Annotated in this window: 58 protein-coding genes and 5 tRNA genes (1 of these 63 running past the window's edge); 17 read left to right on the forward strand and 46 right to left on the reverse strand. The window is 34.7% G+C overall.

All coding sequences use genetic code 11. From position 1 onward, the window contains the following. The 16 genes from tuf to ACKI44_RS01695 form a co-directional block, all read right to left on the reverse strand. Window positions 1-1,021 (reverse strand): translation elongation factor EF-1 subunit alpha (tuf, locus tag ACKI44_RS01620; RefSeq protein WP_407420960.1); only part of this gene is annotated, 1,021 nt, incomplete at its 3' end. Window positions 1,022-1,180: 159 nt separating this feature from the next. Continuing rightward, window positions 1,181-3,379: an elongation factor EF-2 gene (locus ACKI44_RS01625; protein WP_407420961.1), complete on the reverse strand. Its 2,199-nt coding sequence runs from the start codon at window positions 3,377-3,379 to the stop codon at window positions 1,181-1,183. 25 nt (window positions 3,380-3,404) lie between these two features. Next, window positions 3,405-3,965, reverse strand: coding sequence for a 30S ribosomal protein S7 (locus ACKI44_RS01630; protein ID WP_407420962.1), 561 nt, complete (start codon window positions 3,963-3,965; stop codon window positions 3,405-3,407). 14 nt (window positions 3,966-3,979) lie between these two features. Further along, complete coding sequence (locus ACKI44_RS01635) at window positions 3,980-4,405, reverse strand: 30S ribosomal protein S12 (protein WP_407420963.1); 426 nt, start codon at window positions 4,403-4,405, stop codon at window positions 3,980-3,982. A 341-nt stretch (window positions 4,406-4,746) separates the two neighbouring features. Then, complete coding sequence (locus tag ACKI44_RS01640) at window positions 4,747-5,178, reverse strand: NusA-like transcription termination signal-binding factor (RefSeq protein ID WP_407420964.1); 432 nt, start codon at window positions 5,176-5,178, stop codon at window positions 4,747-4,749. A 6-nt stretch (window positions 5,179-5,184) separates the two neighbouring features. After that, window positions 5,185-5,484 (reverse strand): 50S ribosomal protein L30e, encoded by a 300-nt coding sequence (locus tag ACKI44_RS01645; RefSeq protein WP_303737095.1) that lies wholly within the window; start codon window positions 5,482-5,484, stop codon window positions 5,185-5,187. Window positions 5,485-5,492: 8 nt separating this feature from the next. Beyond that, window positions 5,493-6,881 carry a DNA-directed RNA polymerase subunit A'' gene (rpoA2, locus tag ACKI44_RS01650; RefSeq protein WP_407421020.1) on the reverse strand — a complete coding sequence of 463 codons (1,389 nt, stop codon included), beginning with the start codon at window positions 6,879-6,881 and terminating at the stop codon, window positions 5,493-5,495. A gap of 113 nt (window positions 6,882-6,994) precedes the next feature. Then, the gene (locus tag ACKI44_RS01655) at window positions 6,995-10,417 is read right to left on the reverse strand and encodes a DNA-directed RNA polymerase subunit A' (protein WP_407421022.1); all 3,423 of its coding nucleotides are present in this window, start codon (window positions 10,415-10,417) and stop codon (window positions 6,995-6,997) included. A gap of 64 nt (window positions 10,418-10,481) precedes the next feature. Then, the gene (gene rpoB, locus ACKI44_RS01660) at window positions 10,482-12,701 is read right to left on the reverse strand and encodes a DNA-directed RNA polymerase subunit B (RefSeq protein ID WP_407420965.1); all 2,220 of its coding nucleotides are present in this window, start codon (window positions 12,699-12,701) and stop codon (window positions 10,482-10,484) included. Between the two features lie 9 nt (window positions 12,702-12,710). Then, on the reverse strand, window positions 12,711-14,294 hold the full coding sequence (locus tag ACKI44_RS01665) for a DNA-directed RNA polymerase subunit B'' (protein WP_407420966.1): 1,584 nt from the start codon (window positions 14,292-14,294) through the stop codon (window positions 12,711-12,713). A 220-nt stretch (window positions 14,295-14,514) separates the two neighbouring features. Next, a complete protein-coding gene (locus ACKI44_RS01670) occupies window positions 14,515-14,763 on the reverse strand; it encodes a DNA-directed RNA polymerase subunit H (RefSeq protein WP_407420967.1) in 249 nt (82 codons plus the stop codon). A 41-nt stretch (window positions 14,764-14,804) separates the two neighbouring features. Next, window positions 14,805-14,878, reverse strand: a tRNA-Lys gene (locus ACKI44_RS01675). Window positions 14,879-14,899: 21 nt separating this feature from the next. Then, window positions 14,900-14,971, reverse strand: a tRNA-Asp gene (locus tag ACKI44_RS01680). 126 nt (window positions 14,972-15,097) lie between these two features. After that, window positions 15,098-15,171 (reverse strand) — tRNA-Tyr (locus ACKI44_RS01685). A 7-nt stretch (window positions 15,172-15,178) separates the two neighbouring features. Then, window positions 15,179-15,253: transfer RNA gene (locus ACKI44_RS01690), tRNA-Pro, on the reverse strand. Between the two features lie 78 nt (window positions 15,254-15,331). Beyond that, a tRNA-Thr gene (locus ACKI44_RS01695) sits at window positions 15,332-15,405 on the reverse strand. A gap of 119 nt (window positions 15,406-15,524) precedes the next feature. Here ACKI44_RS01695 and thiM point away from each other — a divergent pair. Both thiM and thiE read left to right on the forward strand, forming a co-directional pair. Further along, window positions 15,525-16,391: a hydroxyethylthiazole kinase gene (gene thiM, locus ACKI44_RS01700; RefSeq protein WP_407420968.1), complete on the forward strand. Its 867-nt coding sequence runs from the start codon at window positions 15,525-15,527 to the stop codon at window positions 16,389-16,391. Further along, entirely contained in the window at window positions 16,388-17,008 is a 621-nt protein-coding gene (gene thiE, locus ACKI44_RS01705) for a thiamine phosphate synthase (RefSeq protein WP_407420969.1), read from the forward strand. Before thiM ends, thiE begins: the two co-directional genes overlap by 4 nt. Window positions 17,009-17,013: 5 nt before the next feature. Here thiE and ACKI44_RS01710 read toward each other — a convergent pair whose 3' ends face one another. The 7 genes from ACKI44_RS01710 to ACKI44_RS01740 form a co-directional block, all read right to left on the reverse strand. Continuing rightward, window positions 17,014-17,544: a CDP-alcohol phosphatidyltransferase family protein gene (locus tag ACKI44_RS01710; RefSeq protein WP_407420970.1), complete on the reverse strand. Its 531-nt coding sequence runs from the start codon at window positions 17,542-17,544 to the stop codon at window positions 17,014-17,016. 32 nt (window positions 17,545-17,576) lie between these two features. Continuing rightward, entirely contained in the window at window positions 17,577-18,794 is a 1,218-nt protein-coding gene (locus tag ACKI44_RS01715) for a phosphoglycerate kinase (protein ID WP_407420971.1), read from the reverse strand. 12 nt (window positions 18,795-18,806) lie between these two features. Then, the gene (tpiA, locus tag ACKI44_RS01720) at window positions 18,807-19,475 is read right to left on the reverse strand and encodes a triose-phosphate isomerase (protein WP_407420972.1); all 669 of its coding nucleotides are present in this window, start codon (window positions 19,473-19,475) and stop codon (window positions 18,807-18,809) included. Between the two features lie 267 nt (window positions 19,476-19,742). Further along, window positions 19,743-20,765 carry a HEAT repeat domain-containing protein gene (locus tag ACKI44_RS01725; RefSeq protein ID WP_407420973.1) on the reverse strand — a complete coding sequence of 341 codons (1,023 nt, stop codon included), beginning with the start codon at window positions 20,763-20,765 and terminating at the stop codon, window positions 19,743-19,745. Between the two features lie 466 nt (window positions 20,766-21,231). Beyond that, a complete protein-coding gene (locus ACKI44_RS01730) occupies window positions 21,232-22,125 on the reverse strand; it encodes a DNA-methyltransferase (protein ID WP_407420974.1) in 894 nt (297 codons plus the stop codon). 1 nt (window position 22,126) lies between these two features. Continuing rightward, window positions 22,127-22,705, reverse strand: a complete 579-nt coding sequence (locus ACKI44_RS01735; RefSeq protein ID WP_407420975.1) for a hypothetical protein — start codon at window positions 22,703-22,705, stop codon at window positions 22,127-22,129. 45 nt (window positions 22,706-22,750) lie between these two features. Continuing rightward, the gene (locus tag ACKI44_RS01740) at window positions 22,751-22,996 is read right to left on the reverse strand and encodes a hypothetical protein (protein ID WP_407420976.1); all 246 of its coding nucleotides are present in this window, start codon (window positions 22,994-22,996) and stop codon (window positions 22,751-22,753) included. A gap of 149 nt (window positions 22,997-23,145) precedes the next feature. On the opposite strand from ACKI44_RS01740, the gene twy1 reads away from it, so the two are divergent. Beyond that, window positions 23,146-24,063: a 4-demethylwyosine synthase TYW1 gene (twy1, locus tag ACKI44_RS01745; RefSeq protein WP_407420977.1), complete on the forward strand. Its 918-nt coding sequence runs from the start codon at window positions 23,146-23,148 to the stop codon at window positions 24,061-24,063. A gap of 39 nt (window positions 24,064-24,102) precedes the next feature. Here the strand turns inward: twy1 and ACKI44_RS01750 are convergent, their stop codons facing one another. After that, window positions 24,103-24,360: a hypothetical protein gene (locus tag ACKI44_RS01750; protein ID WP_407420978.1), complete on the reverse strand. Its 258-nt coding sequence runs from the start codon at window positions 24,358-24,360 to the stop codon at window positions 24,103-24,105. An 8-nt stretch (window positions 24,361-24,368) separates the two neighbouring features. After that, window positions 24,369-24,638, reverse strand: a complete 270-nt coding sequence (locus tag ACKI44_RS01755) for a hypothetical protein (protein WP_407420979.1) — start codon at window positions 24,636-24,638, stop codon at window positions 24,369-24,371. Between the two features lie 205 nt (window positions 24,639-24,843). Between ACKI44_RS01755 and ACKI44_RS01760 the strand changes: the two genes are divergently transcribed. Beyond that, window positions 24,844-25,563, forward strand: a complete 720-nt coding sequence (locus ACKI44_RS01760; protein WP_407420980.1) for a DUF4012 domain-containing protein — start codon at window positions 24,844-24,846, stop codon at window positions 25,561-25,563. 58 nt (window positions 25,564-25,621) lie between these two features. Here the strand turns inward: ACKI44_RS01760 and ACKI44_RS01765 are convergent, their stop codons facing one another. From ACKI44_RS01765 to ACKI44_RS01790, 6 genes are read right to left on the reverse strand one after another with little or no spacing between them, the layout of a single operon-like run. Next, on the reverse strand, window positions 25,622-26,281 hold the full coding sequence (locus ACKI44_RS01765) for a flavodoxin family protein (protein WP_407420981.1): 660 nt from the start codon (window positions 26,279-26,281) through the stop codon (window positions 25,622-25,624). Continuing rightward, window positions 26,278-27,393, reverse strand: coding sequence for an ADP-forming succinate--CoA ligase subunit beta (sucC, locus tag ACKI44_RS01770; protein WP_407420982.1), 1,116 nt, complete (start codon window positions 27,391-27,393; stop codon window positions 26,278-26,280). The genes ACKI44_RS01765 and sucC overlap by 4 nt, the downstream gene beginning before the upstream one ends. Window positions 27,394-27,407: 14 nt before the next feature. Further along, complete coding sequence (locus ACKI44_RS01775) at window positions 27,408-27,953, reverse strand: 2-oxoacid:ferredoxin oxidoreductase subunit gamma (protein WP_303737112.1); 546 nt, start codon at window positions 27,951-27,953, stop codon at window positions 27,408-27,410. Continuing rightward, window positions 27,953-28,810 (reverse strand): 2-oxoacid:ferredoxin oxidoreductase subunit beta, encoded by an 858-nt coding sequence (locus ACKI44_RS01780; protein ID WP_407420983.1) that lies wholly within the window; start codon window positions 28,808-28,810, stop codon window positions 27,953-27,955. The genes ACKI44_RS01775 and ACKI44_RS01780 overlap by 1 nt, the downstream gene beginning before the upstream one ends. Next, complete coding sequence (locus tag ACKI44_RS01785) at window positions 28,811-29,941, reverse strand: 2-oxoacid:acceptor oxidoreductase subunit alpha (protein WP_407420984.1); 1,131 nt, start codon at window positions 29,939-29,941, stop codon at window positions 28,811-28,813. It abuts the gene before it with no gap. An 8-nt stretch (window positions 29,942-29,949) separates the two neighbouring features. Continuing rightward, on the reverse strand, window positions 29,950-30,213 hold the full coding sequence (locus ACKI44_RS01790) for a ferredoxin family protein (protein ID WP_407420985.1): 264 nt from the start codon (window positions 30,211-30,213) through the stop codon (window positions 29,950-29,952). A 138-nt stretch (window positions 30,214-30,351) separates the two neighbouring features. Between ACKI44_RS01790 and ACKI44_RS01795 the strand changes: the two genes are divergently transcribed. Further along, a complete protein-coding gene (locus ACKI44_RS01795; RefSeq protein ID WP_407420986.1) occupies window positions 30,352-30,843 on the forward strand; it encodes a fumarate hydratase C-terminal domain-containing protein in 492 nt (163 codons plus the stop codon). A 4-nt stretch (window positions 30,844-30,847) separates the two neighbouring features. Here the strand turns inward: ACKI44_RS01795 and ACKI44_RS01800 are convergent, their stop codons facing one another. After that, window positions 30,848-31,939 carry a radical SAM/SPASM domain-containing protein gene (locus ACKI44_RS01800; protein WP_407420987.1) on the reverse strand — a complete coding sequence of 364 codons (1,092 nt, stop codon included), beginning with the start codon at window positions 31,937-31,939 and terminating at the stop codon, window positions 30,848-30,850. A gap of 91 nt (window positions 31,940-32,030) precedes the next feature. Beyond that, window positions 32,031-32,768, reverse strand: a complete 738-nt coding sequence (locus ACKI44_RS01805; protein WP_407420988.1) for a peptidylprolyl isomerase — start codon at window positions 32,766-32,768, stop codon at window positions 32,031-32,033. Window positions 32,769-32,911: 143 nt separating this feature from the next. Between ACKI44_RS01805 and ACKI44_RS01810 the strand changes: the two genes are divergently transcribed. Beyond that, the gene (locus ACKI44_RS01810; RefSeq protein WP_407420989.1) at window positions 32,912-34,006 is read left to right on the forward strand and encodes a DUF763 domain-containing protein; all 1,095 of its coding nucleotides are present in this window, start codon (window positions 32,912-32,914) and stop codon (window positions 34,004-34,006) included. On the opposite strand, the gene ACKI44_RS01815 is transcribed toward ACKI44_RS01810, so the two are convergent. The 4 genes from ACKI44_RS01815 to ACKI44_RS01830 are packed head-to-tail and all read right to left on the reverse strand — an operon-like array spanning window position 34,003 to window position 37,073. Then, a complete protein-coding gene (locus ACKI44_RS01815; protein ID WP_407420990.1) occupies window positions 34,003-34,542 on the reverse strand; it encodes a tRNA (cytidine(56)-2'-O)-methyltransferase in 540 nt (179 codons plus the stop codon). The two genes, ACKI44_RS01810 and ACKI44_RS01815, sit on opposite strands and share 4 nt — an antisense overlap. A gap of 10 nt (window positions 34,543-34,552) precedes the next feature. After that, window positions 34,553-35,335, reverse strand: coding sequence for an adenosylcobinamide-GDP ribazoletransferase (gene cobS, locus ACKI44_RS01820; protein WP_407420991.1), 783 nt, complete (start codon window positions 35,333-35,335; stop codon window positions 34,553-34,555). Window positions 35,336-35,338: 3 nt separating this feature from the next. Continuing rightward, window positions 35,339-36,382 (reverse strand): phosphatidylglycerophosphatase, encoded by a 1,044-nt coding sequence (locus tag ACKI44_RS01825; protein WP_407420992.1) that lies wholly within the window; start codon window positions 36,380-36,382, stop codon window positions 35,339-35,341. A 4-nt stretch (window positions 36,383-36,386) separates the two neighbouring features. Beyond that, window positions 36,387-37,073, reverse strand: a complete 687-nt coding sequence (locus ACKI44_RS01830; protein WP_407420993.1) for a hypothetical protein — start codon at window positions 37,071-37,073, stop codon at window positions 36,387-36,389. An 84-nt stretch (window positions 37,074-37,157) separates the two neighbouring features. On the opposite strand from ACKI44_RS01830, the gene larC reads away from it, so the two are divergent. Together larC and queC are read left to right on the forward strand one after the other, a co-directional pair. Further along, the gene (gene larC, locus ACKI44_RS01835; RefSeq protein ID WP_407420994.1) at window positions 37,158-38,327 is read left to right on the forward strand and encodes a nickel pincer cofactor biosynthesis protein LarC; all 1,170 of its coding nucleotides are present in this window, start codon (window positions 37,158-37,160) and stop codon (window positions 38,325-38,327) included. After that, entirely contained in the window at window positions 38,324-39,001 is a 678-nt protein-coding gene (gene queC / locus ACKI44_RS01840) for a 7-cyano-7-deazaguanine synthase QueC (protein ID WP_407420995.1), read from the forward strand. The genes larC and queC overlap by 4 nt, the downstream gene beginning before the upstream one ends. Before the next feature lie 28 nt (window positions 39,002-39,029). Here queC and ACKI44_RS01845 read toward each other — a convergent pair whose 3' ends face one another. The 3 genes from ACKI44_RS01845 to ACKI44_RS01855 all read right to left on the reverse strand — a co-directional run bounded on the left by ACKI44_RS01845 (window position 39,030) and on the right by ACKI44_RS01855 (window position 42,887). Then, complete coding sequence (locus ACKI44_RS01845; RefSeq protein WP_407420996.1) at window positions 39,030-39,800, reverse strand: SDR family NAD(P)-dependent oxidoreductase; 771 nt, start codon at window positions 39,798-39,800, stop codon at window positions 39,030-39,032. A gap of 157 nt (window positions 39,801-39,957) precedes the next feature. Next, a complete protein-coding gene (gene oadA / locus ACKI44_RS01850; protein ID WP_407420997.1) occupies window positions 39,958-41,667 on the reverse strand; it encodes a sodium-extruding oxaloacetate decarboxylase subunit alpha in 1,710 nt (569 codons plus the stop codon). A 125-nt stretch (window positions 41,668-41,792) separates the two neighbouring features. Continuing rightward, on the reverse strand, window positions 41,793-42,887 hold the full coding sequence (locus tag ACKI44_RS01855; RefSeq protein ID WP_407420998.1) for an inositol-3-phosphate synthase: 1,095 nt from the start codon (window positions 42,885-42,887) through the stop codon (window positions 41,793-41,795). Between the two features lie 137 nt (window positions 42,888-43,024). On the opposite strand from ACKI44_RS01855, the gene ACKI44_RS01860 reads away from it, so the two are divergent. The 3 genes from ACKI44_RS01860 to ACKI44_RS01870 all read left to right on the forward strand — a co-directional run bounded on the left by ACKI44_RS01860 (window position 43,025) and on the right by ACKI44_RS01870 (window position 47,068). Next, window positions 43,025-43,867: a UbiA family prenyltransferase gene (locus ACKI44_RS01860; protein WP_407421024.1), complete on the forward strand. Its 843-nt coding sequence runs from the start codon at window positions 43,025-43,027 to the stop codon at window positions 43,865-43,867. A gap of 9 nt (window positions 43,868-43,876) precedes the next feature. Then, window positions 43,877-45,439 carry a glycosyltransferase family 39 protein gene (locus ACKI44_RS01865; protein WP_407420999.1) on the forward strand — a complete coding sequence of 521 codons (1,563 nt, stop codon included), beginning with the start codon at window positions 43,877-43,879 and terminating at the stop codon, window positions 45,437-45,439. A gap of 111 nt (window positions 45,440-45,550) precedes the next feature. Further along, the gene (locus ACKI44_RS01870; RefSeq protein WP_407421000.1) at window positions 45,551-47,068 is read left to right on the forward strand and encodes an NERD domain-containing protein; all 1,518 of its coding nucleotides are present in this window, start codon (window positions 45,551-45,553) and stop codon (window positions 47,066-47,068) included. Window positions 47,069-47,131: 63 nt separating this feature from the next. On the opposite strand, the gene ACKI44_RS01875 is transcribed toward ACKI44_RS01870, so the two are convergent. From ACKI44_RS01875 to ACKI44_RS01885, 3 genes are read right to left on the reverse strand one after another with little or no spacing between them, the layout of a single operon-like run. Continuing rightward, complete coding sequence (locus ACKI44_RS01875; protein ID WP_407421001.1) at window positions 47,132-47,833, reverse strand: tetratricopeptide repeat protein; 702 nt, start codon at window positions 47,831-47,833, stop codon at window positions 47,132-47,134. Between the two features lie 49 nt (window positions 47,834-47,882). Beyond that, the gene (locus ACKI44_RS01880; protein ID WP_407421002.1) at window positions 47,883-48,902 is read right to left on the reverse strand and encodes an N-acetylneuraminate synthase family protein; all 1,020 of its coding nucleotides are present in this window, start codon (window positions 48,900-48,902) and stop codon (window positions 47,883-47,885) included. A gap of 8 nt (window positions 48,903-48,910) precedes the next feature. Beyond that, complete coding sequence (locus tag ACKI44_RS01885; RefSeq protein WP_407421003.1) at window positions 48,911-50,581, reverse strand: cytidylyltransferase domain-containing protein; 1,671 nt, start codon at window positions 50,579-50,581, stop codon at window positions 48,911-48,913. 83 nt (window positions 50,582-50,664) lie between these two features. Between ACKI44_RS01885 and hypD the strand changes: the two genes are divergently transcribed. Genes hypD through ACKI44_RS01900 form a run of 3 tightly spaced genes read left to right on the forward strand, consistent with a single transcriptional unit; the run spans window position 50,665 to window position 53,733 of the window. Further along, complete coding sequence (gene hypD / locus ACKI44_RS01890; RefSeq protein WP_407421004.1) at window positions 50,665-51,711, forward strand: hydrogenase formation protein HypD; 1,047 nt, start codon at window positions 50,665-50,667, stop codon at window positions 51,709-51,711. A gap of 2 nt (window positions 51,712-51,713) precedes the next feature. After that, on the forward strand, window positions 51,714-52,424 hold the full coding sequence (locus ACKI44_RS01895) for a phosphoglycolate phosphatase (protein WP_407421005.1): 711 nt from the start codon (window positions 51,714-51,716) through the stop codon (window positions 52,422-52,424). Between the two features lies 1 nt (window position 52,425). After that, on the forward strand, window positions 52,426-53,733 hold the full coding sequence (locus ACKI44_RS01900; RefSeq protein WP_407421006.1) for a TldD/PmbA family protein: 1,308 nt from the start codon (window positions 52,426-52,428) through the stop codon (window positions 53,731-53,733). Window positions 53,734-53,790: 57 nt separating this feature from the next. On the opposite strand, the gene ACKI44_RS01905 is transcribed toward ACKI44_RS01900, so the two are convergent. Genes ACKI44_RS01905 through glp form a run of 3 tightly spaced genes read right to left on the reverse strand, consistent with a single transcriptional unit; the run spans window position 53,791 to window position 55,764 of the window. Then, window positions 53,791-54,045, reverse strand: a complete 255-nt coding sequence (locus tag ACKI44_RS01905; protein ID WP_407421007.1) for a hypothetical protein — start codon at window positions 54,043-54,045, stop codon at window positions 53,791-53,793. Between the two features lie 8 nt (window positions 54,046-54,053). Further along, the gene (locus tag ACKI44_RS01910; protein WP_407421008.1) at window positions 54,054-54,515 is read right to left on the reverse strand and encodes a GyrI-like domain-containing protein; all 462 of its coding nucleotides are present in this window, start codon (window positions 54,513-54,515) and stop codon (window positions 54,054-54,056) included. 25 nt (window positions 54,516-54,540) lie between these two features. Further along, on the reverse strand, window positions 54,541-55,764 hold the full coding sequence (gene glp, locus ACKI44_RS01915) for a gephyrin-like molybdotransferase Glp (protein WP_407421009.1): 1,224 nt from the start codon (window positions 55,762-55,764) through the stop codon (window positions 54,541-54,543). A 108-nt stretch (window positions 55,765-55,872) separates the two neighbouring features. Between glp and eif1A the strand changes: the two genes are divergently transcribed. The 3 genes from eif1A to rhuM all read left to right on the forward strand — a co-directional run. Beyond that, on the forward strand, window positions 55,873-56,178 hold the full coding sequence (eif1A, locus tag ACKI44_RS01920) for a translation initiation factor eIF-1A (protein WP_296794631.1): 306 nt from the start codon (window positions 55,873-55,875) through the stop codon (window positions 56,176-56,178). A gap of 30 nt (window positions 56,179-56,208) precedes the next feature. Then, entirely contained in the window at window positions 56,209-56,982 is a 774-nt protein-coding gene (locus ACKI44_RS01925) for a serine protein kinase RIO (protein ID WP_407421010.1), read from the forward strand. 349 nt (window positions 56,983-57,331) lie between these two features. Continuing rightward, window positions 57,332-57,671: the 5' end (the start) of a RhuM family protein gene (gene rhuM / locus ACKI44_RS01930; RefSeq protein WP_407421012.1), read on the forward strand. 692 nt of this gene lie beyond the right edge of the window; only the first 340 of its 1,032 coding nucleotides appear in the window; its start codon is at window positions 57,332-57,334; its stop codon lies off the right edge, out of view.

Here is a 57,671-nt window from a genome sequence, read left to right on the forward strand (position 1 = left end):
AGAAAGTACATGCGGTTTGTGAAGTGTGACAGTGGAATACAGGAGTGTATCCAACGGTAATTACACCAGGGTGTTGTAAAACAACAACTTGTGCATCGAATTCTTTAGCAACAGTAGGTGCTGAATCTACGTGTCCTGCAACGTCTCCTCTTCTGATATCGTTTTTACCTACACCTCTTACGTTGAATCCAATGTTGTCACCAGGTTCAGCAACATCAAAGATTTCGTGGTGCATTTCGATAGATTTTACCTCACCGGAAGCTCCAGCAGGTTCAAAGATAACGTTTTCACCTTTTTTCATTACACCAGTTTCTACTCTTCCTACAGGTACAGTACCTACACCAGTAATGGAATAAACATCTTGGATAGGAACTCTTAAAGGTAAGTCAGTAGGTTTTTCAGGAGCAGATAATTTGTCTAATGCATCAATTAAACAATCTCCTTTGTACCAAGGAGTGTTTGGAGATGATTCGTCAATGTTGTCCCCTTCAAATGCAGATAATGGGATGAAAGGTACATCAGCAGGGTTGAAACCTACAGTTTTAATTAAGTTTGATACTTCTTCTTTTAATTCGTTGAATTTGTCTTCAGAGTAGTCAACTAAATCAATTTTGTTAATAGCAACGATTAATTGGTTAATACCTAAAGTTTTTGATAAGAAAACGTGTTCTTTAGTTTGAGGCATTACACCGTCGTCTGCTGCAACTACTAAAACACCAGCGTCTGCTTGGGAAGCACCAGTGATCATGTTTTTAACGAAGTCTCTGTGTCCAGGACAATCTACAACAGTGTAGTCGTATTTTTTGGTAGAGAATTTTTGGTGAGCTAAATCGATAGTTACTCCTCTTTCTCTTTCTTCTCCTAATTTGTCCATAACAAATCTGAATTTGTTTTCTCCATCATCTAATTGTTGTTCAGCGATTGCACCAGCTTTTAATAATAAGTGTCCAACTAAAGTGGATTTTCCGTGGTCAACGTGTCCAATAAATGCTAAGTTAAGATGTTCTTTTTCTTTTGCCATTATAATACCTCATTTTAAATATATATTAACAAACATTAATAAGCTTAAATGTTAGCTTAAATTTAATTTATATTTTAACATATAAATAGATAATGTTTTTTCATGAATTTTTTATAAAAAATATAAAAAAATAAAAAAATTAAATTTTAATTTTTAAATTTATACGTCTCCTAAGTAGTGACTTGTAGGGAACGGTTCTGGAGATAAACCTTTTCTTTGTCTGATTTCTCTCACGATTTGACTTTGCATTTCACGTGGGAGTGGTTCAAATCCTGCAATTTCAGTAGACCATAAACATCTACCTTCTGCTGCGGATCTGATATCACCAGCGAAACCGAACATTTCAGCTACAGGAACTTTGGATTCGATTCTTGCCATGTCTCCTTCTTGACCCATGTCAACAATTTGACCTCTTCTGTTTTGGATTTCACGAGTACATGCACCCATGTAATCATTTGGAGTGTCAATAACTACTTTTTGCATAGGTTCGAGTAATGCAGGTTCTGCAAGAGTCATGGAACCTAAGATTGCGTTTCTGATAGCAGGCAATACTTGTGCAGGTCCTCTGTGAACTGCGTCTTCGTGAAGTTTTGCATCGTGGAGTTTGAATTTTAATCCCATACAGATTTCTTCACCTAAAGGACCACCTTCAAGGGTTGCTTCAAATCCTTCGAGTAACAATTCTTTAACTTCATCCAAGTATTGAATACCACGAGTCATGTTAAGGAAGATACTTCTGTTGTGAACAGCCCATACTCTTCTAGCTTCTTCTTTATCTAATCCATATTCCATGAAGTCATTAGCAGATTCTTTACCTTTTACCCTACCTTCTTTGATGTTTCCTTCTTGGATAGCATCGTAAAGGCTTGGTTCAATAGGTTCAACAGTTATGTAGAATCTGTTATGTTTGTTTGGAGATTTACCTTCAACTTGTGGTGAAAGTTGTCTTACAGTTTCTCTGTATACAACAATCGGTTCAGAAGTTGTGATATCTACACCTTTTTCATTGATTCTGTAACCAATAACTTCCAAGTGAAGTTCTCCCATACCGGATACTAAGTGTTCACCGGTTTCTTCATTAATATCGATTTTAACGGTAGGATCTTCTTTACCGGTTTGTCTTAATACTTCAATTAATTTTGGTAAATCTTTAGTATTTTTAGCTTCAACAGCTACAGTAACTACAGGTTCTGAGATGTGTTCTAAACCTTCAAACTCTTTGATTTTGTCTTCAGGTGAACATAAGGTTTCCCCTGCGATAGCACCTTTTGCACCAGCAACATATACAATGTTACCTGCAGGAACTTTATCGGTATTAACTCTTTCAGGACCGAAGTATACACCTACTTGTTGTACTCTGGATTTACCATGAGAACCAACGAGATATACTTCTGTACCTTTTTCAATAGCTCCTCCGTAAACCCTACCGGTTGCAATTTCACCAGCGTGTTTATCTACAGATACGTTGGTAACCATTACAGCTAAAGGTCCGTCAGGAGCAGTTTCAATCATACATTTACCTGCAGGAGATTCGATGTCTCCATCCCAGATGTTAGGTACTCTGTAAACTTGAGCTTCTTTAGGGGAAGGCAAGTGTTCAACTACCATACCTAATAATACATCAGATAAAGGTACTTTTTGAGCTAATTCTTTTTCATTTTCAGCGTTACAGTATTCAATGATGTCTTTAAAGTTAATTCCAGTTTCTTGCATGGTTGGAACATTGATAGCCCAGTTGTGGTAAGCTGAACCGAATGCTACACTACCATTAGTGAAATCTAAAGCCCATTCATCTTTTTTGTCTTCAGGAGCCATGTTTTTGATTAATTTGTTAGCTTCCATGAAGATTTTTAAGAATCTGTTCTGTAATTCTTCAGGTTCTAATTTTAACTCGTTGATTAATCTGTCAACTTTGTTAATGAATAAAACTGGTTTAACGTTTTCTTTTAAAGCTTGTCTGAATACAGTTTCTGTTTGAGGCATGATACCTTCTACAGCACAAACAACAACTACTGCACCGTCTACAGCTCTCATAGCACGAGTTACGTCCCCACCGAAGTCAACGTGTCCTGGAGTATCGATTAAGTTGATTAAGTATTCGTTTTCTTTGTAATCGTGTACCATAGATACGTTTGCTGCATCGATAGTGATACCACGTGCTTGTTCTTGTTCATCAAAATCCAAGAATCTTTGGTCACCAGCAAGTTCCTCAGAAATCATACCTGCACCTGCTAAGAGGTTGTCAGATAAAGTGGTTTTACCGTGGTCGATGTGAGCACAGATACCGATGTTTCTGATTTGGGTAGGTTCATACATTAATTCTTTGATTTTTGCAATCATTTTGTCTCTTCTACTCAAGATAACCACCTAAATATGAATATGATTAGTGTGCTGCTTTAGCAACTCTTTCTTTTTCTTCAGCTTTTTGTAAAGCAAAACTTCTTGAATCTTCTTCAGAAGCGAGTATTAATTCATCAGCTAAACATTCAGCAACAGATCTTTTGTTTTTGAATGATGATTGTAAAGTACCTCTAGTTAAGAAACCTAAAGATAAATCAACTCTTCTTTGTGGAGAAATATCAACAGCTACTTGGTATCCAATACCACCGTATTTGATACGGGTAGTTTCTTCACGAGGAGCAGTGTTTTCAACTGCGGTAACTAAAACTTGAACAGGGTTCTTTTTAGTTCTTCTGTTGATAATTTCCAATGCTTCTTTTACAATGTTATAAGCTTTATTTTTCTTACCTGAGTTGAGGTGGGTTCTCATAACTTTGTTCATTAATCTTTCAACAATGGATACTTTGGATTTTGCAAATTGTCTTTTTACGTGTCTGCCTGAAGTGTGAGGTACGAGAGTTTCATCTAAACAGATGTATTTAATTAAACCTAAGTCCTCAACTTTTACTTCATCGAGATCCCATTTATCAAATAATTTACTCATAAAAATTACCGTCCTTATCTCATAGGTTTTTCTATTTTTCCACTTACCATTTCTGATAAAGCTACATTATTTACTTTGGAAACTTTCCAACGAACCCCTGGAATATCTCCCATGGATCTTCCGGATGGTCCACCAATTCCTTCAATCATAACTTCATCGTGCTCATCGATAAACCCGATAGCTCCGTCACCTGGTGCAAAAGCAGTTAATTGTTTACCGTTTTTAATTAATTGAACACGTACACATTTACGAATAGCAGAGTTAGGTTGTTTTGCTTCTATCCCTACTTTTTCGATTACAATTCCTCTAGCTTGAGGAGCTCCTTCGAGAGGGTCTGCTTTAACGTCTAACCTTAAAGCTCTCCTTTTGTAATCTACATCTTTCCACTTAAAATTTTGTCTATTTTTTTTAAGTTTTTTTGCAGCAAAAAGTCCTGGCATAATTTTTTCCTCTAAACATTTTGTCAAAAAACATATCTAAGAATCCACCGCTGCGATTTATACTGCTCACTAACAGTACAATCTAAATTCTAAGATATAAATTAGTAAATAATAATTAATTAGATAAAAAAACATTGGTTTTATCTAAAAACAAAGATATCTTGAATAATAAAACATTGACAAAAAGCACACATAGTCAAGTTTGAATAAGTATAGATATCTTACATTTAAATATCTTTTTTAACCTTTATAAAGGTATGGTTTTTTAAGTTCAAAAATTAAAAAAAATTAAATTTCAAAAAAATGAAATAAAAAAAATATTAAAAATAGCTTAAAGAAAGCTATTTTAAAATAATGTTGTCAATATTATGAAGTCTATTAGCTAATAATTTAGCCCTTTCAATGTTAATACCACTTTTACCAATAGCGATACGCTTATTGGTATTGTCTGTTGAAACAGTAGCAATTTTTTCTCCGGTTTTCCTGGTTGAAATTTTTACATTCTGCAACTCGGCCGGAGATAAAATGTTTCTGATAAATTGAGCTGGATCTTCATTATATTCTATGACTTCAACTCCTCTGTCTACTGCTCTTTGAACTTTAGATACGGTACTTCCACGTTTGCCTATGGCTAACCCCATATCTCCTTGCTTAACAACGAAAGTAACCTTATTGTTATCATCATCGATAATGCAATCCTTAACCATTGCTCCAGTCATGTTTTCGAATAGAGCTATGAATCTTATTTCATTTGCACCAAATTTAATAGACACGTAAATCTACCTCAAATCGTCTAATATAGTAGAATCTCCTGGATCGTTAACGATTAATGTAGCAACGGTAAAAGGTTTACCACAAACAGAACCTAAGTCGACACTTGTTCCATCATAAATGTGACAAGGAATTTCTGAGAGTTTTGCATAATATTCAACATCTTCAAGGATATCTTTAGGAGCGTTTTGAGCAACAACAACGAGTTGACCTTTTCCTAATTTTAAAGATTGAATTGATTTTTCAGAGCCTAAAGTTACATCGCCTGTATCGACAGCTACTCTGATTCCTCTATCTACGTCCATCATCTAGCCTCCTATTCATTTTTTGCCATTTTGACACCGATTGATCCGGTACCAAGAGGTATTGGTTGTCCAATAATAATATTTTCGATGATACCAGTTAAATCATCCACTTCACCGCGAATACTTGCGTTAAGTAAATGCTTACCGGTTTCTTCAAAAGCTGCACGTGCTAAAACACTTGATTTTTCACCACTAATACCATGTCTTCCGATGGATTTAACTTCTCCTTCTGAAGTCATGATATCTGCAACTAACATAATATGCCTTACATCAACAGTAAGACCTTGCTCTGAGAGAGTATTATTAGCTTCATTAATTATTGATTGACGAGCTGCTTCAATACCTAAAACATCTTCAATTTCACGAATACTGTTAGTGGTAGTTCTTCTAGCATCGATTCCATCAAAAGATAAAATTTCCTTAAGATTGGATCCTTCAGTGTGAATAACCCATTCTTCATCTTTACGGATAATAACTTTACCGATTTTTTTAACTCCACTGATTTGTAAATCACGAACTTTATCCGCTAATAAACGGAGATTACGGATTCTGTGTCTTTCGTCTCCATCCTGTTTAGGCTTGATTATTATGAGATTACCGTTAATTTCAGGTTTCTCTTTTTTGAAGTCAGCCTCGATTTTTTGAATAATATCCTCTTTTACAAGTCTTCTTTCATCTATCTTTTTATCTGATAATGTAGCTTCAACTTGCATTTCAGCGTAATTTAAATTAAAGTCATCGAGAATGTCGTTAATAGTACTTTTACCAATTTTATTAGCTAAAGTTTTAACGAACTCTTCATCCTGACGTTTGTCTTCCTCAAAGTAAATATCCATTGTTGGTGTTGCAATGTCTTTTCTTGCATCAACAATTTCAATAAGTCTAGGAAGACCCAATGTTACGTTTAACTCAGTAACCCCTGCATAGTGAAAAGTACGCATAGTCATCTGAGTACCAGGTTCACCAACAGATTGTGCAGCTACTGTTCCAACAGCCTCTCCAGCTTCAACGTGAGCTCGGTCATAGGCAGTTTTTAACTTGTCTGCAAGTTTGTCTAATTCATCATCAGTTAAATCACGACGAACATAAGCATTTGCTAAATCTTCCACATATCCTTTAGGGAATTCGATACCTTTATCGAATAAGACTTTTAAAACCTTATCGATGATGCGGATTTCATCAATGATTGATTCCAAATCCTCATCTGAAAGCTGATTTTTATCATATTTATTGAAAATATTCTTAATATAATAATAATCTAAAATTTCGATATCGTTTTCTTCTAAAGTTTCTGAAAATTCAACAAAATCCATATTAAACTGATTTAATAAATTACAGATTAAATTAATATTTTTGCATTTGGAGATTATTTCTTCAAAGAGGTCATCTGTGACTTCTATTGAATCATAATCAATTAAAATATTTTTAATGTCATAATTTTCTGGAATGCAAATATTACGCTCTTCCAAAGTATTTTGCACTTTTTCAATTAATTCTTCCATATTTACACCCCTTATTTACCTGCCATTTCATTAGATTTTTCTTCTAATTTAATCTCTTCTATGAGTTTATCTAAGTTTGCTGCTATACCAAAGTCACTTTTAGCAGGATCTACTCCATCGTCACCAAAGATTCTTTGAACAACATTACTTTGATTGTCAGTTACAAGTCCTGAAGGTTTTACCTGTAAATCTTGAAGTGCGTTTACAAGTCTTCTTTGCATATAACCGGATTGTGCTGTACGAATCGCAGTATCTACAAGACCTTCTCTTCCTCCCATAGCGTGGAAGAAGAATTCAATTGGGTCAAGACCTGATTTATAACTTGAGTGTACAAATCCTTTTGCCTTTGCCCCTAACTCGTTTCTCTTGAAGTGAGGCAAGGTTCTTTCAATGTAACCCCTGTGGATACGTCCACCCCTAACTGCCTGCTGACCTACACAGGAAGTAATCTGAGTTAGGTTCAACATGGATGCCCTAGCACCGGTACGTGCCATTACAACAGAGTGGTTGTGTTCCATAGTTAAGTAATCTTCTGCGATTTCACCAGATTTATCCCTAGCTTCCCCGAGAACTTGCATGATTCTCATTTCTAAGGTTTCTTCAAGGCTTCTACCAGGTAATGCATCAAGAATACCTTCATTATAAGCATCAATTAATCTGTCTACTTTTTCTTCAGATTTTTGTAAGTGCTCATTAATCCTTGCCTGAGCTTCTTCAGGAATCTCTTCGTCGTTTAGACTGGTGGTAATACCGGTTACCATGATTCCGCAGATAGCTAAGTCAGTGGATCTGTCTAAGAATTCTTTTGCTCTTCCCGGACCATATTCTTTAACTATTTTATCCAAGATTTGACCGGACATGGATCCGTATGCTTTTTCATCGATTACTCCATGTTTTAGGATACCGTTTTCAATCATGACGTATGCGTCAATTGGGCATAGATGTTCATAATCTACAACGTCCAAATCCGGAGCTTCTCTTAAGATTCTGTCACATTGACCACATTTGGTACAAATCTCAGCCTTATAAGTTAAGTTCAAATTATTAGGTAAAAGTAATGAGAACAATTCTTTACCTGTCCATTCTTCACCGTTATATTTGATGATGAGTGAATCAGTATTTTCTTCACCTTCAGATGAATATTTTGCAGTGATTTCATCAGCAATACGTTTGTGTGCAATATCTTTGATGATTTCTTTTTCTTCATCAGTCCATTTGTTAGCTTTAAGACGTTTAGCCTTTTCATCTTCAGTTAAGTCTAAAGTGTTAAGGTAAGTCTCTTTATCTGCTTTGGTTCCACGGACATTTTTGGTCTTTTTGGCTATTTCCCTTTCGATTTCAGGGCTTTCTTCTGATTCAGCTTTTAATAACCATTTTTCACCGTCGTTTTCCGGAATTGGTAAATGAGATTTACGGACAATCTGTAAAGCCTGTTCTTCTGTGAATTTCATTGATTTTCTTGTTAACAGGTATGCTCCGGAAATGTGGTCGTGAATTGCACCGATAATAGGTCCACCGAACCTTGGAGACAAGATATGTTCCTGTACACGCATTAATGATTTTGCTTCTGCACGGGATTCATCAGTCTGGAAAACGTGCATGTTCATTTCGTCTCCATCAAAGTCTGCATTGTATGGAGGACATACACATAAGTTTAATCTGAAAGTTTTGTAAGGTAATACTCTTACTTCGTGAGCCATCATACTCATTCTGTGAAGTGAAGGTTGACGATTGAATAAAACCATATCTCCATCTTTAAGGTGTCTTTCTACAATGTCACCAGGTTTTAAGTTCTCTAAGATGAACTCTTTGGTTTCTTCGTTGATTTTCCTTCTGCTTCCAGATTCGGTAATCATATAGTTTGCACCAGGGTGTACATCCGGACCGTTTTCAACATAAGTCTTGATTTCATCAATGTTCCAGTCGTTTACATAAGCAGGTACGGTTACCTCTTTTGCAATCATTTCAGGAACACCGACTTCGTTAATACTGATGTTTGGATCTGGAGAGATTACAGTACGTGCAGAGAAGTTTACACGTTTACCTGAAAGGTTGGATCTGAACCTTCCTTCTTTTCCTTTTAACCTTTGAGTTAAGGTTTTTAAAGGTCTTCCAGATCTGTGTTTGGATGGTGGAACACCACTAGCTTCATTATCAAAGTAAGTAGTAACGTGATATTGTAATAAATCCCACAAGTCTTCAACGATTAATTGAGGAGCACCTGCTTCCATGTTTTCAACTAATCTCTGATTGATACGTAAGATATCCACTAACTTGTGAGTCAAGTCGTCTTCTGAACGTTCACCAGTATCTAAAGTAATAGAAGGTCTTACGGTTACTGGAGGAACCGGTAAAACGGTTAAAACTAACCATTCAGGTCTTGCCACTTCAGGGTTAATACCTAAAATGTAGATATCCTCATCAGTAATTCTTTCTAATCTTTCCCTGATTTCAGAAGCGGTTAATTTGTAATCCCCTTGACTGATTGTAGTAGGTTTATCCAAGATGATAGGTTCCTGAACAAGATTTTGAACGTAAGTTCTGATGAATATAGGAAGACTTCTTTTAAATTCAGTTTCGAATTTTTTATCGGATTTGATTTCCTGGTCTTCAACAACTTTAGCCCTTTCATCTTCGAGTTTTTCAACAGCTTCACTGTCCACTTCTTCAGCACCTTGAAGTTCTTCGAGCTTTTTATCTATTTTGGCTATTTTTTTAGCGTAATCACTTTCGATATTGTCACGGATATTTTCCTTGATTTTGTTAATATCTGCAGTGTTTTTAGTTTCAAGCACGTCGTAGCTTGCTTCAATGTCTGCTAAAGGTTGGTTTTTCCTACAGTGAGGACAAAGCATTTTTGGATCGATGTATGAAAATTGAGGTTTTTCTTCAGTTTCATCCCTCATCATGTATGCTTCAGCATAAAGTTGATTTAAGATGTTTTTCAAAATTTCGTCTCTTTCGATTTCGTCATAGTCAGCGTCTTCAGGATAAAGCTGGTCCATGATTTTATTGACGATATCATTTTGTTTAGCTTCATTCATTTCAACTTTTTTAGCGTCATTTTGGATCTTTTTAAGGATATCCTCTAAGTTTTCCTTATGATTTAAAGCATCAGATATTTTTTCTCTGTAGTCTTCTAAAACATCTTCAGGCAAGAGAACACGTCCACATTCGTTACAGGTTGAACGTAATATTTTATGAATGATATCTCCAAAACCTACATGAAGAACTGGTCTTGCAAGTTCAATACTACCAAAGTGTCCTTGACAGTCCCCACCTCTGACACCACAGGTATGACATCTGAGTGAAGGGTCTAAAACACCTAAACGAGGATCCATCAAACCATTTTCAATTGGATAACCGTCAGAGTCATAAGTATCTGGAGTTTCAACACGAACAACAGACATTTTACGAATATCCTCTGGAGACATTAATCCAAAGTTAATTCTTTCAATTTTTTTGATAAATTCTTTCAATGTATCGGCTCCTTCAATATTATGCTTTGTCTCCTAAAACTAATTTAGGGAAGATACATAAACTTTTAAGTTCGTCTAATAATAATTTAAATGCGTATGATATTTCGACAGGATAAGTTTCTACATCTCCACAAATCGGACAATATTTTTTATTTCTATTTTTATCTTCAACAGCTAACATTCCACAATGTTCACAGACGATTGCTTCATATTTATCTGATTCGTCTAAAAGTCTTTCTTTTAAGGTTAAAGCTGCACCGTGTGCAATAAGACAATCTCTTTCCATTTCTCCAAACCTTAAACCACCTTCACGTGCTCTACCTTCAGTAGGCTGACGTGTAAGTACTTGTACTGGACCTCTGGAACGAGCATAAACTTTATCAGTGGTCATGTGGTGTAATTTCTGGTAATATGCTACTCCAACGAAGATTTCAGCTTCGATTCTTTCACCGGTTACACCATTATATAATGATTCACATCCTGCAGATTCGAATCCGTGGTTCAATAAGTGCTGTTTGATTGTTTTTTCAAGTTCCTTATTGAAAGGAGTGCCGTCAATACGTTCTCCTTCAAGACAACCTGCTTTACCTGCAACCATCTCAAGCACCTGACCTACAGACATCCTTGAAGGGATAGCGTGCGGATTAACAATTAAATCAGGCACAACACCAAACTCTGTGAAAGGTACGTCTTCAGGAGATAAGATTAAACCAATAACCCCTTTCTGACCGTGTCTTGATGCGAATTTATCACCAAATTCAGGCTGCCTGGTATCTCTTACTCTGATTTTAGCAAGTCTTGAACCTTCAATGGTTTCAGTTAAAAGTACTGCATCAACAATACCTTTTTCACCGTGACGTACTGTTACGGAAGTTTCTCTTCTTTTTTCTGCAGCACTAGCTAATTCATCGAATTCACCTAAGAATCTTGGAGGTGAAGTTTTACCAATCAATACATCACCTGATTCAACATAGGATTCAGGATTAACGACACCATATTCATCCAAGTGTCTGTAAGCTTCTTCGGAACGGTATCCTTTAATGTTTTTATCAGGAACTTCAAAGTTATCTTCCTGTCCACCAGGATATCTTTTCTCGGAAGTGTCATAAGATCTGAAAAATGAAGACCTTCCTAATCCTCTTTCAAGAGAACCTTTGTTGATAACCATTGCGTCTTCCATGTTATATCCTTCATAACTCATTAATGCAACGACAAAGTTCTGACCGGACGGTCTTAAATCATAGTTAGTTGAGTCAATGATACGTGTTTTAACAATAGGAGTTTGAGGATGGTGTAACAAGTGAGCTCTGGTATCGGTACGGAATGCATAGTTGGATACATATAATCCTAAAGCCTGTTTTGTCATACCTGCTTCCATAGTGTTCCTTGGAGAGGAATTGTGGTCTGAAAATGGAATAATACCTGCACAGATACCTAACATGGTAGCAGGGTCAATTTCCAAGTGAGTATGATCAGGATTCAATTCATTTAATCTCATTGCAATATAGGAATTTTCCTCTTCTTCAGCATCCAAATATTCGATGACACCTTTATCGATTAGGTCATCCCATTTGAATTTGCCTTTAGCAATTTTATTGATATGATCTTCAGTGAGGAGTGGTTGACCGTCTTCAACGATAATTAAAGGTCTTCTTGCCCTACCAGGGTCATTGAAAATATAAATCTCATTATTGTCTTCATAATAGGTAATGTTCATTTCATGAGAAATCTGACCTTTTCTTCTTTTCATTCTCATTTCCTGAGTGAATTTAACAGGGTCATCACAAGTTCCGAAAAGTTCACCGTTTATATAAATTTTAGTTTTGAGTTTAGGAGCAGATACTGGAGTTTCTACAACTTCTTCAACTTCATTAAAATCTTCTACAGGAACTTCTTCACTTAAAGCAATTTCCTCAGATTCTGCATCTTCATTAATGGTAGCTTCTTCAATAGCTTCGTCTTCAACAACCGGAATTTCAATATTGTCAAAAATTTCATGAAACTCCTTATTGAGTCTTGTATTTTTACTTAATTTTTTGTGTGATTTAAAAAAGTTTTTGATAGCGTCATGATGATAATTGATTTCAGACATTTTTTCTTCATCGCCGCCATTGTCAGGATGATGTTTATTGGCTAATTCTTCAAAAACATCTCTAATTTTTTTATGAGTAACTATTTTATTAAATCCAAAAAACTTGTAAGCGTTAATTACATCTTCATCAGTATATTTAGTCAACATTTCACCTCCTTAAATCAATTCAACATCCATAGTTTCGATTATATCTTTAATTTCCTGTTCATCAGAACCTTCTGAAATATTACACATTAAAGCTAAATTCTTTACCAAACCACAGTTCGGTCCCTCCGGAGTTTCGTTAGGACAAATCTTACCAAACTGAGTTGGGTGCAAATCTCTTGCTTCAAAGTGAGGTTGACTTCTTGTTAATGGAGATACAACACGTCTTAAATGTGAAAGTGTACCCATGTAACTTGTTCTGTCTAAAAGCTGACTTACACCAGCTCTTCCACCAACCCAATTTCCGGTAGCGATTGCATGCTTAATATTTTCAGTTAAAACATCACTACGGACAGCCTGTTTGATGGAAAGTTCTTTACCTCTGGAAATACTTCTTTCAAGTTGATAACTCATATCTCTGGTTAAATTAGTGAAAGCAACTCTGAATAAATCTTCCATTAAATCTCCAGAAACTCTGAGTCTTTTATTAGTATAATGGTCCTTATCGTGAGGTTCTCTTTGTTCATGGATTACTTCAAGTAACATTTCAGTCATTTCAGCCAAATAAGTAGCTTTGTCAGCACGTCTTTCTTCACTATCACCTAAGTGAGGCAATAAGTAACGGTCGATTACTTCTTCAGCACGTTGAATACGGTAATCTTCAGACATTTTAAAAGCAACACGATTTCCAATGTACTTAATAGCAGCAGTGGTTAAGTATTCATTTCTCTCTTCAATAGTTAATCCTTCCATTTCATCAGGGTCTATTTTGAGAGCTTCTTCAGATACTTTAATATCGTCTGCAATAATCATTTGGAAATTGTTATTTGATTCAGAAATTTTAGTAATAATTTGTTGATCAGTAGATAAACCTAAAGCTCTGAGTAAAATAACGAGTGGAATTTCTCCAGGAACATAAGGGAAAGATACTCTTAAAAATGCTTTATTTTTACGTGGTTTCTTATATTCCAAAGTAATTCTGGCTCTGAAACCACTTCTGATTGAAGTTACAACAGCTTTAGCATGTCTGTCTTCAACTTCTTTTACACGTTCAAGAATAACCTTGTTAGGTGCAATCTCTTCCATGGTTACAACAGCCCTTTCAGAACCGTTGACAATGAAGTATCCACCTAAATCCTGAGGGTCTTCATTATGTTCTAATAACTCTTCAGCAGTAAGACCGTTGAGATAGCAGTAATCGGATTTTAACATTACAGGCAATTCCCCAATGTAAACCTCTTCCAAAGGATTTTCTTCATCATCCTTATTCAATGCCATGTCAAGGTACATGTGTGCAGAATAGTTTAAATTTCTAAGTCTGGCATCAGTAGGATAAATATCACTATTGGAACCATCTGCTTCACGAGTAAATGGTTTTTTGATTTTAACTTCACCAGTTTTTACAGTGTATTTAACCTTTTTGATTTCACCAGTTTCTTCATCAGTCTCATCGTTTTCAATAACAATAGGTTCACTAATGTCAATAATTTTCTGAATTCTGTTATTCACAAAATCATTGTATGATTTAATATGGTGATCCACTAAATCATATTTATCAAAAAATGCATCAACTAACTTCCAGTTATTATCTGTCATTGACTTCCTCCAGCATTATATAAACATAATAATAAATTAAACAATAAAAAAATAAATATAAACAAAAATTTAACTTATTTATTATTTTTAAATCATTATTCTTAATTTACTCCCAACTATCTAATTAAAAGATAATTCATCTCAAACTAATTTATAATGAATTTCTAAAAAAACATAAAAATACAGAAATTAAACAATATAAACTTACTCTAAAATTATATTAACCTTCAATAACAATCCTATAAGAAATAAATTCACCAGCTGTTTTACTATTACGAGTAATTTTTAAAACATCGCCTGCAGAAATATCGCTATCTTTAGCTAATTCCTTAACTACAGGATCATTAATTTTTATTTTCGGAAGGTTATTAATATCAAAATCAGAATTCTGTTGTAATAATTCTTTTTCAGACTCTGAAATAACTTCATGCTTTGGTACTAAATCATGTTGTTGAATATCTATCTTCAAATTTCTTCCTCCAGCTAGAAAAGTTAAATATAAAATTAGAACGGGCCCGACGGGAATTGAACCCGCGGCCGCTTGGTTAAAAGCCAAGCGCTCTGCCAGACTGAGCTACGGGCCCATGAACATATGATAATTTAAGCGCCCTGGCCGGGATTTGAACCCGAGTCGCGGGCTCGACAGGCCCGCATGATAGCCCCTACACCACCAGGGCAAAACACTTAAATGATGTATTCAATTATACACTATTAATTTAATATGACACTCATCATATATAAATGTTTTGAAAAAAGATAGGATTTTTAAAAAAAATTATCTGACTTCAATAAAATAATTGAAATCCCGCCTGCCGGACTTGAACCAGCAACATTTGGATCTACAGTCCAACGCTCTGCCAAATTGAGCTAAGGCGGGACTTAAATGGGACCGCCCGGATTTGAACCGGAGTCTCAGGCTCCCAAAGCCCAAAGGATCGACCAAGCTACCCTACGGTCCCAACAACATACAACATATTATAATATAAATTTCTTTATATATAAAGTTAACTAACTTAGCATGAAAAACAACATATTAAAGCCCCGGGCGGGAATTGAACCCGCGACCACCAGATTACAAGTCTGGCGCTCTACCAGGCTGAGCCACCGAGGCAACTAATATATTATTAATGCAACATAATATAATTTATAAAATATCACTTAAATACTTTTCGTAAAACTATCATCTAAAAACACTATTTATAAATAAAAGTAAAATTATAATTAATAATCATGACAAATAGTGAAAACGAATTACTGGAAAAAATACCTGAATTAATGAAAAATGTAAAAGAAAAAAGTCCATTGACTCACTGCATTACAAACATCGTTACAGTAAATGACTGTGCAAATGCAGTTCTTGCAATTGGTGCATCACCAATTATGGCCAATGAACCTGAAGAAATGGAAGAAATCATTAATATTGCAAGTGCATTGGTGATAAACATTGGAACATTACACCAATCCCAGATAAAAGCTATGAAAGTCAGCTCAGCACACGCAACAAAAACAAACACACCAATTACATTAGATCCAGTAGGTGTCGGTGTAAGTGAAATCAGGAACAATACAACAATCGAATTAATCGAAAATAACGATATTGCAGTAATACGTGGAAATATCACCGAAATAAAAACTATAGCAAAATTATTCAATGTTATTGATGAAAACAATACCGCAAAAGGCGTTGACGTCTGTGATGATGATGTAATCACAACCCAAAACCTAAAAGCAAACGGCGAAATCATTGCACAAACAGCTGAAAAATTAAATACAGTAATACTTGCCAGCGGCCCTATTGACATTTTAAGTGACGGTAAAACAACAATAGCCATTCATGGCGGAGATGAAATGATGCCGTTAATTACCGGCAGTGGCTGTATGTTATCTTCAATTGTCGGAAGCTGTGTAGGGGCTACAAGTCCTTTTGAAGGAGCTTTACTTGCAATACTCATGATGAATAAAGCAGGTGAAAAAGCAAGAGCAAAAGTGGATGAAAATGACCTCGGAACAGCATCATTCAGAACATTCTTAATCGATGAATTATACAAAACTGATGCAGAAGAACTGGTTAGCGATTCCAAAATTGAGATATTATGAATGATATAGATTTATCCCTTTATCTGGTGACAGACAACAGTGAAAACCAGGAAAAATTTCTAAAAACTATTGAAGAAGCCATTCTTGGTGGAGTCAGTGTAGTTCAAATCAGAGAAAAAACTGCAGATACCTTGGAGTTTTATAATCTGGCACTTAAAGTCAAGGAAATAACTACAAAATATGATATTCCGCTAATAATTAATGACCGTGTTGATATAGCACTGGCTATTGATTCAGACGGTGTTCATGTAGGACAAAGCGACATGCCATGTGACGTTACGCGCAAATTAATTGGCGAGGATAAAATTTTAGGTGTTTCAGCAGCAACTGTTGAAGAAGCAAAAAAGGCAGAGCGTGACGGTGCCGACTATATAGGAACCGGAGCCGTTTTTCCAACAGCAACCAAAGATGATGCCGAAAGTGTTTCAAAAGAAGAATTGATTGATATAGTTAATTCCATTAATATTCCCGTTGTTGCCATCGGCGGAATAAACTTGGATAATGCCAGTGAATTAAAAGATACAGGAATTGCAGGACTTTCAGTAGTCAGTGCAATAATGAGTGCGGATAATCCTAAAAAAGCATCTGAAGAGCTATTAAATATTTTTAATAGCTAATTTTTCTATTTTTCAAAAATACTTTTACAATCCAGATTTAAATTTTTATTAGTAATTAAAATGAGCATTTCTTCTAAAGACGCAAAAGTAGCAAGCATACACAAAATAACCAAAATTAAGTTTGATTTGGACAAGAGCAATATAAATGGAAGTAAAATTAAAAATGCACCAGTTATTTTATTTAAAATCGTATGAATAAATGAAAACTTATTGAATTTTTTAAATCCAATAGCTAAAGAGACAAATTTAATTAAAAAAATGCATATTATCCACAAAATCATGAAATAACTAAGATTCAGAACAGACAATACTGGAATTAAAAAGCAGAAAAAGAAAACAACATCTGCAAATGAATCCAAAACAGCCCCAAAATCACTATTTAAAGCATAAGTTCTGGCAACATATCCATCCAAAATATCACTGATTCCACACAGAATGAAAATCATGAAAAAATATACGGATAAAGGCTGTGTGAATAACAAAAAAACTGATAATATGATTCTTGAAAATGAAATTAAATTAGCTAAATTCTTCATAATACATTATAAAAAAATAAAAGTAAAAAAGATTATTTTTTACTGTTTTTCAAAGCTTCTACAGCAGCAAGTTTTTTACCTGCAAGCATACTGATACAAGCTCCGCCACCACTGCTTAAGTGACTCATCTGGTCTTCCAAGCCAAGTCCGGCGGTAGCCGCTGCAATGTGGCCTCCACCGATTAATGAAAAACCATTGGAATTTGCCATAGCATTGATTAAATCTTCAGTACCCATTGCAAATTTAGGGTCTTCAAATACTCCTGCAGGACCATTGGCAAATATATATTTAGCATCCCTAATTTCATTTGCATAGTAAGCGATAGTTTTAACACCAATATCAAAAATGGATTCATTAGGAATTTCTTCAAAATCAATGTCTACTCTTTCACCATCTCTGTCAATAGCTATATCTAAAGGATATTTGACCTTATCACCAAATCTGTCAATCAAATCCTTGGATTTGGCAACCATATCTTCATATCCACGACTTGCAATAAAATCACGATTAACTTGACCGATATCAACACCTGCCGCCCATAAAACAATATTTGCAACAATACCTGTAGTCAATATTGAGTCTGCGGTTCCATTGCTCAATACATTTTCCATAACATCAATGGAATCGTCAGGTTTCATTCCACCAAGGAGGAATACGCAAGGATGTTCCACATTATCCAAAGCGTTCTGAATAACCGTTAACTCCTCTTCCATTACACGGCCTGCCGCTGATGGAGTGTTAACTGTAAAACCTACCAGTGATGCCTGTGAACGATGAGCTGCAGCAAATGCATCATTTACATAATAGTCAATTAATGGAGATAATTCTCTTACAAGAATGGTTTTTGACTGTTCTTCAGGACTCCTTGAAAGGGTTTCTTCTGAAAAGAATCTTACATTTTCAAGCAAAAGAATTTCATGAGCTTTTAAATCTTTAATAGCCTTTTTAGCTGAAGTTGAAAAAATAGAATCCACATATTTAACTCTTAAGTTTAAAATATCAGATAAAGCATCAGCATGCTGGGATAAGGTAGTGAAATCCTTTTTACCCGGACGGCTTTGATGAGCAAGAATTACAACACGGGCACCTTTTTTAGCCAATTCCTTGATTGTTTGGGCGTGCAGTTTTAATCTTGTATCATCCAAAATAATTCCAGAACCAGGATCTACCGGAGAGTTAACATCAATACGGACAAGTACAGTTTTATCTTCAATATCAAAATCATCTATAGTATTAAAATTTCCAGACATACTCCCACTCATCTATAATTTACTTACGAGGTCTAGCAAAGCATCCTTTGGACTTTCAGCTTTTATGATTCCGGAAGCGAGAAGCACACCATCTGCACCCAAATCCATAGCTGCTTTCATATCATCACCATTAGTGATTCCAGCACCACATAAAACTTTAACGTCCTTGTTGATGGCTTTTACGCCTTTAACACTGTCTTCTACAACTTCAGGCTGTGCCTGTGATACAGGTATGCCAGTACCGATAAGTTCAGGAGGTTCAACAGCAACTGCATCAGGGTTTAAACTTGCAACTGCTTTACTGGTTGCAATATTGTTTGTACAGACACAGGATTCAATTTCATTTTGTTTGCATAATTGAATAACTTCATCTATGTCTGCAAGCTGCATTCTTTTTTCAGAATGATTAATTAAAGAACCTGAAATCCCCGCTTCAACCAGTGTTTCAATTAAGTTTCCACCAGTATGACCTCCAGGAGTGATTGGATCAATATGTTGAGCAAAAATAGGTAAAGATGTTTCATCACAAATTCTATAAATGTCCGCTGCCTGAGGAGCACCGACCATTGTAATTCCAGACTCTGCAGCAGCACTCTCTAAATCACGTGCAAGATTTAAAGCATTTATACCACTTGATTCTAAATAAGTTTTATAATTTAATATCACTATTGGTGTATTCATATTATCCCCATATTAACTTATTATTATATATGTTTGGATAACATTATTAAAAAGACTTATGTTTAGAAAAAGTATATGGTAAGAAGAGATTATTTTCTGTAGTGGTGCTTATATCGCAATGGAAAACAAGATTGATTTGTGAAAATGTAGTCGTTAATATTAACTCTTTTTCTTTTATGAGATAACATCCAATGAAATTTAAAATTTTCTTTTAAAACTTTTATTTATTTCTCAATATTAAAAAAGAATATTATAAGTAGATAACATCTACTTATAACCGAGTTGTTTTAATCTATTATTCGCAGTTTGAGATATTTGATTATTACTATCTTTTGAGAAAAATGTCAAAATTTCTTTATCATTAATTCTATTAATAGTAAATGATTTAATATTATCATTAGTTTGGTGCAAAGCAATTTCTTTTAAAATATTATCATCATTAATGCGTAAAATAGCATCATAACGATCATCAGGAGCTCCATTCTTTGCAATTTCAATATCCGATTTATTTACTATAGATTGAGTTCCAAAACTTCCACCAACATTTTCGATTGTGTTCTTAATAATATTTTGTGAAGGAGTTAAATTTTCAGTCGTTTTAATTTCTCCCTCATCCATAGCTTGTGAAGATGGAGTTAATTTTTCAATCTTTTTAATTGCTTCTTCTCTTACATACTCATTTTCATCATTTTGAGCAACATTGTTTAAAACATCAACATCATTAACCTTTTTAATAGCATTTTCACGAACAGTATAATAAGAATCATTTTGAACTATCTCTACTAAAACAGATTGGTCATCAATTTTTTTGACCGCCTGATTACGAACCTGCCAATCAGGGTCATTTAGACCAAGATTAATTATAATATCCATGTTATTTATTTTGTCAACAGCATCACTACGAACCTGCCAATCAGAATCATGTTGAGCAATATCTGCTAAAAGATCCACATTATTAATTTTTTTAACGGCTTCCCTACGAACATATTCACTAGAATCATGTTGAGCAATATCTGCTAAAATATCTGTGTCACTGATTCTTTTTATAGCTGCTCTACGGGAATCATATTCGCTGGCAGTTTTAGCAATGTCTATTAAAATATTGTTATTTTTAATATTTTCAATAGCTTCCTCACGAACCATCCATGCTGAATCATTTTTGGCAACATCTTGTAAAAAGACTTCATCATTGATTTTTTTAACAGCTGCCTTTCTAACATAAAGACTATCATCATTTTTGGCAATTTTTTGTAAAATTTTTTGGTCGTTTAATTCTCGAACAGCTTCCATCCTAACATTTTCTTCATCATGTTGCCACTTTTGTGTTTTAAATCTATCAAATAATCCCATAAAAATCACATTTTATCAATTTAATTGAAAATCTATTAACGGATATATATATATAGCGGTTCTGTTTTAAGTGCGAAAAAAATTAAGGCATTTAATAAAGTATTCGCATTAACATCCGCTATTAGCTACTCAAAACTAACTTTCTGAAACCATTCATTAATAAATCACAGCCCAAAAAACAAACCTAAATCCAAAAACACGGATATTAATGTTAATATCAACGTATTAAATTAAAAGAAAATGTATCTATTAATTTATATTAACAGTAGTAGTCATTATTCTATTGGAAACTTAAACATTGTATTAATAAATAATACAGTAAGTTAAACTGCATGTTTTCCTAGTAAAATATAAAAACACGCCATAATTCTTGTTTTTACCAGTCATTATTTGTTGGGATTATTTATTATATTCTCTTCTTTGTAGTGGTATTATGTTTGGAAATTCTTTTTTCAGATAGGTCGATATAGTCCTTATTAATATCATAGGCAATGTATCTGCGATTATTTTGAATGGCTGCCAAACAGGTTGTTCCACTACCGCAAAATGGGTCTAAAATCACATCCCCTTCATAACTATACAGATTGATTAATCTATGCGGTAATTCAATAGGAAACGGGGCGGGATGACCTATTCGTTTGGCGTTAACTGCCGGAAAAGTCCAGATGCTTTTTGTCCATTGAATAAAATCTTGTTTGGATATGGTGTCCTTTTTCTCCTGAGCCTTATTTTTAGAATAGGACTCCTTTGAAAAAACAAGAATGTATTCATGAAAATCCCTTAAAACAGGATTTGAAGCAGACATCCAACTTCCCCAGGCACATGAACCTCCTGCACTGGCAGATTTGTCCCAGATTATTTCCCCACGCATTAAAAATCCCAGGTTCAGCATTATGTTAATTACAATCATGTGTAATGGCAGATATGGTTTTCTTCCAAGATTGGCTATGTTAATGCATACCCTTCCGCCGGTTACCAGTTTTTTATAGCTTTCGGCAAAAACATTCCCCAAAAGCTCTTCATATTCCATTAATGTCAAGTCATTATCGTATTCCTTTCCCACATTATATGGGGGTGATGTAATCATAAGATGAATGGAATTGTCCGGAATTTCATCCATATTTTCACTGGATTTGGCATACAGCTTATCCAAATCACTTTCTGGAATCTTATTTTCCACATATTCCACTTTTTTAGGGATTTTTATATCATCGAATAATTTTGATGCGTAAAACTTACTTGAATCATGACTTTCCCTTACAATTGATCCGAAAGAGGAAGTTTTAGTTTTTCTGTACATATTAAGACCCGTTAATTAACTCTAAAAATTTTAAACCCTTATTTTGATAATTATTTTGATTGTTTGCCATTTCAATTATTTTACCCAATTCTTCAGGATTTTTCATCCCCAAAAAGAAATTGAGATTCTCATCAAACATATTATCGAGATTATATTTCAGTTCATCGATATCATCAAAGCGTATGAAACCTTTTTTAGGAGTGATTTTACGAGTATTTCCATGATTTAGAGGAAATGGATTTAAAGACCAGAATCCCTGAATAATGCCGGCATTTTTTAAATAATCTGCCTTTTTGCAAAAACCGTTTGATAAAGGAGCATTTCCAATAACAATCAACGGTATTTTGGAAGCCTTCCAGTTGGAAACCCTAATGTCAATACACTTTCCAATAGCTTTTAGAATTGAATCTGAACGGGTAAAGCTGGGCTTGCCCTTGTGAGTCCTGTAGTCCCCAATTTCAGTCAGCGAATTTGTAGTGACATCATATTCCCAGTTCCATACCAGTGACATCTTAACTTCAAATATTATTTTTACATCTTCCGGACTTAAAACTTTCTTATTCTTTCTTGCTATTACCACGTCAGCCGGAGAGTTGGAAGTAATTCCGATGGATGGGATTTGGGCCTACTGTATTACGAAAAGATTTTCATCAGTTATTATATATTCCAGCAAGTCTGCAACCCATTTTTCACTGAACTTACCTATTAGTGAATTTCTGGACTGCAGTGTTGTCTTTTTGCCCTTATAGCTTTTCGGCCAGTATGCAAGAAATCTGCCGTCTTCGGTTTCATTGAAGAGCTGAGGGATTGATGCGAAATTTTGAGAATTATTGAAAAATAAAATTTCCTGCTCTTTGTTCCATAATTGCATGAGTAATGATTAAGTAATTAGTCATTAATAAATTTAACTTACGAATTAACATAAAATAACCTTTTAAAAGCAATATTGATTTGGGATTGGAAAAATTACATATTTCATAAAATACTAATACTAACAAAACAAAAAATAGAAATGATTTTATGTCATTCAATAAAAGCCAACAAGAAAAATTAGAAAAAAGCGGATATAGATTTGTGGGAACGCACGGCCATGCAGCTGTTAAAACATGCCACTGGACTCGCCAAAGTATTGTGGATAAGGGAGTCTGTTATAAGGAAAAATTTTATGGAATTGAGTCCCACAGATGCCTCCAGATGTCTCCTGCAGTTCCGAACTGCCAGCAGGAATGTGAATTTTGCTGGAGAGATTTGACCTATACCCAAACCCAATGGGAAGATGATGAATACGATGATCCTAAAACAATAATTGACGGAGCCCTTAAGGCCCAATATAATCTGTTATGTGGCTATTATGGAAATGACAAGGCCAATAAGAAAAAATTAGAGGAATTGAGAAATCCTACCAATGCGGCAATTTCACTTGCAGGTGAGCCGACACTTTATCCGAAAATTGACGAGCTTATTGGCGAATTCAACAGAAGAGATTTCACCACTTTTGTAGTGAGTAACGGCCAATGTGTTGAAAGATTAAGAAATCTGGAAAATGACCCTTACCAACTATACCTTTCCCTTGACGCACCGACAAAGGAAATATTCAATCAGGTGTGCAGACCTAAAATAGATGATGCCTGGAACAATTTAAATGAATCTCTTGAAACTTTATCTACTTTTAACTCACGTACATGTATACGTAATACCTGCGTTAAAGGAAGGAATATGGTTAACCCTGAAGGATATGCAAAATTAATCGAAAAGGCAAATCCGGATTTTGTTGAAGTCAAGGCATATATGTGTGTTGGATCATCACGTGAAAGACTGACTTTAAAGAATATGCCTCTTTTTGATGAGGTTAAAGACTTCGCTTCACAAATTGCAGATGCATGTGGAAAAGAAATAGTTAACGAATCCGAAGTTAGCCGTGTTGTGCTTCTTGAATGATTACTGGAAAAATTCTAGTAACTTCCTAAAAATAGTTATTTATGGATTTACCGCTTCATCCGCAGCTCCCATAGTTACCTTAATACTGTCGGATATGTTAATTTCAGATATTTTTTTAGATGACTCTGATTTGGCCAGATAATATGCCTGAGCGAAATTCATAGTAACAAATATCACTTCTTTAAAATCTAGAATAAAGTCATCTTCAGGTATTTTATTTAAAATATCAACCAGTTCAATTGCAATTTCATTAGATTCCAGATGTGTACCAAATTCAGCACCGAGGTTAATAAGCATGATTTCACCTATTTATTAATTATTTCTTCAATTTCTTCATATTGAGATTCGTCAATTTTATCCTTATATTTATTTAGAATTATTTTTAAATAACCTTTACAGTTATAACAGTTATAAACCTGTTCATTAGTAATGACTGCAAAGCAAAATCTTGATAACTGGTCTTCATCTATTGGGCCGGAGTAATTTTTTAATTCAATTAAAATTCTTTCAGCACCTCTGTAATTATTGACCGTAGACAAATTTCTTATTTTGAATTCAACTTCATGAGGATGCATTTCAATCACTTTCTTTTTATAATATATAACTTTTTATTAATTAAATTTTTCAATTGATTTTAAATTAATTATTTTTTTATTTAGAAAAATATGGCCAAAAAGTGCAAAATAAAAAAATGTTTATATAATTTAATTTCCATAATTATATTTAGTAAAAATAATTTTACTTAATTTTATTAATTCATAAAAAGGGAATGTGAATTAAATGAAAAGATCAAAAAAACTAATTATAGCAATCCTTTTAGTTATTCTTATCGGATTATTGACAATAATTGCTGGAGCACTAATGGGAGGTCCAAGCTTGACCGATGAAAATAAAAACGTGCTTGTTTTAGCTTCCGATAAAGGAGAACAGCAAAATGGTGCTGTAGATATGGCATTCATGGTTCATTTAGAAAACGGATCCATATCAAATTACACTCCAGTATATCCTGGAGGTATGACTCACCCTAGCGAATCAGAGCCCGTTCCTGGAGTTGGAGGAAGAATGCTTCTCCACGACTGTCTGTGGAATGGTGTAAAACCGGGTATGCAGTATGCTAGTGAAATAGTAGAAGCGAATACCGGAATGCATGCTGATGCAGTTGTTCTTGTTTATACTGATGGTATTGATGCAATTATTAATTCAGTCAAACCGCTTAAAGTCAACGGCGAAGATACTAACCTTAGTGCAGAAGACATCATCCGTGAAAATGATGCATATAACGGATATCCTGGAAATGAAAACGTTCAAGGAAATATGTCCAGAGGAGATGCAGTAATGGTATTAGTTAACGCCCTTGCAGATGCTGCAAAAGATCCTGCTAAGAAAAGTACAATGATTCAAACCGCTTTAGACCAATATTCTAAAGGAAATATTATAATGACCCCAGAAGGTTCATTTACAAGATTACTGGCTACAAAAGGATTTGAAAGTGTAATGTAATTATCTTTAAAGAATTTTTTTCTTTAAAGAACTTTTTTTATTTTAAAAATAGAAATTATTAATCTTTTTTTGCTCTTTTTGCTATATTTTGACCGATTTTAAAAGCAGATTCAAGATCTAAAGGAAATCTTGTTTCGTGAATATGTCTTCTTTCTTTTTCGTCGAAAACATCAGAAACGTATCGGTCATAATCGCTGAACTGATAAGTTTCATGAACATACAAGTGTTCAGGTTTTGTAAATAGCCTTTCTAAAACAGATTCATATTTATCGAATAGGTCATGATAACCCAAATCAAAAGAAGCCTCCTCAGAAACATTCATGGTGTAAATAAAAGCCAAAGGCATTCTTTTATGGTCAACTGTCTCTGTGGTGCTGTAGGCAAGAAATGGAAACATGAATCTTTCTAAAAAGCATCTCATATTTCCAGTCAAATCTCCAAAGTAAACTGGAGAACCCAAAATGAGTCCATCAGATTGAGTAATTTTATTTAAAATAGGTTTAAAATCATCATTATAGACGCATCTGCCATAATGACGACCGTTTACTTTTTTACATGCAAAGCAACTTTTACAGCCGTTAAAAGGAATGTCATACAAATCTATTCTTTCAACTTCGGCCTCAGGAAGAACAGATTTGATTCCTTCTAAAGATTTGTCCAGTAGCTGTGCAGTATTAAAGACTTTTCGAGGACTTCCGTTTATAGCAAAAAATTTCATTCTTTAGCCTTTAATTCGTTACATAAATCAACTGCTTTTTTAGCTGCCTTTTCCATGGATATTTCATATGGAATTCCGGCTTCTTCAAGAAGTCTTTGACCTTCTTCTTCGTTAGTACCTGTCAATCTGATAACAATATGTATTTCCCTATCGGACTGCTCCAATGCCTTAATTACACCTCGAGCAACATCATCCGCTTTAGTGATACCACCCAATACGTTTAAAAATACGACTTTAACAGGATCATAATTTAAAACAATGTTTAAAGCCTGATTAATGATTTGTTCTGAAGCTCCACCACCAATATCCAGGAATGTTGCAGGTTCTCCGCCATTGAGTTTAATCATGTCCATTGCAGTCAATGTTAATCCCGCACCGTTTCCGATAACGGCAATATCTCCGTCCAATTTGACAAAGTCAACAGCTTTTTTCTTATAGTGCAACATGTTAACTAAGTCCTGATGTCTGTATAATGCATCGTTTTCAACTTCCATTTTAGCATCGGCTGCTATTAATCCATCCGGAGTTAACACCAATGGGTTGATTTCTGCAATTTCACAGTCATATTTATCAAAGATATTGTACAATTTCCAGATTACATCTCCCATAGGGGAAATTAATTCGGATGGTACGTCCATTTTACGAGCAATTTCACGAGCTTCATATGGTAAAAAGTCGATTAAAGGCTGTGGATAATATTTAATGATTTTTTCAGGATTTGTTTTTGCAAGGTTTTCAATTTCAACCCCACCATCTTTACTTACCATGATAAGAGGTCTTCTTTCTGACCTGTCAATTGAAATACTTAAGAAATATTCCTGTTGAATATCTGCTTTTTCTTCAATTAATAGATGTTTTACTTTTTCACCTTTAATTTCCATACCTAAAATTTCATCAGCAACTTTTAAGGCTTCACCAGGGTTGTCTGCGAATTTTACACCACCTGCTTTACCTCTACCCCCTGTTAAAACTTGTGCTTTTACAACAACAGGCACTCCCATTTCGGAACAAACTGCAACAGCTTCTTCCGGAGAGTATGCTACATGACCTTCAAGTATTTTAATTCCTTCTTGATTAAAAACTTTTTTTGCTACATTTTCGAAAAATCTCATATTCTACACCTATATTAAACTAAATTATATCCTGCTTCAAATGCATTGATATTTTTCTCTTCAGTTCCTGCCGGAACACTATCTTTTATTGCTTCAATAGCTGCATTTTCAGATATAACACCAGTAATTTTTGTAATTGCTCCAACCATAACAATATTAGCTACGATTTTAAGACCGATTTCATCGTTTGCTGTTTTTGTTGCAGGAGCTTCGTAAACTTTAATATTATGCTGGTCTATGAAATCACGTACATCTTCAATGTCGGTTGTTCCCGGATCAACAATTAAAGTACCTTCATCTTTTAAATCAACGATATATTTGATTAAAGCTTCATTAGACATTGCCACTAAAATATCCGGACTTTGCACTTTAGGATAATCGATTTCACTATCACTGACAACGACTTCACATTTAGAAGCTCCTCCACGAGCTTCAGGACCATAAGATTGAGTTTGAACAGCTTCATTTTCATCAAAGATACTTGCAGCTTTACCTATGATAATTCCTGCAAGAATTACTCCCTGACCTCCAAATCCACCAATTCTAATTTCGGTTCTCATTATAACTCCTCTTCATATGCTGAATTAATTAAAGTTTTCTTACCAAATTTCTCTTCACTAATTCTGTCAATGTTTTCTGTGAACTCTGCTCTTTGTGAATTAGCGAATTCTCCGACCACTATTTTACCTTCCAAATCTTTTTTACTCATTCTATCAGCAGCAGATTTAAATACAGTATTCATTTTTAAAGTTACTGCCATAGCAGTTGGAGTCCTGAGTTTATTTTTACGACCATAATAAGTCGGACATTGGGTGGCAACCTCAATGAATGAAAAACCAGGATTTTTCAAACCGTCCTTAATGGCCATGACCAGACTTTCAATTTGAACAGTGGTCCATCTTGCAGAGTAAGTTGCGCCGGCAGCCGCTACAAGCTCAGCCAAATTAAATGGAGTATCCATATTTCCATAAGGCGCAGTAGTTCCAAAACTACCTTTAGGAGAAGTAGGACTGATTTGACCACCAGTCATACCGTAAATGTTATTATTAATACAGATAACAGTTAAATTAATGTTTCTTCTTGCAGCATGGATTAAATGATTACCACCGATTGAAGCACAGTCTCCGTCACCTGTGAAAACTACAACATCCAAATCCTTATTTGCAGTTTTTAAACCGGTAGCGAAACTTAATGCTCTACCATGAGTGGTATGAAGGGAATCACATTCCATATAACCAGGAATTCTTGATGAACATCCAATACCGGAAACCATCGCAATATTATCAAAGTCCATTTCTGCTTTTTCCATAGCACTTAAAAAAGCACTCATGATAGTTCCGTTTCCACATCCAGGACAGAAAATATGTGGCAGTCTGTCTTCTCTCATGTATGGAGTAAATTTATTTTCTTTAGACATTTAATTTCCTCCCATTTCATTAATTTTAGATAATATTTCATCCGGAGTAGGCATTAATCCACCAATTTGACCCATAAGATGAACTTCCGCATCTCTTCTTAGGACACGGTCCACTTCATAAAACATTTGGCCTAAGTTCAATTCCACAACCAGAACATCGGATGCGTTTTTTGTAAGCTCTTTAACCTGCTCTTCAGGGAAAGGCCATGGAGTATCCAGTTTAATGTAACCTACCTTTTTGCCTTCAGCTCTTGCTTTTTCACAAGCTTCAGAAACTGACCTGACAGGAGCACCGTATGATATGATAACCAAATCCGCATCTTCACAATATTTGGATTGGACAGAACAGATTTTATCACGGTTATTCAATACTTTATCACATAATCTTTGAACTAATGCAGTGTGAGTTTCAGGGTCATTGGTATCAGGATAACCTCTTTCATCGTGAGTTAAACCGGTAACGTGAATGTTGAATCCTTGACCGAATGAAGGCATAGGATTTGTTCCGTTTTCAACGTTTTTGAAAGGTAAATAATTATCCTTATCTTCAGGCATTTGCCTTGGAACAATTTCAATATTTTCATCAATAGTAATTTTTTCCCTCATATGTCCAATTATTTCATCAGCCATGACAAAAACAGGAGTCCTGTACTGTTCAGCCAAATTAAATGCTTTAATTGTAAAATCAAAGAATTCCTGAACACTTGAAGGAGATAATGCAATAGGTTCGTAATCCCCATGAGATCCCCAACGTGCCTGCATCATGTCACTTTGTGAAGCCATAGTCGGCTGACCTGTTGATGGAGAACCTCTTTGAACGTCAACAATAACAATAGGGGTTTCTGTAATAAATGCATATCCAATATTTTCCTGCATTAAAGATAATCCTGGTCCTGATGTTGCGGTCATTGATTTGGCTCCTCCCCAAGAACCTCCAATGATTGCGCCTGCAGATGCGATTTCATCTTCCATTTGGACAAATGATCCTCCAACTTTTGGAAGTTCGCGTGATAAAGTTTCTGCAACTTCAGTGGATGGGGTAATAGGATATCCTGCAAAAAATCTACAACCGGCTTTTAGTGCACCTTTTGCACATGCTTCATTTCCTTGAATAAAAAATTCTTCTGACATTTTAACACCTATTTCTTCCCATTTGAAAATTTAGGATTGAAAGAATTATCTTCCTTACCAACCCACCAGTTCGTATTGGTATCTATTGTGATAGCCTGATCAGGACAAATTACTTCACAAACACCACAGTTAGTGCATCTATCTTCAAAATTAACGTAAGGAAGTTGCACTCCCTTCTTATTAGCTTCAGAAGATATTGCATAAACATTTTTATAGCACATAAATAGGCAAAGGTGGCATCCTTTGCATAAATCCTCGTTAATTATAATCAAATTTACAATCTCCTAAACAAATCATTAAATTATAATGTATAATATATATGTTATCAAACCTTTAAATAACTTATCAAATATTGCAGTATTTTGGAAAAATGAGAAATTTTAAAATAAATTAAAGTTATATGATTTAACATGAAAAAAATTATAACTCCGGTAAGTGATGAGGAAATATTATCCCTGAATGTGGGCGATCAGATTTCCATTTCAGGAGTAATGTTTACTGGCCGTGATGCGGCACTTCCTCAGCTTGTTGACCTGATTAAAAAGGATGAACTGGACTTCGATATCAAAGGTTCTGCAATAATGCATACTGCCGTAAGTGATGCGGGAATTGCACCGACCACAAGCAACAAGGAGGAAATTGAATCCACAATCCCCTTTTTAAGCGAAAATGGAGTTAAAATTCATATCGGGAAAGGAATGCTTCATGAAAACACCATAAAAGCACTCGATGATAATAATTCAATTTTTGTTATAACACCGCCTGTTGCAGCATTGCTGACAAGCAAAGTCCTAAAAAAGGAATGCATCGCATTTCAAAATGAAGGCATGGAAGCCATGTACAGGTTAGAAGTGGAAAATATTCCGGGAATAGTTGCGGCAAGTGGCGGAAAAAGTCTTTAAATAATTATTTATTGTTCAATAGTTTTTGAACCTCTTTTTCATGTTCAAACAATACGCATGCACCATCATGATGACCCGTTAAAAGTTCATTGCTTCTGAGAGACTTGAAAAAATCGGATCCAAGAGCTTCCAAAACAGATGTTTCTTTTACGTTTATATCAGAATATGGGGAAGCAGGACAGGGTTCAGCACCACCATGTGAGTTAATGTGGAAAAATCCACGTCCCGCTGCAAGACATCCTCCGCTTTCCTTTTCATCACCCGGAAATGACATGAATAACATTTCAGGATAAGCTTTTCGTAAATCCATAATTTTTTCAAACAGATAATCTCTTTGTGCATCTGATATAATCAAATCTTTTGCACTGGCATCAATAGGGATAAATTCTATGAAAAACAGTACCTTAGAACCCAATTTCTGAATTTCTGAAATGAAATCATCTGAAAGAGCATGTGAAATATTATCACGTGTGACTGTAATGGACGTGCCAAAAATCAGATTGTTGTCTTTCATGTGGTTCATTGATTCAATCAGTTGATTATATACGCCTTCGCCTCTTCTTGAGTCCGTTAGCTTTTCATCCCCTTCAATGGAAAGTATCGGGACAATATTTCTATTTTTATCGATTAGCTCAAAATATTTTTCATCCAGCAGGGTTCCGTTGGTGAAAACCGGAAACAAGATTTCGGGAAATTCACATGCCTTTAAAATCACGTCTTCCCTGATTAAGGGTTCTCCACCAGCAAGGACAATGAAATTAATTCCCAAGTCTCTGGATTGATAGAATATGTCTTTCCAGTCATTTGCGGAAAGCTGGTTATCTGAAACGTCATCACAGATCCCATTTGCTCTGGAATAACATCCTGCGCAGTGAAGGTTACAGTTACTTGTGATGCTTGCAATTAAAAAAGCAGGGATATTAGTGCCTTTTGATGCATAATCTTTTCTTATTTTTGAAGCTTTTTTAGTGTTTTTGATGAACTTTGCTAAAAATAACGTTTCTTTGGGGTTTTTAAGGGTAGCTGAAATTGCGTTTTTTACAATATTTTCGGCACCATTAGCCAGATATTCCTGAATATCAAACCCATTATCCAAAATTTCACCAAAAATAAATCAAATAAAAATAATAAAAAAAGTAAAATAAGTTATTAATAAAATAACTTAAATTTAATTAAGAAAAGAAGAATTATTCTTCGTCTTCTTCTTCGTCAGCAGTTTCTTCTCTTTTTTCGAAAGCATCTACGAAATTAACTTTGGTAACTTCTTCAATGTTTTCCCAAATGTCTTTAGCTATTCTGAATCTTGCAAAGGTAATGTCCATGTAAGTTTGTTGGTCGAATTTAGCCATTTCATCTAATTGGATGTTTACAACACCGTCGTTGATTTCAATTTCGGTTTTTTCGATATCGACATTTGGATTGGAGTAATGTAACTCAATCATACTTTTGATTTTTTCGTCATTGTCTTCAATGATTTCAGTTACTTCAACATCATAAACTAAGTCTTTACCTGCTAATGGGTGGTTAAAGTCAACTTTTACTCTTCCACCGTTAACGGTTAAAATTCTACCTTCTCCACCTTCAGCAGAAATTCTCATACCAGGATATGGAGTCATACCTTGTTTTTTGAATTCTTTCATAGGTATTAATTGTATAGCTTTAGGATCACGTGGACCGAATCCGTTGTCACTTTCCACTTCAACAGTTTTACGGTCACCTGCTTCAAGACCTACAATTTCTTTTTCGATAGCAGGTAATAAGTGGTTTCCTCCAACTACAATAGGAATTGGTTTGTAAGTTTTATTTTCATCAAAAATTTCAGCTTCTTGAGCTATTTCATCATAAGTAGTATCAAATACTTCGTCAGTTTCTTTAATTTTACCAGTAAAATTTACGCGAACGAAATCGCCGTCTTTAATTGCCATAAATAATAACGCTCCTATAATAATTAATAAACATTATAACATTATATAGTTATATCACATACTACTTATTAAAGTTTTGTTTTGCAATACTATTCAAATGCTCTCACCAAATTCTTATAAATATTAATGATAAAAATATATTCATGCAAAGAAGAGGAGCAGTAAATTTACCTCTGCATGGAGGACATCCGCCAAGATGGCTATTTTCAAGAATGGTTGAACTGTCTGGAGCATTAACGTCAGTGATTATTGAAGAATACAGTTTAAATGAATTCATTAGAAGAATTTCCAATCCATATTGGTTTCAGGCATTTTCATGTGTTCTAGGCTTTGACTGGCATTCCTCCGGAACAACCACCACCACAATGGGAGCGCTTAAGGAATCATTGTCTCCCGAAGAACATGGAATTTATTTAAGCGGAGGTAAAGGTGCCAAATCCCGTAAAACTCCCGAAGGAATTGCACATGCCGGAGACGTGTTTAATTTAAAAACAAAAACAACCGAAAAGCTGATTGAAACAAGTAAATTATCTGCTAAAATTGACAATTCCTGCATTCAGGATGGCTATACATTATACCAGCATAACTTTTTTGTTACTGAAAATGGCGACTGGGCCGTCATACAGCAGGGGATGAACACAGACACCAAATATGCTCGCCGTTATCACTGGATGGGAGAAGAAGTCGATGATTTACTTTTAGATCCACACAGTGGAATATCCTGTGACAAGAAAACACCAGATACATTGAATATGACTGATAAAGAAAGCAAATCCGCTCAAAAAATTAGTGTTGATTTGATTAACGATAATCCTGACCATTTAAGACAATACTTTAAAAGAAAAGATAATCAGATGCTTTTAGAAGACTTTACAATGCCATCCCATCACCCCGTGCTTGATATGGACATTTCAGATAAGGAATTTGAAGTCCTGAAAAATGCGTGGGAAATTCAGCCTGAAAATTATGAAGAACTGATTTTGCTTCAGGGAATTGGTCCAAAAAAGATCAGGGCACTTGCATTAATATCAGATTTGGTTTACGGTGAGCCTGCAAGCTGGAAAGACCCTGTAAAATACACTTTTACCCACGGAGGAAAGGACGGTTTTCCATACCCCGTTGATAAAGAGGTCTATGATAATTCAATTCAAACAATAAAAGATGCCCTTGACCAGGCAAGAATAAAAAAAGATGAAAAATTAAAAGCCATTAAAAGATTAGATGACTTTATATCCTAGCGGTTTTCATCATGGATATTGACGTTTTTTCCATGTGCGGTCGGAATGACTTCCAATACTGGATTTTCAAACTCCAGGTCGAATTCCTTGCCGTCCATCAGCAAGTGCTGGAAAACAGCCAAAGATGAAACTTCAGAGTGAGGCTGTGTCGTAACAGACACATTCCAGTCAGCAGCCTTATAAACCTTTCCAGGAACTTTAGAACCTCCGACAATGATTAATATATCGCTTCCGTCTTCCCTGATTTCCGGAGCGACTTCATGAGCCTGTGAACCGTACATTGTCAGGTGAACTACTTTTCCGCCGTCATTTTTCCATTTATTGATAACGCCCATGTAGGAGTCTGTATGCTCTATTTCGAAGTTACCTCCAAATCTTTTTGAAGTATCACGTACATTATCCATTAATTTGTTGTCTTTTTCTCCGGCAAGGTAGATTTTGCTTGCGCCGAATGCACGGGCAGTTAAACATACGTGAGTTGTAATACGAGTATCTCTTTTTAATCTATGATCCAATCTTAAAACATTAACATTCATCTTATCACCATTATAAAAAATATAGGGCTATTGACATGAAAAGCAAAGCCATTAATCTTCCAACTTCATTACTCATCCCCAGCACATCGCCATTTGCAACGCCAAAGTTTCTTTTTGCAATTTGGGATATTAAAAATCCGGAAATGACTGCTCCCAAAAGACCAATCAGGCCAACTACACCACCCAGTAAAAAGGTAATGATTCCCACAATCACTATTGACAGTGTATAGTTAAAGGAATTTGTTGACAATATAAAATAGCTCCCTATTCCCGGAGTTAAAGGCTTTGAAGTTAGTGCTGTTGAAAGAAGTGAAATTTTAGCCACCATTTCACAAATAACTATTCCCATTATAAAGTTATAATCCAAAATATTATTTATTCCGGCAATCGTTAGGCTGGCCACCAAAAATAATGTTGCTATGCCTCCTGCTCCGACAGATGAGTCCTTAACAACACTGATTTTCTTTTCGGGTGTTCCATGAACCATGACTCCATCCGCCATGTCCATTACACCGTCAAGATGATTATAACCTGTAATTAACATCAGAAATGCATAAACCATGACTGCTGTGAAAAATGCGTTTAAATGAAGGATGTTTCCACATACATATCCGCAAATAGCTGCCAAAGCACCGATAAATAAATGAATTAACGGCCAGCACCAGACCAAACGAGTCATGTATTCAATTGATGTAAATACGTTAATCGGAAGGATTGTTGAAAATGTTAACAAGCCCAAAATTGATTTGACTGGAGAAAAACCTTCCTCCTTGAAATAATCATCATGTTCCATTTTTTATTCCTCTAAGACTTTTGACACACATCCTGCGATAAAACCGGCAAAGACATCATTTAATACTGGGGGAAGACCATATAGGATTCCCGGTTTTAAATTATAATACTGATTGAAATTAAATGTCGCTTTTGTTCCGCCAATCTGATTTGCTACAGACAGGCCTAAAATTTCATCGGCATATAATATGGAAGATTCATCCTTATCGGCCAATTCACGAATCCTGTTATGTGTGAAATCCTGTTCTGCTCTTATTGCAACCATTAATAATGTGATTACATTAATGTCTTCCAGTGACTTGAAGATTTGGGCTTTCAATTTTTTTTCCAATTCCTGTGATGCGTCGGCGCCGTGAATCAGTTCCATTCCCGCTTCAACCAAATCGCCGATTAGGATTCCTTTAGAAACCAGGTAATCAAGAATACCGAATGTTAAATCAAATCTTTTAAAGGCCTCATCCAATGAATCCACAATTGCATTTTTTATATTTGACTCATCAAAATCATATTCTTCGAATTCATATTCACCATTTTCCGGAACATCAGACAATACTGCCAGAAAATCGTCATTGTTTAAAATATTGCTTATATGGATGGGTAAATTTTTATTGGCAAGATATTTTGCCTTGATTTTTGATATGAGTTTATAAATTTTAAGCAAATCTTTTTTAGATAAGATTTTTTTAATGTAAATAACATGACTTATATTGATTTTTGCATCTTCAAATCCTTTAGGTGAATTGGCAACCTGCAGATTGCCTGTGAAATCCTGAATAATGACATCATTTTCCAAAAATGTGTATAAAACAATATCCCCGTAGGATTTTCTGAAATAATTTAGGGAATCGGTTTCCTGAGCAATATATTGTCTTTTTTCCTGATTAACTGATTCCTTTTTTACTTTAGAACTATTGTTTGATTTTATTATGTTCACATTTTCAACTATATTAATTCCATCACTGTCTGTTAAGTCACTGATAGCTAAAAAATGATTCGGATTATTAATAAAAACTGCATAGTCTTTTTCAATAAAATTTACCCTTTTCATAGTTTCACCCTAAATCTGCAATACAGGATATCTCACCTAATTCATCTTCATAAACGATAACTTTAATGATATCTCCGGCACTAATGCCGAAGTCTTGGCTGGGCTGATTCAGTAATTCTGCTAAAATATGGTCTTTTTTTAGCTCAATACCCCTAACCCACATGCCTTCAGGATTTAAACCTTCTTTGAAGAAATATGTTAAGAAATCATCAGGAAAATCTTCATTTCTGCATGAATCTATTTCTGAAAATGCCCTCAATATTTCTACTTCTTGGTCGTTCCTATAATTTTCAGTCTGATTTATTGCATAACTCATATAATATTCTAAATCAAAATCGTCATTAATCAATAAATCCTTTAGATAGAAGAATTCCTTATCTTTCAGGGAGTCTTTTCTAACAATTTGAAATGTGTCGAAGTTTGGACGCTCATAAAGAATTACCCTATCATCTTCGATTAGTCCGGTTGTTACAAGCAAAAATGAAAACCCCTGAGTATAATCCAGATATGGAAAGAGCAGCATTGCATTAACTTCCCTTTCAACGGAAATATTTTCAAATTCTTCTTCAAAATTTTTTAAATCAATGGAATCGATGTTAAATAATTTTTCCTGATATTGTGCATCTTTTTCGGATTTTACAATAATCATAGTATACAGCAGGTTCCTAAAAGTTGCATCATCAAATAACATCAAATCACCAATACTATTAATACTATTTAAACAAAACTATTATTAAATGTTTATATAGACAGAAATTTATTTGGAAGTAATTTTATGACAATCATTATTGACCCTCAAGGCAGCGGCATATCCGGAAACATGATAATTGGTGCATTGGTTGATTTGGGTGCCGATGAAAATAAACTGAAAGAAATAATGGAAAAATCCGCAGGCATCGTTGGAAAAGTTGAAGTGAACTTTGATAAAATTAACAAAAATGGTATTGATGCTATGTATTGCCATGTTGAAATGCTTGATAAAAAAAGTCATGTTCATTATAATGAATTAGTCGATAAAATAAACGGACTGGATTTGGATGAAGATGTTAAAAAAACATCCCTAAATATATTTAAAAGAATGGCTCTTGCAGAGTCAAAAGTTCATGGCAAAAGTCTGGATGAAATACACTTCCATGAAGTCGGTGCAAGCGATGCTGTGGCAGATGTAATCGGGTCAGTTTGGGCATATTACTCCCTGAATTTAGATGAACATAAAATCATAGGCCTTCCAATTGCTGTTGGAGGAGGCTGTGTTAAAACATCACACGGAATCCTTCCTGTGCCTGTACCTGCAGTTCTAGAGATTCTCAAAGACCTAAACTTTAAAGGAGGACCTGTTTCAAGCGAACTTGCAACACCGACAGGATGCGCAATATATGCCGAGCTGTGCGATGAGATAAAAGAATTCATTCCTCCGGTTAAAATGGATGAAGTGGCCTACGGTGCGGGAAGCAAAGACTTTGAGCACCCTAATGTATTGAGACTAATCAAATCATCCGACATTAACGAAAGTGATGAAATAGATGTGATTGAAACAAATATCGATCACCTGACCGGCGAGGAAATCGGTTATTTATTTGACGTGCTTCTTGATGAGGGAGCGTCTGACGTATCAATAACTCCAATCATAATGAAGAAAAATCGTCAGGGCAGTTTATTGAAAGTCATTTCCAGAAAAAGCAAACGCGATGAATTGGTTAACCTGATATTTAAGGAAACCGGAAGTTTAGGTATCAGGATAACTCCAAACATTCACAGAGGACTGTCTAAAAGAGAATTTGTTAAAAAAAGCTATGAAATAGAAGGAAAAAGCTATGAAGTAACCTTTAAAATAGGTTATGTTAATGGAGAAGTAATTTCCGAAAGGCCCGAATACGAAGATTTGAAAAAAATAGCTTCTGAAAGCGGACTGAGTTTAAGAAAAGTAAAAGAGCTGATAAAATGAAAAAGGCAATAGCAGTATTTTCCGGAGGCCTTGACTGTACCGTTGCAACAAGCGTTTATGCCAAAGATTATGAAATTCATGCAATAACATTCAATTATGGTCAGAAAGGATTTAATCAGGAATTAAAGGCATCAAGTGAAATATGTGAAAAAATGGGTTTTAAGCATTACGTTATTGATTTGGATTGGCTGGCAGACATCAGCACATCCAGTTTAAATACCTCAGAAGAAATTCCCGAAGTTGATTTTAAAGATTTGGATGATGCTGAAAAATCCCAAGAAAGTGCAAGCAGCGTCTGGGTTCCTGCAAGAAATACTGTCTTTACATCAATTGCCGCATCATATGCAGAAAGCATTGGAGCAGAAATTATTATAGTCGGATGGGACAAGGAAGAGGCAAGCACATTTCCCGACAATTCAAAAGAATTTTTAGAAAGTTTCAATGAACTCTTTAAAGTAGGTTCACCAATAGATATAGAAATAAAAGCTCCTGCAATTGATTTGGATAAAGATGAAATTGTCAAGTTAGGTCATGAAGTTAATGCCCCTATGGAATTAAGTTATTCATGTTATAAGGGAACAGAAAATCATTGCGGCGTTTGTGAAAGTTGCATGAGACGTAAAAGAGGATTTAAAAAAGCCGGAATAAAAGATTTGACAGTTTATGAAAAATAAAAAAAAGAAGTGTAATTAAAAATTACACTTAAATAGCTGTCCAACCACCATCTACACAGATTAACTGACCTGTACAGAAGCTTGAAGCATCGGATGCTAAATAAATTGCAAGACCGTCGAGTTCACCAGGTTCACCAAGTCTTTGCATTGGACAATATGCAGCAATTAAGTCCATGAATCCTTCCATTTCAATACTTTCAGTGGTTAATTCAGTTGCAAATACTGCAGGACCAATTGCGTTAACGGTAATATTATATTTAGCCCATTCAACAGCCAAGTTTTTGGTTAAATTCATTACTCCACCTTTTGCTGAGGAGTATGCGGAAATTCCTCCACCAGGGAAGATTACACGAGAGTGGATTGAACCAATGTTAATGATTTTTCCGTAGTTTTGTTCAATCATTACTTTACCTACTTCAGCACAAGTGTAGTAAACACCACTTAAATCAATTTTGATGTGTCTATCCCATTCTTCAGCACTTTGGTCGACAACAGGTTTGTTATTTCCCATACCAGCAGCAGTTACTAGGATATCGATTCTTCCAAAATGATCCACTACTTTTTTAACAGATTCAGCGATATTTTCTGGGTCTCCGACATCTGTTACAGCATACATTACTTCTACACCATATTCGTCTTCTAATGTTTTTTTGTTTTCTTGAAGTCTTTCTTCTCTTCTAGCAAATAATGCTAATTTAGCTCCTTGACTAGCATATGCTTGAGCAATTTGCCAACCAAGACCGGAAGATGCTCCAGTGACAAGAGCAACTTTATCTTTAATGTCAAAGTAGTTTTTCATCTTTTTGTCTCCTATATTGTATTCAAAGTTTTTTCAAAACTTCGACAATAATAGTTTATAAAAATAAATATTTAAACATACCTAAAAAAGTTGAAAAATGTTCGTAATTTTGAAAACATTTTAAAAAAATTATAAAAAAAAGTAAAATAAGGTTATCTTATTCGATAACCATCAAAATATCGCCGGCGCTTACCGCATCACCAGGCTCTACGAAAATTTCTTTCACGACACCTTCAACTTCAGATTGAATATCGTTTTCCATTTTCATAGCTTCGATTACAGCAATTGTAGATCCGACAGATACTTTATCTCCAACATTAACATTTAATTTAATTACCATACCCTGCATTGAAGATAATACTCCACCTTCAACTGGAGTGAATGGACCTTTTTCAGTTTCTTCAACTTCCATAAATCCGGTAGGCATGATTTTAACTTCAAATACATCACCATCAACTTCAACATTATACTGTGTTGGAATACCGATTTCAGCATCATCAGCAATTGATGGGGCTTTGAGTTCTTCTTCAACAGCTTCTCCTTTAAGGAATTTAGGAGCGATTGGTGGATATAACGCATAAGTTAATGCATCTTCATCAGATTTAACAAATCCTTTTTCCATACCTTCTGATTTGAATTTATCGAATTCAGGTTCCAATAAGTCCGCAGGTCTGCAGGTAATTACCTCTTCATCACCAATAATCTTTTTAGAGATTTCAGGATCAACAGGTGCTGGAGGTTTACCGTAATTACCTTTCATGTACTCTTTTACTTCGTTGGATACGGTTTTATATCTTTCTCCACCTAAAACATTCATTACTGCCTGAATTCCAACAATCTGGCTTGTTGGAGTTACAAGTGGAGGGTAACCCATATCTTTTCTGACACGTGGCATTTCCTCAAGCACATCATCATACCTGTCCAATGCATTTTGCTCTTTAAGTTGTGAAATAAGATTTGAGAGCATTCCACCAGGTATTTGGTATAATAACACATCAGCATCAATACTTTCTGCAATAGGGTCAAGTATAGCAGCATACTTTTCTTTAATATCATCAAAGTACTCTTTAATATTAGTTAATTTTTTTAAGTCCAAACCGGTATCATAAGGAGTTCCCTGCAATGCTGCGACCATACTTTCTGTAGGTGGCTGTGATGTTCCCCAGGATAGCGGTGAAATTGCAGTATCGAGGATATCAACACCTGCCTGACATGCAGCATAATAACTGATTGGAGTCATACCGCTTGTACAGTGACAGTGTAAATCCACAAGCAAGTCAGTTTCTTCTTTTAATTTGGATACTAAATCATAAGCAGCAGTTGGTGTAATTAAACCAGCCATATCTTTAATAGCTACAGAATCACAGTCAAGTGCTTCTAAATTTTTAGCTAAATCAACGAAATCATCCAAAGTATGGACTGGACTTATGGTATAACTGATAGTTCCCTGAACATGAGCCCCTTGATCTTTAGCCACTTTAATAGCTTTTTCCATGTTCCTAATATCGTTTAAAGCATCAAAGACTCTAAAAATATCCACACCATTCTCATATGATTTTTCAACGAATTTAGTTACAACGTCATCCGGATAATGTTTATACCCTACCAAATTCTGTCCTCTTAAAAGCATTTGAATAGGAGTTTTATTGAATTCAGATTTTAAATTTCTTAATCTTTCCCAAGGATCTTCATTTAAATATCTGATACATGTATCAAAAGTTGCTCCACCCCAAGCTTCAACAGAAAAATAACCTATTTTGTCCATTTCTTCAGCAATAGGAATCATGTCTCTTGTTCTCATCCTAGTTGCAAGCAAGGACTGGTGGGCATCCCGAAGTGCAGTTTCAGTAAATCTTACTTTAGCCATTTGTTAAACACCTCTTTTAATTTTTTATAAAAAATTTTGAATAATTTTCATACCTTATGTATTAATATATGTATGCCCATATATTTAAAAATTTGTAAAATTAAAAAAAATAGAAAATTGAAAAATTATCTTTCTAAGTCGCCAGAAATGAATTTTTCAACATTATCATATGCTTCATCATCAGTATATTGGATTGGAGGATGTTTCATAGTGTAAGAAGAAATAGAAGTTAATTGTCCACCAACACCTCTTTCCAAACCGATTTTACAGCATCTTACTGCATCAATAACACATCCTGCAGAATTAGGTGAATCTTCAACGCTTAACCTGAGTTCAATGTTCATTGGAACATCACCAAAGGTACGTCCTTCCATTCTGAGGAAACATAATTTATTATCGTTTTGCCATGGGACATAATCACTTGGTCCGATATGGATATCCCTATCTTCCATTCTTTCTTTTAAAACGGACTGAACAGCTTCAGTTTTTGATTCTTTTTTGGAATCCAATCTGTCCCTATTAAGCATATTTAAGAAATCAGTATTACCACCGGTATTAATTTGATAGGTTTTATCTAATTTAACTCCCCTATCCATGAATAAACTAGCTAGTGTCCTGTGAGTGATAGTAGCACCGATTTGAGCTTTGATATCGTCACCTACAATAGGAATTCCTTTTTCTCTGAATTTTGCATCCCATTCATCATCACTTACAATGAATACTGGCATACAGTTAACATAAGCGACACCTGCATCAAGTGCGCACTGTGCATAATATCTTGCAGCCTTTTCTGATCCGACAGGCAAGTAATTGACGAGTATTTCTGCACCGCTCTGCTTTAAAACTTCCACAACGTCAACAGGTTCCTCATCACTTACAACGAATGTGTATTCATCGTCGTAATTGGACATGTGTTCTGCAACACCATCCAAGACATGACCCATGCTGACTTTTGCTTCATATTTTGGAATGTCTTTTTGAAAGACAGTAGTACAGTTTGGTTTAGCAAAAATCGCTTCATCAATAGTTTTTCCAACTTTTCTTTTGTCTACATCAAAAGCAGCCACAACTTCAATGTCACTAGGTTCATATCCGCCAATATCCCAATGCATTAATCCTATTGCATCTTCGGGATTTTTTCCATCATAATAATGAATTCCTTGAATAAGTGAACTTGCACAGTTACCTATTCCAACTATAGCAATTTTAATCTTGTTCAATTTAACACCAGCTAAAAAGTAATAATATAAATTTAATAAATAATATACTAATATATGTATTGCTTAACATAGTTTATATAATTATTGTTTAAAGAACATATGTTATGAATAGAATAAATAAGAAAAAGAGGATAAGAATGAATGCATATATTGAAATATTAAGGCCAGGAAATGTTGTAATGGCCATGATAGCTATTGTACTTGTGGCAATTGTATCACATACAATCTCAATACCAATAATTCTTGCAATGTTGGCGGTTTTATTTGAAATTAGTGCAGGAAATGTAATTAATGATTATTTTGATTATAAAATAGATTTGATTAATAAACCGGAACGTCCAATTCCTTCAGGACGAATTGGCCTTAAAACAGCCAGAAACTATGCCTACGGATTATTTTTAGGCGGAACAATATGCGGATTTTTAATAAGCTATCTGACAAATAACTGGATTCCATTCATTATTGTACTGGTTTCAGACGTTATTCTCTATTTATATGCATATAAACTAAAATCAACACCGTTAATCGGCAATCTGACAGTCGGATTTATGACCGGATTATGCTTTACTTTTGGCGGATTTTCAATTGGAACCCCTGAAATGATTTATACTTCAACATTTTTAGGATTTTTTGCATTCATAATGACAACCGCCCGTGAAATAACAAAGGATATTGAAGATATCGAGGGAGATAAAGCGGAAGGTGCAAAGACTTTCCCAATTCTTTACGGTACAAAAATATCCGCTGCAATCACATTCATTCTGATTATCGGGGATTGTATTTTATGCCCATTATTATACTTCCAGCACATATTCAATATATTCTATTTAATGATAATTGCAATTGCAGTAATCATATTTATTTATTCCGGAATTCTGCTTATTAGAAATCAGGACGTTGAAACTGCAGCCAAAACATCAAAATTATTGAAAATAGGAATGTTAATTGCATTCGTATCATTTGCAATAGGATCATTTTAAGTGATTTATATGGATTTCAACACTATAAAAGACAACAAGGAATTGATACTGATTACAATAATAAGTACAATTCTTGTAGCATATTATATTAATTTTAACAACAATTTGGGAATTTACTGTTCTGACGTTTATGTTTATCTTTTAAATGCGCTTTATTATGCCGGGACAAATATACATTCAACAAAATCCATATATCTGTCTCCTGTTGTTTGTTTTTTAACCTCCCTTATTTTTGATTTGGGATATGTTGATAAAGTTGCAATCTTTATTGTTACCGGAATTTTTGCAATAGTGGGTAACATTGGAATGTATTTACTTTTAAGATTGAAATTCGACAAACTGTTAAGTTTTACCGGAACAATTGTATTTGCCTGCCTTGCACTTAATCTGGCCTGGCTTGCAAACGGTAGCCTGGATACTCCGGCAGTCACCATCACGATTTGGATTGTATATTTAAGCATATTGGCGATAACGAAAAAGCCGAAATACTATATTGCAGTATTGCCTTTACTGATTATAGGCTTTTTTACAAGATATACCGTCGCTTTGATATTGCCAGCATTAGTTTTATATTATTTATATGAAAATTCAATCAAAATAAATAAAGAAGACATAAAGCCTCTTTTAATCGGACTGGCTTTGGCCATTCTTTTGTGCGGAATTATTTTAGCTACAGTATCATCAATGGGTGATGGTTATTTGGGCTTTGACGGATTGGTTGTAGGCGGAGTCCAGGGAAATCTCGGATCTACACACGATAACTCATATAATCCGGACTTTGGATATTATCTGTTTAACATGGGTAATTTCATATCATCCTCCAACACGACATTTGTTGCAAAGACTCCTGCATTAAATGACCCTACACCAATAAGTGTGCTGGTCTTTTTAATTTTAATTGTTGGTGCATTGCTGTGGATTAAAAGAAACAATATTGAATTTAATAAGACAAAAATAGCTGGAATAATTTTATGTTTAATAGCTTTAGCTACTTTTTCCCAGTTTTCTTCAACAATTACTATCATATTGGCATTCTTTGGACTTCTGCTGATTGGAAAAGACAGTGAAAATAAAATGGGCTACCTGATGCTGATGTGGATTTTGGCATACATGATATTCCAGTCCTATTACGTTGTAAAAGTCAACAGATACATAATGCCGATTTTCCCGGCCATGATTTACTTTTTAATGATTGGCGTTGATGAAATAAATGCTAAAATAAATATGAAAAAACTCCTGCCAATAATATTAATCGTGTTCTTTTTAATTCAGGGCTTTACATTCACATTGACATTTGAACAAACAAACGAATTCAATGCTCCGGAGGAAATGACTGATTACATTAAAGCAAATATAGAAAATTGGAGCGATATCCAAATAGGAAATTATAATATCCGCCCATATTACTGGTATTTAGGACTTAATACTCCTGGAATAGAAAGCGGCGCCACACAAAAGATTATTGACAGTGGTGTATCGTATTACATCTCAAATCACAAACAAAAAAATCTGACCGGCTTTACAGAAATAAAGCAAATTGATAACTTGTATTTATACCAAAGAACGGGATAAAGACAAACATTCCTTTTTTTATTAGTGAAATTAAATTTTTGAATAAATGAATATATTTAATAATAAAAACCCATCATAAATAATAATATAAAGGCAATTAAAGAGGATATTATGAAAGTTGTATGTTGTAAGAACTGTGGTGCCAAGTACCAACTCGATGATAATGACGATATTTCATCATTCGAGTGTTCTTCATGTGCAGGTGACTTAGAACTTTTAGAAGATTATTCTGATGGTCAATCACAAGGTTCTGGTATATTAAGTTCAATCAAATATGATAATTCACAAATCGTCCAATGTGAAGACTGTGGATTAAAATATAAAATAAAAGCAAACGACAATATACTTGACTATGAATGTGACAGTTGTGGCGGTTCTTTAAGATATCTTGATTCTGAGATGAATAAGGAATTAGATCAATACATTGATGAAAGAAAAAAAGAACTTGCCGAAATGAAGAAAAATCAGGAAGAATCACCTGAAGAAGAACAGGATTCTGCAAATGACCGCTCCATAAAATCCATTACTGATAAACTTGAAACTTTCTTTTCAGAAGACGGAATGCAGAAAGTTGCAGAAGAAGAAATTGAACAAGAAAGATTGGAAATCGAAAATGCCCCAAGAACAGCAAGGACAACAATTCCCGAACCTGTCTTAACCAAATTCGGTAAAGAGTTTGCAGTTCCAGTAAGCAATGATTATAATACATTAAAAAATTTCCTTAAAGATGAATTCTTTAAAGGAATGAAGGTATATTATCAAACTGCTCCTGAAGAGGAACATACCGGAAGATTTGGAAACTTAAGAAGCAAATTTACAATTGCCGAACCTGGTGACGGAATCGTTTCAACAGACATGCTTGTTGATGATGGTCCGGATTTCGATTTGAAAAATTTAACAACAGACCAGTACATTATCATTGCAGGCGTTGTTATATTTATATTGAGCATAATTGAAGTTATATTAGTTAACAGTGGAGTAGGACTTGCAGCCTTATTAATAGCTATCGTCATTATGGCTTATGGATTTTATAGAACAAAAGATACTCAGGAAACTACTATCAGAACAAGAATTATCAGAGAACACTTGTTAACCTTACCTGAAGAGTATTATGTATTCTATAATGTTAAAACCCCAACTTCACCTGTTGGAATAAATCACGTGGTTGTTGGACCTACAGGAATCTATGCGCTTCTTTCCCAAAAATACAATCCGAAAAATAGATTGAACTCTGAAAATGAGAATATCGAACTGATCAAATCCGCTGAAGGAGAAGATGATAAATTTGAGATTGCACAGGTGGGAAATAAAAAACGCTTCAGATACACAACAAAACAGGCTAAATTTTCACAGGACAATGCAATAAAACAAAAGGCATTGACATTAGGTGAAGATTTAATTAATTTCCTTAATGACAATAATATCAGAAATTGTTTTGTAGAACCGTTAGTAGGTTTTATTAATAATGAAGTGGTTGTAATAAATATGCCTTTAACCGATGAAGACTTATTTATTGAAGAATTGTTAAATACGATTCAAAATACTACAATCAAATTAAATTCTGAAACTATAGATAAATGTGCAGTATTGCTTAGCAAATATTCTGCAGATTGTTCTTCAGAATTTTAATTTTTTTCTTTTTTAAAAATATATGTTAAATGATAATTAGATTACCATTTAAACAAAAAACAGTTATTCTTCTTTTAATTTAGCAATAGCAAAATTCCATTTAATTTTGGAATCCTCCGGAAGTACAGATATTTCACTGGCTTTTTTAAAGAACTTATCTGCTTCAAGGAAATCTTTCTTATCAAAATAAACTAAAGCTTTGCCGTTAAAAGCTTCAAATGATTTCTCATCGATGTTTAAAACTGAATCATATACCTGAAGCGCATAGTTTAAGTCACCTTTTAAATGAGCTGCCTTTGCAATATAAAGTCTTGCATCGATATTATCCTCATTTAATGCCAAACTGCTAATCAGTTCATTAATAGCTTCATCATATCTTTCCAAATTGATTAAAGCTCTTCCTTTTAAATAATAAGCTTCCCAATTTAAGTCATTGACAAGCAATGCCTTGTTACAAAGATAAATAACTCTTTTTTCCTCACCGGAGTTGTTGAGTTTTTTTCTGGCCCTGTTAATATAATCCGCATCCCTGTTTAATGCCTTTCTAGAATTTATTGAAAAGTCATCGATTATATCGCCCAAATCATTTTCATCAAGCATGTCTAAAGCATTATTTTTTATTTGGTCAACATCGCTTAAAAATTGATTTAAAATAGATTCTACAAAAAATTCTGTGTCTTCAGGGCGTTTTAATTCTGTTCCACATTCAGGACAGACTTTTTCATAACCCTCAAGTTTGTAACCGCATTCGTAACAAAATTTCATAGATAACACCAATTAATAATTTAACACTGGGCATTATAAACTTTGCTTTTTATTCAATCATGCCAAAGTCAATTAATGTATCATTTTCAATGTCTACTAATGCAGTCTTTCCAACCACATCATCAATCAGTGCAGGTGAAATTCCGGTTCCAGGTCTTTTAAAGGTTATTGAATCAGGAGTTATGACATCTCCTTTTTTAATGTCTTTAGCAGAAACAATGGAACGCCTTGATTCACGTTTTACAGATGACTCACATATCAACGGCTGTTTGTTTTTCATTCCGCTGAGCTGAGATAAAAATCCAATGTTTGCTTTAAATATCATCACGTCTTCCGGATCCATTGAATGCTCATGGTCGTTTCCCGGAAGGGATTTGTCAAGAGTGAAATGTTTTTCAATAATGTCCGCCCCGTAATTATAAGCAGTGGTTAAAACGAACATGTTTGAATCAGCCCTGGTATGATCAGAGTATCCTATTTCATAATCAGGAAAGTTTATGGCCAAATCCTTTATCATTGCCAGATTAGCATCCCTGTATTCAGTCGGATAAGCCAATACTGAGTGCATTATTGCAATATCGACTGTTGATACTTCTTCAATAGCTCTTACAGCAGCCTTTACCTCATTTAATGTTGCAGCACCAGTCAATAATAAAATAGGTTTATTTTTCTTTGCAACATATTGAATAAATGGAATATTCGTTAAATCGGATGATGATATGGAATAGATATCCATAAATTCATCAAGATAATCTACGGATTCGAAATCCAGAGGTGTTGAAAAAAATTTAATTTTTAACTCAGCACAATAATCTGCCAGTTGGCGAAATTCATCCTCACCGAATTTATCATATTTTTTAAATAAATCAAATTGATTCTGAGACTCTTCAGAGATAATGTTTTCAGTTTTATATGATTCAAACTTGACCGCATCAACTCCTGCCTTTTTAGCTTCCAAAATCATTAATTTAGCCGCATCAATATCAGAAATTTCTTCTTTTTGAGCAATATCATAATAGTTTACCCCAATATCTGCAATGAGAAATGGAGTTTTATAAAAGATTTTCATTCTCTCACCTAATGACTCTGTTCAAATTGGCGAGCCCAATATTTCTGTTCAACAACAGACCATATGTTTTCAAAACCATGCTTTAAATCAATACTTTTCATTAAAAGACTCATGTTCTGTCTTAAATCAAAGTCCTGCCAGACGATTTTAAATTGGTTTGTGATATCTTCATTTGATACTGTTTCTGCAAGACCCATATTTATGAATCCATGTTTATGGGATCCAAAATCATGTGTCTGTTCCCGTCCGTTTTGGCAAAGACAAATACATGGAGTTCCAACAGAACAGATCTCATACATTTTACGTCCGGCAGATGAAAATACCAAATCGGCCCTCAGCATGAATTCACTGATATTTCTAACATTCTTAAAAATTTGAACATTATTATTTGATTCATATTTTTCAATGAATTCAGCTTTTTTCGGGTAATTCAATGGCAATATAACATCAATTCTACCTGCATAGCCGCTGGCCGATACAGCTTCCAATACCCTTTCAGTCAGGTTATTTTCATCATTTCCTCCGAATGCCAGCAATACATTATTGACATCCGGACCGACAATTTTTGTTGGCTGGAAATAAAATTCATCCCTCAAGACATAATACTGATAACCGCTGAAAACATTTCCAAAACTGCCGTCATGTTCATACAATGAGTCAAATACCACATCTGCTTCTTCTGAACCAGAACCGATGTCTTCAAAGTTTATTACAAAAAAGCCCATTTCCTTTTGGCGATTAACATACTCTTTAGTAGTTTCAAAAATATCGTTAACAACAATTTGAGGATTGAACTTTCCTAATAATTCAAATAACTCATTCTCACCATCATATAATTTAAATGGAAAATTGAAACTTTTTACTATGTCTATTCCCAGTTTGTGATTTTCATCAAGCAGGAACAATACATCATCACTCAGCAATCTTGAAGCAAGAGATATGCACCGGCTTATCGGACCTGTGCCGATATCCTTATCAGCATTGACTATCATTGCAATTTTTTTCTTATTCAGATATCTCTCAGCCACCCACCAGTCTTCGTAAGAAGCAATGTCAATACTTTCCTCTTGGGAAATTTCAATCAAATCAATGTTATTGCCCATACGGGAATTTGGAGTTAAAAAACCACGTCTTGTAGCAAAAATTCCTCCGGTTTCAATATATTCCTTCGGAAGGTATTGCTGATTAAGCCTTTGAGAATATAACGGAAAATAACGATTTTCCTCTTCATTATAACCCCAACTTAAATGTTTATCACCAATTACTGAAATGACAGTGTCAATATTGAAATTTTCAAATCTTTCAATAGCTTTGTCTAACGTTTCTGACTTTAAAAGTGGTGAAGTCGGCTGCAATGTAACTACAATATCGTATTCGTCAAATGCCAATTTTTCCTTTTGAACTGTTGCATCATAAACAACAGGATCAATCGGGATTTTGTCGCCTGCCAAATCGGGAGTACGTCTGATGACACTTGCTCCAAATTTTTCAGCGATTGCAAGAGTTTCTGCATCTTCAGTTGATACAACAACATCGTCAACGTACTTGGATGACTTTGCGATGTTAATTGCATATGAAATTAATGGTTTGTCTGCAAGTAAGCGTATATTCTTACGGAGAATTCTTTTTGAACCTCCTCTCGCAGGAATAACTACTAAAATTTTATTGTTGTTAAACATGTTAATCACTAAAATATAAAAAAATTTAATTAATATCTATACTTAATATTAATATATTATAATATTAAATCTTTGGTGTTAAAATGAAAAATATGTCAAAAGAACTATTGGATAGAATTAACAAGTTAGCAACACCCGTTAAAATAATGCACGTATGTGGTTCCCACGAACATACAATAATGGAAAATGGGATTAGAAGTCTGTTACCTGACGAAGTGGAAATTGTTGCAGGTCCAGGGTGTCCTGTTTGTGTTGTTCCATCACGTGAGATAGATGAGTGCTTGGAACTGGTTGAAAAAGGAGTTACAATCACAACCTTCGGAGACATGTTAAGAGTTCCGGGGTCAAACGGTTCCCTTGCAGATGCTAAAGCTGAAGGCGGAGATGTAAGAATTGTTTACGGAATCAATAAAGCTATTGAAATAGCTGAAAAAGAAGACAATGATGTTGTGTTCATGGCGGCAGGTTTTGAAACTACCGCACCTACAACAGCAGCAGAATTGCTTTCCACACCACCCGAAAACTTTTCAGTATTATCCTGCCACAGACTAATACCTCCGGCAATTGATTTTTTAATTAATTCCGGCCAGACCAGTTTGAACGCTTTAATCCAACCTGGACACGTCTGTACAATCATTGGAACAAAACCTTTCGAATATTTCTCTACTGACTTCGGCATTCCACAGGCAGTTGCCGGATTTAATCCATTAGACATTTTAATGTCTGTCTATATGATTTTAAGACAGATTCACAATGAAACACCAAAAATAGATAACGAATATGCAAGAGCAGTGAGAGAAGAGGGAAATGAAATTGCAACCAAAATGATTGGAGAAGTATTTGACGTTGCAAGCAGAGAATGGAGAGGATTTCCTAAAATACCAAATTCCGTTTTAGAAATTAAAGACGAATTTGCAGAATTCAATGCCCGTGAAAAATACGATATCGAAGTTAAAGATGTTAAGGAAGCACCTAAAGGATGTATCTGCGGACCTATCTTAAGAGGGCTTGCAAGGCCTGAAGACTGTAAACTGTTCAGAAATGAATGCAATCCGCTTCACCCTATTGGAGCATGTATGGTAAGTAAAGAAGGAACCTGTAACATCGCACACAGATATTCAAGAGGATAAATATGAAGATTGAAGCAATAGCTGTTGATATTGACGGGACAATAACTGACGATACAAGAAAAATCTGCATTTCCGCTATAGAATCTTTAAGAGCTGCTGAAAATGCAGGAATTCCTACGATAATCGTTACAGGCAATGTAGTTAATTATGCATATGCCGCTGAAGTTTTAGTTGGCTGCAGCGGAGGTCTTGTAGCAGAAAACGGAGGAATGATTTTTAAGGAAGGATACAACAACAATGCTGTTGAAATCTTAGTTAACCGTGAATATATCGAAAAGGCGGATGTGCACCTTAAGGAAAAGCTAGGTGATGATTACCAAAAGCACGCATCACATGACAACAATTACCGTGCAACCGAAATAGTATTTTATAAAACTATTCCAAAAGAAATTATTGAAGATGCACTTAAGGATTATGAATATGTTGACGAATTAGAAATTTATGACAGCGGCTTTGCGCTTCACGTAACCGATAAACGAGTTAATAAGGGAAGCTCACTTAGAAAATTATGTGAAAATAACGGCATTAACATGGATAATGTTATGGCAATCGGAGACAGCGAAAACGACGAGGACTTTTTAAAAGAAGCAGGAGTCAAAATAGCTGTCGGAAACGCTGATGACTCACTAAAAGAAATCAGCACATACGTATGTGAGAAAAACTTCGGTGACGGTGTTGCTGAAGCTATTGAAAAATTTGCATTGAGAGGATAGAATGATACATGAAATTGCAGACAAATGTGTAAGGGAAGTTGAAAAACTGTCTGATGTGTGGGAAATTTATATAGCAAACACTGAAAGTATTGAAGTTGAATCAAAAAAGGATATTTTAAGTTTTGCAAAGGAAGAAATTGACAGCGGAGTTGGAATCCGTATAATAAAAGATGGAAAAATAGGTTTTGCATACACATCCGATTTAGATAAAATCCCACAAACTGCCCAAAAAGCCTTAGACAATGCAAAACTAAATAAAGTTGATGAAAATTATGAATTTGCAAATGTTGAAAAAGTCACAGACGTTAAAGGAACATATGATAAGAAATATGATGACTTAAGTCTTGACGAATGCTGTGAATTTTTAGAAAACATTATTGAAAGGGCAAAAGAAAACAAGTGTGACATAAGCTCCACCGGATTTTCAGCATCCAAAGGCGAAGAGCTGATTTTAAATTCAAACGGAGTATCCATTCATGGTGAAGAAACCGGATTCAGCGGAGGCCTGTCCGTAAATATAGAAAAGGACAGTCAATTTGTAACGGCATACGACTACACTGCATCAAGGCATTTGGATTTGGAATATGAAAAACTGACCGATGATGTCTGTAAGCTGGCTCACGATTCACTTAATCCAAAAGCAATAGAAACCAAAGACTGTGATGTTGTCCTGGATTATTACGCCGCATCAGGATTGCTTTCAACATTTATCGCAGGATTCAATTCAGAAAATGTCTTAAGAGGAAGATCCATTCTTCACAATAAAATAGGCAGTGAAATTACCAATACTGACCTTTCAATCATTGATAATCCATTGCGTGAAGGTGCAATGGGAACGGTAAAAGCGGACGGTGAAGGAACCGCCTCTAAAAAAACCGTTTTGGTTGAAGACGGAATATTGAAATCATTCCTATATGACATTTATACCGCCAATAAAGCAGGTGAGGAAAGCACTTCCAACGGTTATAGAGGATCATACCTAACGACACCTGACATTTCTGCGTCAAACCTTGAATTTGACTTTAAGACACATGTCGGATTGGATGAAATCGATTCCGGAATAATAACAACCAGTGTTTTGGGAGCACATACTGCAAATCCAATTTCCGGAGACTTTTCAGTAGAAGCAAATAACGCATTCATCATTGAAAACGGTGAAATAACTGACAGCGTTAAAAAAGCAATGATATCCGGAAACATCTATGAATTAATGGGTAGTTGTGAAGGAGTTAAATCTGAAATTAAACAAAAAGGATCATTTATAATTCCAAAAATCCTTGTTCATGACCTGAAAGTTATTGGACTATAGTGACAGGTGGTTTTAAATCCTTTTGGATTCATTTAAAAAAAAAATTAAAAGGAAAAGTTAAAGTTTATTTAATTTTTTCCTGTAAATTTCAATAGATGAGTCGGTATAATCGGTTGTAAGGTGTTTTTCTTTCAATACGTTACCCTCATCAAATAGTTTCTCTTTTGATTTGATTGCCTTATCAATTTCATTTTCCAACTTATTGAGTCTGGATTCATAAGATATTTCTGATTTGATAATGTTTGCTCTTGTATTTTTAGATAATCTTTCAATTTCTTTATCAACATCAAATTTTTCTTCTTTTTTAGCCATTTTACCACCTACATTTCAATAATAGGCAATTGGATTTCTGTAATAAATTCTTTTTCGTCATCACAATTGTGGAAACTTTTAACTAAAACCTCTTTTGGAGAACCGATGATATCGTAATTGTTGGCCTGTGAAACTTCAACCAATTTTTCATAGGTGTCTAAAATGTTATCTGTAGGTCCTTCATGAATTCCGCAAAGCATCTTATGTTCCACCATGTCAACTACACGGATAATGTCTTTTTCATCAGCATCTTCCTTAATGGCGATTCCCACGTCGTAAACTGCATCGCCTTCATTTACTTCATGTCTTGGTGAGAAATAAATAATGAATGGTTCGCCATCGGCTTCAACCTCTTCTGCTTCAACCCATCCCATCAATTTAGAAACCAGAATGTCTAAATCACCGATAGGACCTTTATAATTAATAACCGCTAATTTTTGATCTGGAATAATTTTTATCTCATGTTCCATACTTTCACCTAATAATAATTTTAATTTAATTGAATAAATAAACTTCTACTTCTTCTCCCTCATCCAATAATTCAACTGATTTTTCAACTTTCACATAGCCGTCAGCACTGGACAGGGAAAATATTGCACCGGAATCCTTAAAAATCGGATGAATATCTGAACCGTCAACTTTAACCAGCTGATACTGCATACGGCCAACAGGAGAATGAATTCTTCTAGTCATCACGCCTTTAACTACCTTTTGCTCGAAATTCTTTTCGATTCCTGCAACTTTAGTTAATGGAGGCGCTACAAAGGCATTGAATATCATTAATGCAGATACAGGATTTCCCGGAAGACCAATAACAAGTTTTTCACCTATTACGCCGACTATTGTTGGTTTTCCAGGCTGAACTGATATTCCGTGAATATGAACTTCACCCAGCTCATCCAAAACATGCTTTATGACATCTCCAAGACCTGCTGAAGTTCCGCCTGAGCACAAAAGAATGTCGACGTCTTCAAGAGCTTCCTGAATCTTTTCTTTTACCTGGTCGTAGTTATCCCTGACGACTCCCAAAAATCTTGCATCGGCACCGCAGGATACAGCGTCATTTTTAATCATGTTTCCGTTAACATCATAAATTTTACCGAATGGCAAGTCTTCACCCTGCATTGTAATTTCATTTCCTGAGGATATGACTCCAACACTAGGCTTTTTATATACTTCAATTGTTTTAAAGCCCTGTGACAGCAATACGCCAATTTTACCCGGAGTCAATACGTCACCCTTTTTAAGGATAAGATTTCCTTCCTCAATATCCGAACCTTTCTTTGCAACATCCTGGGACGGTGTTGCAGTAGTGAATAAATGAACTTTATCATCTTCTTTTTCTGAATATTCAACCATTACAACGGCATTTGCACCTTCAGGCATTGCTGCACCGGTACTGATTTCAATACATTTTCCCTTTTCAACTTTTTTGTCTGTAATGGAACCTGCCTCTAAAAAATCAATGACATCAAGAGTATTAGGTGACTCTTCACTTGCACCGTAACTGTCTTCAGACAATATCGCAAAACCGTCTTTTAACGCCTTGTCAAATGGCGGAAAGTCCATTCGGCTGTAAACGTCATTGAATAATACTCTTCCGTAAGCATCTTCACAGTTAATTTCTTCGCTTTTAGCAGTACAATACTTATCAAATAAATCCTGAATAATATCCTGTGCCTCATCGCACTCTTTTATTTTTAAAAATTCGGTACCCATCTAAACACCTTTTTTATAAAATCCAATAAATTAATATATAGTTTATTGATAAATATATAAATAATTTATATTAATGAGAATTAATATTTTAATTTTGGAGGAGAGTATTTGTCTAAAGCTAATAACAATAATCAACAAGAGTATAGAAGAGTTAGAACTCCTAAAAAGGGAGAAATACCTGGAGTAGTAGAACAAATTATGGGACATGGTAAATTAAAAGTCAGATGTGCAGACGGACATATCAGAATGACTAGAATTCCTGGAAAAATGAAAAAACGTATTTGGATTCGTGAAGGCGACGTTATCCTTGTAAAACCATGGGATTTCCAATCCGATGAAAAAGGAGACGTAATCTGGAGATACACCAAAACAGAATCTAACTGGCTTGAAAGAAAAGGTTACTTAAAAATGTAACCACACCATTTACTTTTTTTACTGATTTTAATGGACCCTAAAGTAGCTAAAGCTGATGCAAAACATCAAAAAATTCATTCCGAAAAAAGAAAAAAAGACAATTCTGAGCGAAAAACCGGAAATGAAATTTTTGATAAAATCACCTTAGAAACACTATACAAATTAGCAAACCAAGGCCACATTGACATTTTAAACGGTGCCATAAGTACCGGCAAGGAAGCCAATGTGCTTACAGGCATAACTGACGATGAAAAATTTGTAGCGGTTAAAATCTACAGAATAGCTACTTCCGATTTTAAAAAGATGAACTATTATCTTAACGGGGATCCAAGATTTAATGTTAAAACTAAAAATAAACGTAAAATCATCTATTCATGGGTTACAAAAGAGTTTAAAAACCTGACAAGATTATATGATGCGGGAGTTAACGTTCCAAAACCGATTACCAGTGCAAATAATGTTTTATTGATTGAATTTATTGGTGATGAAAACGGAAATCCTGCGCAGCCTGCAAAAAACCAAACGCCACAAAATCCTGATGAATTCTTCAACAAATTATTGGTTGAATTGAAAAAATTCGTTAATGATGCCAAATTAGTTCATGGAGACTTATCCAACTATAACATTTTAAATAAGGAGGAAACTCCAGTCATTATTGATGTTTCCCAATCAGTAGTTCTCGATAATCCAATATCAAAAGAACTGCTTGAAAGGGATATAAATACGCTCGTTAATGAATATAGTCGCTTAGGTGTTAAAACTAGTTTTGAAGAAGTTTGGGAATATATTGACCCTAAGTTTTAGATGAACACGCTTATTTAATTTAAATTCATTGATAAATTTTAAAATAAACAATTAATCCTAGTTAAAGTATATCGCTTATATTTTTAGTTTTTAATTCTTCATCAATTTTTTCAGAGACGGATTCCAATAGTTTCATTAATTTTTCTAATCTGGAAAAATACCAATCCTGTGCCACTTATGAAATTCTTTAAGGAGTTTAGGTTTTAGCAATATCGTCTAAGAGTAGAAATTGTAGCAGAATAACTTAGGATTATAGAAAAATCTTACTCTTCAAATGCTCTCTCTAATCTTTTAAATACATTATAAACATACTTATTATTATAGCAATTTTAGACACAGGAGCTTGAATATGAATAATGAAATTGTAAAAACATTATTATATACCAGTGAAGACGGAGCAGTAGCCATAAATGTAATTATTGATTCTGAAAATGACACAATGTGGACTACACAGAAAACTATGGCAGAATTATTTGGTAAAAATATCAAAACCATAAGTAAACATTTAACTAATATTTTTGAGTCCGGAGAATTGGTAAAATCAGAAGTTACATTCAATCCGAACGATTCCACTAATAGTAGAATCGTTATTATAAACCCTAATGCAAAATCACAACCAATATTATACAACCTGGATGCCATAATATCAGTCGGCTATCGCGTAAACAGCAAACAAGCCACACACTTTC

This window comes from Methanobrevibacter sp., assembly GCF_045646205.1.
Taxonomy (GTDB): domain Archaea; phylum Methanobacteriota; class Methanobacteria; order Methanobacteriales; family Methanobacteriaceae; genus Methanocatella.

Excerpts from the sequence above, each read along its gene's own strand:
- ACKI44_RS01630 (WP_407420962.1), bottom strand. The coding sequence starts at position 3,965 with ATGAGTAAATTATTTGATAAATGGGATCTCGATGAAGTAAAAGTTGAG.
- ACKI44_RS01635 (WP_407420963.1), bottom strand. The coding sequence starts at position 4,405 with ATGCCAGGACTTTTTGCTGCAAAAAAACTTAAAAAAAATAGACAAAAT.
- ACKI44_RS01645 (WP_303737095.1), bottom strand. The coding sequence starts at position 5,484 with ATGATGGACGTAGATAGAGGAATCAGAGTAGCTGTCGATACAGGCGAT.
- ACKI44_RS01655 (WP_407421022.1), bottom strand. The coding sequence starts at position 10,417 with ATGTCTCCAGAGGATATTCGTAAAATGTCTGTTGTTCGTGTTGAAACT.
- rpoB (WP_407420965.1), bottom strand. The coding sequence starts at position 12,701 with ATGTTGACTAAATATACTGATGAAGATGTAATTAACGCTTACAAGTTT.
- ACKI44_RS01665 (WP_407420966.1), bottom strand. The coding sequence starts at position 14,294 with ATGACAGATAATAACTGGAAGTTAGTTGATGCATTTTTTGATAAATAT.
- thiM (WP_407420968.1), top strand. The coding sequence starts at position 15,525 with ATGACAAATAGTGAAAACGAATTACTGGAAAAAATACCTGAATTAATG.
- thiE (WP_407420969.1), top strand. The coding sequence starts at position 16,388 with ATGAATGATATAGATTTATCCCTTTATCTGGTGACAGACAACAGTGAA.
- ACKI44_RS01710 (WP_407420970.1), bottom strand. The coding sequence starts at position 17,544 with ATGAAGAATTTAGCTAATTTAATTTCATTTTCAAGAATCATATTATCA.
- ACKI44_RS01715 (WP_407420971.1), bottom strand. The coding sequence starts at position 18,794 with ATGTCTGGAAATTTTAATACTATAGATGATTTTGATATTGAAGATAAA.
- tpiA (WP_407420972.1), bottom strand. The coding sequence starts at position 19,475 with ATGAATACACCAATAGTGATATTAAATTATAAAACTTATTTAGAATCA.
- ACKI44_RS01725 (WP_407420973.1), bottom strand. The coding sequence starts at position 20,765 with ATGGAAGCTGTTCGAGAATTAAACGACCAAAAAATTTTACAAAAAATT.
- ACKI44_RS01730 (WP_407420974.1), bottom strand. The coding sequence starts at position 22,125 with ATGTACAGAAAAACTAAAACTTCCTCTTTCGGATCAATTGTAAGGGAA.
- ACKI44_RS01740 (WP_407420976.1), bottom strand. The coding sequence starts at position 22,996 with ATGCAATTATGGAACAAAGAGCAGGAAATTTTATTTTTCAATAATTCT.
- twy1 (WP_407420977.1), top strand. The coding sequence starts at position 23,146 with ATGTCATTCAATAAAAGCCAACAAGAAAAATTAGAAAAAAGCGGATAT.
- ACKI44_RS01750 (WP_407420978.1), bottom strand. The coding sequence starts at position 24,360 with ATGCTTATTAACCTCGGTGCTGAATTTGGTACACATCTGGAATCTAAT.
- ACKI44_RS01755 (WP_407420979.1), bottom strand. The coding sequence starts at position 24,638 with ATGCATCCTCATGAAGTTGAATTCAAAATAAGAAATTTGTCTACGGTC.
- ACKI44_RS01760 (WP_407420980.1), top strand. The coding sequence starts at position 24,844 with ATGAAAAGATCAAAAAAACTAATTATAGCAATCCTTTTAGTTATTCTT.
- ACKI44_RS01765 (WP_407420981.1), bottom strand. The coding sequence starts at position 26,281 with ATGAAATTTTTTGCTATAAACGGAAGTCCTCGAAAAGTCTTTAATACT.
- sucC (WP_407420982.1), bottom strand. The coding sequence starts at position 27,393 with ATGAGATTTTTCGAAAATGTAGCAAAAAAAGTTTTTAATCAAGAAGGA.
- ACKI44_RS01775 (WP_303737112.1), bottom strand. The coding sequence starts at position 27,953 with ATGAGAACCGAAATTAGAATTGGTGGATTTGGAGGTCAGGGAGTAATT.
- ACKI44_RS01780 (WP_407420983.1), bottom strand. The coding sequence starts at position 28,810 with ATGTCTAAAGAAAATAAATTTACTCCATACATGAGAGAAGACAGACTG.
- ACKI44_RS01785 (WP_407420984.1), bottom strand. The coding sequence starts at position 29,941 with ATGTCAGAAGAATTTTTTATTCAAGGAAATGAAGCATGTGCAAAAGGT.
- ACKI44_RS01795 (WP_407420986.1), top strand. The coding sequence starts at position 30,352 with ATGAAAAAAATTATAACTCCGGTAAGTGATGAGGAAATATTATCCCTG.
- ACKI44_RS01805 (WP_407420988.1), bottom strand. The coding sequence starts at position 32,768 with ATGGCAATTAAAGACGGCGATTTCGTTCGCGTAAATTTTACTGGTAAA.
- ACKI44_RS01810 (WP_407420989.1), top strand. The coding sequence starts at position 32,912 with ATGCAAAGAAGAGGAGCAGTAAATTTACCTCTGCATGGAGGACATCCG.
- ACKI44_RS01815 (WP_407420990.1), bottom strand. The coding sequence starts at position 34,542 with ATGAATGTTAATGTTTTAAGATTGGATCATAGATTAAAAAGAGATACT.
- cobS (WP_407420991.1), bottom strand. The coding sequence starts at position 35,335 with ATGGAACATGATGATTATTTCAAGGAGGAAGGTTTTTCTCCAGTCAAA.
- ACKI44_RS01825 (WP_407420992.1), bottom strand. The coding sequence starts at position 36,382 with ATGAAAAGGGTAAATTTTATTGAAAAAGACTATGCAGTTTTTATTAAT.
- ACKI44_RS01830 (WP_407420993.1), bottom strand. The coding sequence starts at position 37,073 with ATGTTATTTGATGATGCAACTTTTAGGAACCTGCTGTATACTATGATT.
- larC (WP_407420994.1), top strand. The coding sequence starts at position 37,158 with ATGACAATCATTATTGACCCTCAAGGCAGCGGCATATCCGGAAACATG.
- queC (WP_407420995.1), top strand. The coding sequence starts at position 38,324 with ATGAAAAAGGCAATAGCAGTATTTTCCGGAGGCCTTGACTGTACCGTT.
- ACKI44_RS01845 (WP_407420996.1), bottom strand. The coding sequence starts at position 39,800 with ATGAAAAACTACTTTGACATTAAAGATAAAGTTGCTCTTGTCACTGGA.
- oadA (WP_407420997.1), bottom strand. The coding sequence starts at position 41,667 with ATGGCTAAAGTAAGATTTACTGAAACTGCACTTCGGGATGCCCACCAG.
- ACKI44_RS01860 (WP_407421024.1), top strand. The coding sequence starts at position 43,025 with ATGAATGCATATATTGAAATATTAAGGCCAGGAAATGTTGTAATGGCC.
- ACKI44_RS01865 (WP_407420999.1), top strand. The coding sequence starts at position 43,877 with ATGGATTTCAACACTATAAAAGACAACAAGGAATTGATACTGATTACA.
- ACKI44_RS01870 (WP_407421000.1), top strand. The coding sequence starts at position 45,551 with ATGAAAGTTGTATGTTGTAAGAACTGTGGTGCCAAGTACCAACTCGAT.
- ACKI44_RS01875 (WP_407421001.1), bottom strand. The coding sequence starts at position 47,833 with ATGAAATTTTGTTACGAATGCGGTTACAAACTTGAGGGTTATGAAAAA.
- ACKI44_RS01880 (WP_407421002.1), bottom strand. The coding sequence starts at position 48,902 with ATGAAAATCTTTTATAAAACTCCATTTCTCATTGCAGATATTGGGGTA.
- ACKI44_RS01885 (WP_407421003.1), bottom strand. The coding sequence starts at position 50,581 with ATGTTTAACAACAATAAAATTTTAGTAGTTATTCCTGCGAGAGGAGGT.
- hypD (WP_407421004.1), top strand. The coding sequence starts at position 50,665 with ATGAAAAATATGTCAAAAGAACTATTGGATAGAATTAACAAGTTAGCA.
- ACKI44_RS01895 (WP_407421005.1), top strand. The coding sequence starts at position 51,714 with ATGAAGATTGAAGCAATAGCTGTTGATATTGACGGGACAATAACTGAC.
- ACKI44_RS01900 (WP_407421006.1), top strand. The coding sequence starts at position 52,426 with ATGATACATGAAATTGCAGACAAATGTGTAAGGGAAGTTGAAAAACTG.
- ACKI44_RS01905 (WP_407421007.1), bottom strand. The coding sequence starts at position 54,045 with ATGGCTAAAAAAGAAGAAAAATTTGATGTTGATAAAGAAATTGAAAGA.
- ACKI44_RS01910 (WP_407421008.1), bottom strand. The coding sequence starts at position 54,515 with ATGGAACATGAGATAAAAATTATTCCAGATCAAAAATTAGCGGTTATT.
- glp (WP_407421009.1), bottom strand. The coding sequence starts at position 55,764 with ATGGGTACCGAATTTTTAAAAATAAAAGAGTGCGATGAGGCACAGGAT.
- ACKI44_RS01925 (WP_407421010.1), top strand. The coding sequence starts at position 56,209 with ATGGACCCTAAAGTAGCTAAAGCTGATGCAAAACATCAAAAAATTCAT.